The sequence below is a fragment of the Klenkia sp. PcliD-1-E genome, assembly GCF_024124375.1.
GTDB lineage: Bacteria > Actinomycetota > Actinomycetes > Mycobacteriales > Geodermatophilaceae > Klenkia.
Window position 1 is genome coordinate 1 of record NZ_JAMXRZ010000007.1, and the last position, 54,350, is coordinate 54,350.

The window sequence follows — 54,350 nt, forward strand, 5'->3', positions numbered from 1 at the left end:
TCGGTCAGCCCGCAGAACGTGTCCGACACCGGGTAGCCCAGGCCACCGGTCTCGTACCCCCGCGCACCCCACGCCGACAGCACCGTCCCCCGCACCACCGCCGCACCCGTGGCAGGCGACCAGTAGACCGAGCCGCCGCTGAACACCTGGAAGCAGCCGCCGCCGCGCAGACCGCAGTTCTCGTCACCGGTCGGGTAGCCCAGCGGCCCGTTCTCCCAACCCGAAGCACCCCACGCATCACGGATCGCCCCCCGGACCCACTGCACCGGGGTGCCGGAGCTCCCGTACAGCGAACCCCCCTGGAACCGCTGGAAGCACCCACCGTCGGTCAGCCCGCAGAACGTGTCCGACACCGGGTAGCCCAGGCCACCGGTCTCGTACCCCCGCGCACCCCACGCCGACAGCACCGTCCCCCGCACCACCGCCGCACCCGTGGCAGGCGACCAGTAGATCGAGCCGTTGGCGTACGCCCGGAAGCAACCCCCGGACCGCAGGCCGCACGACAGCACCCCCACGGGGGCACCCAGGGAGCCCCCGCTACCACCCTCCTCGGCGTACCGGATGTCGACGGGCGTGCTGGCTCCCCCGGTGGCGACCACCCGGACGGTGGCGCCCGCGGCGGTGGTCCCCTGGACCGTCACCGACCACGCCGAGCGCCCGACGGACGTGCTCGGGCCGACCGGGAGCGCCTGCTGCAGGTCCGAGGTCCAGCCCGCGGACGCCGACGGGGAACCGTCCAGCAGCAGCGAGGTGTCCGAGCCCGAGGACGCCCGGCGCACGACGACGCCGCTGTCGAGGCGGTAGGCGTTGCGCGCGTCACCGAGCCAGGCGTCCTGCCCGCTGGGCTGGCGGTACTCCAGGTAGTACACGGTGCCGTCGGTCGCGGTCAGCGTGACCGCCCGCGTCCCCGAGGTCGCGGAGACCGGGGCGAGGGTGATCGTGGTGGCCGCGCTGGAGGTGCCCAGGGCGACCTCCTCGGCGGCGGGGAGCAACCCCAGCCGATCGGCCTGCACGGCGTTCAGCGTGCCGACCTGGCCCCAGGAGATGCCCATGACGTCGTAGAAGTCGTAGTAGGCCCGGGTCTGGCAGGTGCCGGACTCCAGGGATGCGTCGCACTGCAGCTCCGAGGAGTGCCCGAGGCCGAAGTTGTGGCCGAGCTCGTGGGCCATCACCGACAGCGCGGCGGCCTGCACGTAGGAGCGGCCACCGGAGCCGATGGAGGAGCCGACCGTGCCCAGGCCGTAGGCGCAGCCCGAGGTGCCCGGGGGGACGTAGAGCATCAGGTGCTTGCCGGCACCCTGCGTCCAGCCGATCTGCGCGGCCACGTCGCTCCAGAGGTTGAACGCGGACGAGCAGGTCTGCGACGAGCGCACCCAGCCCGCGGCCCCGGCCACGGCCGCGATGCGCACGGTGCCGTTGCTCTGCTCGTCCCAGAACGAGGACACCGCCCCGTTCAGGGTGTCCACGACCGTCCCGATGCTCATGCTGTCCGCCGTGGCGCCGGCGGGGAGGACCAGGACGGCGGTGACGGTGTTCGTGGGTGCGGTGCCGGCCGACGCGGTGGTCGGGTCCGGGGCCGCGGCGTCGACGACCGTGGCGGCCTGCACCTCGACGGCGGGCTCGATGCCCTGCTGGGTGGTCGCCTCGTCGGTGACCTCGTCGCCCACGGTCACCGCGAGGGTGGACCCGACCTCGACGTCGGGCAGCGCGTCGGTCGGGACGCGGACGGCATCGCCCTCGGCCGGCTCGATCCAGCTCAGCGGCTCCTCGGGGTGGTCGTCGTACCCGGCCGCGTCCTCGTGCGCGTGCTCCGCGGCGGTGGGGTCGGGCCAGGCCTGCATGAGCTGGCCGACGACGACGTCCCCGGGGTCGGTGCCCTCGGTGGACGGCGCGACCTCGGTGGACGGCGCGACCTGGGTGGACGGCGCGACCTGGGTGGACGGCGCGGCGGCCTCCGTGGACGGCGCAGTGGTCCCCGTGGACGGCGCGGCCGGCTCGGTGGACGGCGCGGCCGGCTCGGTGGACGGCGCGGCGGTCTCCGTGGACGGCGCCGGATCCTGGGCGACGGCAGGGTCCGCCTGGGCGGCCGGGGCGACGGCGAAGGTCGCCAGCACCGCAGCGGTGGCGGTCAGCACGGCACCGCGCAGCGCGCGACGACGACGGGTGTGCAGCACGATCAGCTCCTGGGCAGGGGGGACCTGACCAGGACGTCGTCACACCGGCCGCCCTGCTGGAGCGGCGTCACCCGTCAGAGGTAGTGCGCCGCCTGGCGCTCCACCGCAGCGCCGTACCCCCCGCCGAACAGGACGGCGTGCAGCAGCAGCGGGTGCAGCTGGTGGATGCCCTGCCGCTCCCGCCACCCCTCGGCCAGCGGCGCGACCTCCGCGTAGGCCGCCTCGAGGCGGTCCAGGTGCGGCGCGCCGAAGAGGGCCAGCAGCGCCAGGTCGGTCTCCCGGTGCCCGGCGTGCGCGGCGGCGGCGTCGACCAGCCAGACCCGGCCGTCGGCGCCCCAGAGCAGGTTGCCGCTCCACAGGTCGCCGTGCAGCCGGGCCGGCGGCTCGGCCGGGACCAGCTCCCCGAGCCGGTCGCAGACCGCCTCGACCGCTGCGGCACCGGCAGCCGACAGCGACCCGTCGTCCCGCGCCGAGCGCACCAGGGGCAGCAGCCGGGCGCGCGCGAAGAACGTCGCCCAGTCGTCCGACGATCGCGCGTCCAGCGGGACGGTGGCGGCGAACCCCGGTCCCCCGAACCGGTCCTCCGGTGCCGCGTGGAGGTGCGCCAGCGCAGCACCGAACCGGGCGGCGGCCGCGGACCTGGGTGGCCCGGTGTCCACCCACTCGAGCGCCAGCGAACGGTCGGTCACCTCGACGACCGCGGGGACCGGCGGGCCGCCGTCCACCCGCAGCCGGTCCAGCCCGCGCGCCTCGGCGGCGAAGAACCCGGCCGGTGCCCCGTCGAGCTCCTTGACGAACACCGGTCCACCGGCCCGATCCTCCCGGTAGGAGGCGCAGATGTCCCCGCCCGCGACGGGGACCCGCCGGGTCACTCGGGCTGGGAGTTCATCAGCCGCCGACCGGCCTCGGTGATCGACCCGGACAGCGAGGGGTAGATGGAGAAGGTCTGCGCGAGGTCGTCGACGGTGAGCCCCTTGCTCACCGCGAGGGTGATCGGCAGGACCAGCTCCGAGGCCCCCGGCGCCACGACGACGCCGCCGACGACGACGCCGGTCGAGCGGCGCGCGAATATCTTCACGAACCCGTCCCGCAGGTCGCTCATCTTGGCCCGGGCGTTGGTGGCCAGCGGCAGCTGCACGCTGTCGATGTCCGACCCCTCGGGCAGCGTCTTCTCCTGCACTCCGACGGTGGCGATCTCGGGGTGGGTGAACACGTTGCCGGCGACGGTCTTGAGCCGGATCGGCGAGACGGCTTCGCCGAGGGCGTGCCACATGGCGATGCGGCCCTGCATGGCGGCGACCGAGGCGAGCTGGAAGACGCCGGTGACGTCACCGGCGGCGTAGATGCCGGGCACCGAGGTGCGGGACACCCGGTCGACCACCACGTGTCCGGACGGCGACAGCTCCACGCCGCACTTCTCCAGGTTTAGCCCGTCGGTGTTCGGCACGGTGCCCACCGTCATGAGCGCATGCGACCCCGTGACCACCCGGCCGTCGGTCAGCCGGACCTCCACCCCGGTCGCGGTCCGCGTCACCGACTCGGCGCGGCCGCGGTCGGCGATCTTGCCTCCGCGGGACTGGAAGACCTGCTCGACCACGGCGGCGGCGTCGGCGTCCTCGCCGGGGAGCACCTGGTCGCGGGAGGAGACCAGGGTGACCGGCACGCCTGCCTCCAGGTAGCCGGACGCGAACTCCGCGCCCGTCACGCCGGACCCCACGACGACGAGGTGCTCGGGCAGCTCCTCCAGGTCGTACACGTCGCGCCAGGACAGGATCCGCTCGCCGTCGGGCTCGGCGCCGGGCAGCACCCGGGGGTCGGCGCCCGTGGCGACGAGGACGACGTCGGCCTCGACCTCCTGCCGCACGCCGCCGTCGACGTCGCAGATCTCGACCCGGTGCGCGATCAGCCCCCGGATCTCGTCGGACAACCGGGCCTGGCCGCTGACGCACCGGACGCCGACGCTCTCCAGCCGGGCGTGGATGTCGGCCGACTGCGCCACCGCCAGGCCGCGGATGCGCTGGTTGACCGCCGCGATGTCCAGGGTGACGTCGGCGAGGTCGGTGCCCTGCAGGCCGAGGACGGCGGAGTCGCGCACCGCCGTCATCGCGCCCGCGGCGGCGATGAGGGTCTTGGAGGGCACGCAGTCGGTGAGCACGCTCGCCCCGCCGAGGCCGTCCCGCTCGACGACGGTGACGTCGGCGCCGAGCTGGGCGGCGACGAGCGCGGCCTCGTAGCCGGCCGGTCCGCCGCCGATGATCACGATGCGGGTCATGTCTGTACTCCCGGGCAGTGCGGCATGTGCACCACCCAGTCTCCCCGACCGCGACGGGGACGTCGGCAGGCCACCCCGGCCGGCCGGCGCCCTAGGCTCCACGGGTGCTCCCCCGTGTGCCGCACCACCCCGTCGTCGCCCGCGCGGCGGCGGCCGCCGCGACCGCGTGGCTGCTGGCCGGTTGCACGGCGGGCGCCGTCGCCCCGGGTCCGGTCGCCGATCCGCCGGTCCCGGACGACGTCCTCGACCTGCTGGTCATCGGCGACTCGTACGCGGCCGGTGACGGGGCGCAGACCGCGATGACGTCCTTCGCCTGGGAGACCGGGCGCGACCTCGGCGCCCGGACCGCGGTGGACGCGGTGGGCGGCACCGGGTTCGTCAACCCCGGGCCGTCGGGCCGCGACCAGCGCTACGCCACCCGGGTGGCGGCGCTCCCCGATGCGGTCCTCGACGTCGACGTGGTCGTGGTGGAGGGCGGGCTCAACGACCGGCAGAAGCCGCCGGACGACGTCCGGGACGCGGCCGAGGGCGTGCTGCGGTCCCTGGTGGCCCGTGCGCCGCACGCGCAGGTGGTCCTCGTGGGCGCCACCGCACCGCAACCTGCGGCGGCCCAGGACTCGGTCGCGGTCAACACCGCACTGGCGGGCGCCGCGCGGGCCGTGGGCGTGGTCTTCGTCGACCCCGTGGCCCGCGGGTGGTTCCCGGCCGACGAGGTCGCCGAGTACGTCGGGCCCGACGGCCTGCACCCCACCCAGGCGGGCCACGACCACCTCGCCCGGCTGCTCGCCGAGGTCGTCGCCGACCTGCCGCCGGGCTGAGGTCGGCCGCCTCCTCAGCCGACGGCCTCCGGGTCCCGCAGGAGCACGGTGGCGGGCGGGTCGGCGGTGGTGGGGCACCCCGGGGCGGACACCGAGAGCTCGGCGCGCCGCACCGGTCCCGGCAGGTACAGCCGGAACGGGGCGGCCTCGCTGACCCCGGCCGGGACCGTGGTGCTGGTGGTCACCTCCCCCGAGTCGGGGTCCCGCAGCGCGACGGTCACCTCCCCGGTGCAGCCCCCGGCCGCGACCTCCCCGCGGACCGTGCGGAAGGGCGCTCCCCCGTCCAGGGCGTCGACGTCGAGGAGGGCGTCCGGCGACAGCACCCAGTCCTGGTGGAAGGTGGACGTCACCGGGCCCTCCGGCGCACCGCTCACCGGCCGCAGCTGCGGCGGGGCCCAGAAGGTGCCCAGCTCGCCCGGGGCCTGCACGAGCTCGGCGGGCGGCAGGACCGTCACCCCGTCGGTCGGCAGCCGGTAGGCCGACCAGTCCCCGTCCAGGCCGGTGGCGACCGGGGCGCCCAGGAGATCGGTCAGCTGGGCGGTCACCGCGTCCGCGTCCGCGGGCGTGTACCCGCGCCGGTCGACGTGCACCGCGCAGAACCCACCCGCCGCCAACGGCTCGAGGTCCTCGGCGGTCAGCGAGTCCCCGAGCCTGGCCTGCCAGGCGCTCGCCGCGGTGTCCTTCATCGCTGCCGCGGACCACGTCTTGCCGGGGTTGGTGAGCGCCGGCCACAGCGGTTCGTAGTTCTCCAGGGCCTGCTTCGGGGGCGTCTCCGGGTAGCGCACGTAGGGGAGCTCGAGCACCGCGCACCGGCCGGGGACGGCGGCGTTCAGGGCCGCCGCGTACTGGTAGCCGGCCCCGCTCATCCGGCTCCCCGAGACCTCGGCGTCCGCGAAGTGCGCCCGCGCGGGGAGGACGGAGTCCACGACGACCACGACGAGGCCCAGCCCCACCAGCACCCGGCCCGCCCGCGGCCGCACCCGTGGCCGCCACCGCAGCCCGACGACCGCGGCGGCGACGAAGAGCAGGGTGTACATCTCCGGCAGCAGCCTGTTCCAGGCACGGATCTCGGGCATGACGAGGTAGGCGAAGAGGAGGTTCAGACCCCAGGGCACGAAGAACAGCAGGCACACCAGCGCCAGGAACCCGACGAGGGGCAGCGTCACCGCACCGGCCGCGAGCGCGTCCTCGCCGTCCTCGCGGTCCTCGCCGTCGTCGCCGTCCTCGGCGCCGCGCCCGACCCGTCCACCGTCCTCCACGGTCACGGCCCGCGCGGACCGGCGGCTGGACCGCACCACTCCCACCAGCACGACCACGCAGGCCAACACCGTGGCCACCGAGCCGAAGTTGGACAACCGCTGACCCTCGGCGAGGTCGAGGTCCCCGACGTCGGACAGCAGCCCGGCGGACAGCTCCCCCGGGTAGAAGCGGCCGAGGACCGACGGCACCGGCGCGGGGATGAGGGCGAGGACCAGGGACCCCGCGTACAGGACGCTCTCGAGCGTCTCCCGCGCAGCCAGCGGTGCCAGCGGTGGGTGCGACCGGACGTAGAGGATCGACGGTGCGAGCAGGACGACGGTGCCGACGACGACCGCGACCGCGGGGACGGCCGCGAGGGCCGCATCGCGCACCCGGGCGCCCCGGACCCACCGCCAGGCAGCAGCGGCCGCGACGAGCAGCACGGTGAAGCAGGCGTAGTAGATGCCGCTCGCCGCCACCAGCAAGCCCGCCCCGACCACCACGAGCCAGGCCCGTCGCCGGGCGGGGCCGCGCAACCGCTGCTCCAGCTGTCCGCTGCCCACCAGGAGAGCCAGGCCCACCCCCACGACCGCCGAGTAGGACGTCGCCAGGTAGACGTGGTCGGTCCGGTACCAGTGGAAGGGCACGAACGTCAGCGCCAGGGTCAGGACGACCGCCCAGGGACCGCGCAGCCCGGCGATGCCCAGGACCCAGATGCCGGCGAGCGCCGTGGCCGGGAAGGACAGCACGAACGCCAGGTTCAGACCCAGGAACGGGTTCCCGGCCACCCACGCCAGGAGCCCGGCGACCGCGTTCTGGACGACGTCGGCGGTCGGGTAGTAGCGCTGCTCGATGCCGAACGGGGCACCGAGCGAGGCATCGCCGAACGGCGCACCGGTCGACCAGAGGCGGGTCGCGGCGTAGGCCGGGAGCATGTCCCCGTCGTCCAGCGGCACCTGCAGGCGGTAGAGCCCCCCGCCGATGCCCAGCAGCGCGAGCAGGGTCGCCGACGCCGCCGCCACGACCGCGTCGAGCCGGCGGGGACGTCGCAGCACGCTCACGTGTCGGCGCCCGCCCGCAGGTCGACCTCGGCGAGGAACTGGTCGTGGTCCCGGATGTAGTCGTCGGCGTCGTAGGGGTGGGAGGCCAGCACCAGCAGGACGGCGTCGGCGGTGTAGCGGTACTGCGTGCCCCAGATCATCGGTGCCATGTGCAACCCGGTCTCGGGGCGGTCGAGCACGAACTCCTGGCGCTGCCGCCCGTCGTCGACGACCGCGTTGACGCTGCCCTGGACGCAGACCAGCAGCTGGTGGCACTCCCGGTGGGCGTGCGCACCCCGGACGTCCGTGGACGGGACGCCGAAGACGGTGAAGAACCGCTGCGGGACGAAGGGCAGGTCCGAGCCGAAGTTGGCGGCCACGAGGCTGCCCCGGAGGTCGTCGGCCCGGGTCATCCGCACGACGTCGACGCCGGGGACCCGGCTGACCGGGAGCCCGTCCACCGCAGCGGCTGCCGACCCATCCGCTCCGCCGGCGTCCACGTAGCCCACGATGCGTGCCGGGTTCCCGACGACCACCGCGTTCGGCGGTACGTCCTTGGTGACCACGGCACCGGCACCCACCATGGCTCGGCGCCCGATCGTGACGCCCGGCAGGACCACGCAGCCGGCGCCCAGGGACGCCCCCGGGCCGACGACCGTGGTGCTGAAGGTCCCCGGGTGCACCCGGCTGCGCGGGAAGGGGTCGTTGGTGAAGGTGGCGTTGGGCCCGACGAAGACGTCGTCGGCCAGCCGGACGCCGTCCCAGAGCTGGACGCCGCACTTGATGGTGACGCGGTCGCCCACCACGACGTCGTTCTCGACGAAGACGTGGTCGCAGACGTTGCAGTCGCGGCCGATGACGGCGCCGGGCAGGACGTGCGCGAAGGCCCAGATGCGAGTGCCGTCCCCCACCGCCGTGGACTCGCAGATCCCCCGGTCGTGCACGAAGTGCCCCATCACCGTTCCTCCACCGTCGCCGCGGCCTCCCCGCGGGACGCCGTCGGACGTCGCGAGCTTAGGCAGTCAGGGCCACCAGGCGGTCCCTCCGCCGCGGTCCGGGGCGTCCCGTGGGGCAGCCGGTGCCGACGGGGCCGGTGGTGGCCCTGGTGCGGCGGACCGGTCCGTCGCACCGTCCCGCGTCCCGGGGCACGAGCGGCTCGACCACTACCCTCGGGTCAGCCCCGACCACGGCGGGTGGGGCGGAGGGGGAGGTCATGGCGGCACGTCCGGGCGGAACGGTCGGCGTCGACGCCGTCGTCCCCCTCAACGACCTGCGGCGCGGCTTCGACGCGATGGCCGACGAGCTGCAGGCGGTCGTCGCGGGGGTGCTCTCCGCCGGCTGGTACGTGCTCGGGCCGCAGCACGACGCGTTCGAGACCGAGCTCGCGGCCGCCATGGGCGTGCGGCACGCCGTCGCCGTCGCCAACGGGACGGACGCCCTCGAGCTGGCGCTGCTCTCGGTCGGCTGCCGTCCCGGCGACGAGGTCGTGACGGCCGCCAACGCCGGCGCCTACACCACGACCGCGGCGATGAAGGCCGGCCTGCGGCCCCGCTTCGCCGACGTGGACCCCGACTCCCTCCTGCTCACCGCCGACACGGTCGGCCCGGTCCTGACCCCCCGGACCAGGGCGGTCGTGGTGACCCACCTCTACGGCCGCATGGCATCGACCAGGGCCCTGGTCGAGCTGTGCCGCTCGACCGGCGTCGCACTGGTCGAGGACTGCGCCCAGGCCGCGGGTGCCGTCGGTCCGGACGGACCGGCGGGCTCGCTCGGGGACGTCGCCGCGATCAGCTTCTTCCCGACCAAGAACCTCGGCGCCCTCGGCGACGCCGGTGCGGTGCTCACCGACGACCCCGAGCGCGCCGGCCTGCTGCGCCGGCTGCGGCAGTACGGGTGGTCGTCGAAGTACACGGTGGTCCAGGAGCACGGGCGCAACAGCCGCCTGGACGAGGTGCAGGCGGCGGTGCTGCGCGCCAAGCTGCCCCACCTGGCGTCGTGGAACGCCGCACGCCGTGACGTGGTCGCTCGCTACTCGGCTGCCCTCGGGGACGGTCCCCGCCGGATGGTGCACGGCTCGGCCACCGGCAGCCCGGCGTACGTGGGGCACCTGGCCGTGATGACCAGCCCGGACCGCGACCGCGACCGCGGACTGCTCGACGCCGCCGGGGTGCGCACCGACGTGCACTACCCGGTGCCCGACCACCGGCAGCCGCTGCTCGCCATCGAGCACGCCGCGACCGCGCTGCCGGTCACCGAGCGCGCTGCGGCCTCCGTGCTCACGCTGCCGTGCTTCCCGGAACTGACCGACCTCGAGATCGAGCGGGTGTGCGATGTTCTCCAGCAGCTCTGAGCTCCCGACCCTCGCCCGCCCGGCGCAGTCGGCGGAGGGGCGGTCCCCCGGGCCCGTGCTCCACTCGGTCGTCGTGCCGGTCTACGGCAACGAGGCGACGATCCCGGCCCTGCTGGACCGCCTGGCCGACCTGTCCCGGACCCTGCCCGGGGGCTTCGAGGCGGTGTTCGTGGTCGACGGGTCCCCCGACGGGTCCCTGCTGCTGCTGCGGCGCCTCCTCCCCGAGTACGACCTGCGCGCCCAGCTGGTCACACTGTCGCGGAACTACGGGTCCTTCTCGGCCATCCGGGCCGGGCTCGCGGTCGCCCGGGGCGAACGCGTCGCGGTGATGGCGGCGGACCTGCAGGAGCCGGTCTCCCTGGTCGTCGACATCTTCGCCCAGCTGGCCACCGGCCGGCACGACGTCGCGGTGGGGGTCCGGACCGGCCGCGACGACCCGGCCCTGTCCAGCATCGCCTCGCGCACCTTCTGGGGTCTGTACCGGCGGCTCGTGCAGAAGGACCTGCCCGCCGGCGGCGTGGACATGTTCGGCTGCACCCGGCAGGTCGTGACGGAGCTGCTGCGGCTGGACGAGTCGCACACCAGCCTGGTGGGCCTGGTCTACTGGCTGGGTTTCCGGCGCGCCGAGGTGCCCTACGCCCGACAGGAGCGCGAGCACGGCAGCAGCGGGTGGAGCCTGCGCAAGAAGCTCCGGTACATGAACGACAGCATCTTCTCCTTCACCGACCTGCCGATCACCGTCCTGATCACCGCCGGCTTCCTCGGCGTGGTGCTGTCGGTCGTCGCCGGCATCGCGGTGTTCGTGGCCTGGGCCACCGGCAACGTCGAGGTCGAGGGCTACACCCCGTTGATGCTCATGCTGTTCCTGCTGTGCTCCTCCATCCTGCTGGCGCTGGGCATCGTGGGTTCCTACGTGTGGCGGACCTACGAGAACAGCAAGCGGCGACCCGGCGCCGTCGCGATGAGCCACGAGACCTTCCCGGGCCGGGATGACGTCGCCCGCTGACCGTCCGGGCGGCGCCGCCGTCCCGCGCACGGTGGGGCAGCTCGTCCGCTTCGCCCTCGTCGGCGGTTCGAACACCCTGGTCACCTTCGCGCTGTTCGTGCTGCTCCAGCGGTGGCTGCCCCCGGGTGTGGCGTACACGGTGGTGTTCGCCCTCGGCCTGGCCTACACCACGGCGATGACGTCGCGGGTGGTGTTCGGGAGCCGGCCGACGTGGCGCCGGTCGGCGCTGTTCGCCGGCTGGTACCTCGCCGTCTACGGGGTGGGGCTGGCCGTGGTCGGTGCCCTCCACGCCGTCGCTCAGCCCTCCGCCGTGGTCACCGCACTGGTCACGGTGGCGGTCACCGCGCCGCTGACCTTCGTCGGTGGACGCGTGCTCTTCGGCGGACCGGTCCCGGCAGCCGCACCCCCGGTCCGCGACCGGGCCGAGCCAGGCACCGCCGTCAGGGGGTCGGGTCCGTCAGGAAGGTGGTGAGCAGCTCACGGGCGGCCAGCGCCGGGGTCAGCTCCCCGGCCAACACCTGACGCTCCAGGTCCGGCGCCGACGCCCGGACGGCGGGGTGCTCGCGCAGCCGCGCCTCCAGGCCGTCGCGGACCAGCTGCCAGGTCCAGCGCACCTGCTGCGCGTTGCGCCGGCGGTCGAACTCCCCCGACGCCCTCAGCTGCTCGGTGTGCGCGACCACCTGGGCCCACACCAGGTCCAGCCCCTCGCCGGTCAACCCCGCGCAGGTCAGCACCGGGACGTCCCACTCGGACTCCCCGCGCAGCATCCGGATCGCCCCGGCCAGCTCGCGGGCCGCCGTCCGGGCGTCGCCGGCGGCCGGGCCGTCGGCCTTGTTCACCGCGATGACGTCGGCGATCTCCAGGATCCCGCGCTTGATGCCCTGCAGGGAGTCCCCGGTGCGGGCCAGCGTGAGGAACAGGAAGGTGTCGACCATCTCCGCGACGGTGACCTCGCTCTGCCCCACCCCGACGGTCTCCACCAGCACCACGTCGTGGCCGGCGGCCTCCACGACCACCATCGACTCCCGGGTGGCCTGCGCGACCCCGCCCAGCGTGCCCGCGGTCGGCGACGGCCGGATGAAGGCCGCGGGGTCGACCGAGAGCCGGGCCATGCGGGTCTTGTCACCCAGGATCGACCCACCGGACCGCGCCGAGGACGGGTCGACCGCCAGGACGGCGACCCGGTGCCCGGCGGCGGTCAGGTCGATGCCCAGCTGGTCGATGAAGGTCGACTTGCCGACCCCGGGCACCCCGCTGATGCCCACCCGCTGCGCACCACCGGCGTGCGGCAGCAGCTCGACCAGCAGCTCCTGCGCGCGCTCCCGGTGGTCGGCCCGCCGCGACTCCACCAGCGTGATGGCCCGGGCGATGGACCGGCGGTCGCCGGCGAGGACGCCCTCCGCCAGCTCCATCAGTGGCCGAGGCGGGCCGACAGCTCCCGCAGCAGCTGCTGGGCCGCCGTCGCGATGACCGTGCCGGGCGGGAACACCGCCGCCGCACCCATGTCCTTCAGCGTCTGGACGTCGTCCGGCGGGATCACGCCCCCGACGACGATGAGCACATCGTCGGCGCCGAGCTCGGCCAGCGCGTCGCGCAGCGCCGGGACCAGCGTCAGGTGACCGGCGGCAAGCGACGAGACGCCGACGACGTGCACGTCGGCCTCCACCGCCTGCCGGGCGACCTCCTCCGGCGTCTGGAACAGCGGGCCGACGTCGACGTCGAAGCCGAGGTCGGCGAACGCGGTGGCGATGACCTTCTGCCCGCGGTCGTGGCCGTCCTGGCCCATCTTGGCGACCAGGATGCGGGGACGGCGCCCCTCGGCCTCGGCGAAGGCCTCGGTCATCCGGCGGGTCTCCTCCATCGGGCCCCCCTCCCCTGCCTCCTCGCGGTACACCCCGGAGATGGTGCGCACCTGGCCGGCGTGCCGGCCGTACACCTTCTCCAGGGCGTCGGAGATCTCCCCGACCGTGGCCTTCGCACGCGCGGCGTCGACGGCCAGGGCCAGCAGGTTGTTCTCCAGCTCCTGCCCGCGCTTGCCGTCGGCGGCGGCCTGCGCCGCCTCGGTCAGCCTGCGCAGCGCGGCCTCGCACGCGTCGGTGTCGCGCTCCTCGCGCAGCCGGCGCAGCCGCTCGACCTGCTGGGCGAGCACGTCGGCGTTGTCCACCCGCAGCACCTCGACGGCCTCGTCGGCCTCGACCGGGTACTTGTTCACCCCGATGACCGGCTGGCGGCCGGAGTCGATGCGGGCCTGGGTGCGGGCGGCGGCCTCCTCGATGCGCAGCTTGGGGATGCCGTCGCTGATCGCCTGCGCCATCCCGCCGGCTGCCTCGACCTCCTCGATGTGCGCCCACGCCTTGCGGGCCAGCTCGTAGGTCAGCCGCTCCACGTGGGCCGACCCGCCCCAGGGGTCGATGACCCGGGTCGTGCCCGACTCCTGCTGCAGCAGCAGCTGGGTGTTGCGGGCGATCCGGGCGGAGAAGTCCGTCGGCAGCGCGAGCGCCTCGTCCAGGGCGTTGGTGTGCAGCGACTGCGTGTGGCCCTGGGTGGCGGCCATGGCCTCCACGCAGGTGCGGACGACGTTGTTGTAGACGTCCTGCGCGGTCAGCGACCACCCCGAGGTCTGCGAGTGCGTGCGCAGCGACAGCGACTTGGGGTTGGTGGCGCCCTCGCGCTCGACGAGCTTGGCCCACAGCAGCCGGCCGGCGCGGAGCTTGGCGACCTCCATGAAGAAGTTCATCCCGATGCCCCAGAAGAAGCTCAGCCGGGGCGCGAAGGCGTCGACGTCCAGCCCGGCCTCGCGGCCGGCCTTGAGGTACTCCACGCCGTCGGCGAGCGTGTACGCCAGCTCCAGGTCGGCCGTCGCGCCGGCCTCCTGGATGTGGTACCCGGAGATCGAGATCGAGTTGAACCGGGGCATCCGCTGCGACGTGTAGGCGAAGATGTCGCTGATCACCTGCATCGAGGGCCCCGGGGGGTAGATGTAGGTGTTGCGGACCATGAACTCCTTGAGGATGTCGTTCTGGATGGTCCCGCTCAGCTGCTCCGGCGCCACCCCCTGCTCCTCGGCCGCCACGATGTAGAGCGCGAGCACCGGCAGCACGGCGCCGTTCATGGTCATCGACACGCTCATCCGGTCCAGCGGGATGCCGTCGAAGAGCTGCCGCATGTCGTAGATGGAGTCGATGGCCACCCCGGCCATGCCGACGTCGCCGGGCACCCGCGGGTGGTCGGAGTCGTAGCCCCGGTGGGTGGGCAGGTCGAAGGCGACCGACAGGCCCTTCTGCCCGGCGGCGAGGTTGCGCCGGTAGAAGGCGTTGGACGCCGCTGCCGTGGAGAAGCCGGCGTACTGCCGAACCGTCCAGGGCTGGGTGGTGTACATCGTCGGGTAGGGCCCGCGGCCGTAGGGCGGCAGGCCCGGGTAGCCGTCGAGGAAGTCCAGGCCCTCGAGGTCGGCGGCGGTCAGCAGCGGCGGCACCTCGATGCCCTCGGGGGTCTCCCACGCGGCCTCGCCCACCGAGCGTCCGGTGCGCTCGGCGAACTCCGCCGCCCAGTCGGCGGCCGAGGCGGCCTCGGCCGGCGTGCCCAGCTCGAGGGACCCGAAGTCGGGGATGGCGCTCATGCCCGTGCTCCCAGCAGCTCGTCGAGGGTGGTGGTCAGGACGTCGACGGCGTCGCAGCCGGCGAACACGTAGCCGTCGACGCCCTCGACGGAGAGGTCGGGCTTCCCGGCCAGCCAGATGCGCTCCGCCCCGGCCTCGCGCAGCTCACGTGCCAGGTCCGCGGCGGCGGCCGCGTAGTCCTTGTCGGACCCGCAGATGCAGGCCATCCTCGCCCCGCCCAGCTCGGACACCCCGTCCCCGGACGGGGTCGCCAGCCCGCCGGCCTGGAACAGGTTGGCCGCGAAGGTCAGCCGTGCGGTGTGCGCCGCGGGCTTCCCGAGAGTGGCCAGGTAGACCACCGGACGGTCGGCCGGTTCCTCCGCCCGGTCACGCAGGTCCTCGAAGGCCTGCGCCGCACGGACCCGGGGCAGCCCACCGCCGGAGGCGACGGGGGCCGGACGCCGGTCGGGCAGCACCTCGGCGATGTTGGGGAACTCGCTGACCCCGGTGATGGCGTCCTTCCGGGTGGCGATGCGGCGGGACCGGGCCGCCCACGCCGCGGCGCACCGCTCCGCGACCAGGCCCGAGGACAGCGCCGCGGCGTACCCGCCGGCCCGCTCCAGCTCGGTGAACAGCTCCCACGCCGCGTGCGCCAGCGCGTCGGTCAGCGACTCCACGTACCAGGACCCGCCGGCCGGGTCGAGCACCCGGCCCAGGTGGCTCTCCTCCAGCAGCAGCGCCTGCGTGTTGCGGGCGATCCGCTGGGCGAAGGGGTCGGGCAGGCCGAGCGCGGCGTCGAAGGGCACCACGGTGATCGCGTCGGCCCCGCCCACGCCGGCGGCGAAGGCGGCGACCGTGGTGCGCAGCATGTTCACCCAGGGGTCGCGCGCGGTGACCATGACCGAGGAGGTCACCGCGTGCTGCCGCATGCCGCGGTCGGCGGCCGGGATGCCGGAGGCCTCGCCGACCCGGTCCCACAGCCGCCGGGCCGCGCGCAACGTCGCGATGGTGGTGAACTGGTCGGCGGTGGCGGCGAACCGGAACTCCAGCGCCCGCGCCGCGTCGGCGACCGGCAGCCCGTCGTCGGTGAGCGCCCGCAGGTAGGCCACGCCGCTCGAGAGGGCGCAGGCCAGCTCCTCGACCGCGGTCGCCCCGGCCTCGTGCACCACGGTCGTGTCGACGACGACCGTGCGCAGGTCGTCGTGCGCCGCGACCCGGCGGGCCCACCCGCCCAGCCCGGACAGGTCGGCGGGGACCCCGGTGCGTGCCTGGTCACCCAGCGGGTCCAGACCCAGGTTGCCCCCCGGCGCCAGCGGGCGGTGACCCAGGAGGGACAGGAACGCCTCGGCCGCCGCCTCCCCGCCCTGCAGGGTCACCGGCGCCAGGTCCAGCAGCACCCCGTCGAGCACCTCGCCCAGCGCGTCCACCGGGACGCCGCCCTCGCCCAGCACCAGCCAGAGGGAGGTGACGCCGTGCTCCAGGTCGGCGCCGACCGCGTCCTTCGTCGTCCCCACGTCGGGGTCGGCGTGCCGCTGCCGGACGTCCCAGCCCGCCGGCGTGGCCGTCGCGGCCTGGCCGTCGGCGGCCGAGGGTGCCGGGCGGACCACCCGCGAGCCGCGGACGAACGGCGGCAGGCCCGGGGCACCCGGGTCGGGCAGGCCGGCGACGTCGGCGGCGGTGTAGAGCGGGCCGACCGACACCCCGGTCGCCACGGTGCGGCGCAGTGCGTCCTCGACCGGGTCCGGCAGGTCCTCGCGACCGGCCTTGCGCAGCACCCCGGCCACCAGCTCGCGCCAGCGGTCGCGGTCGACCGGGGGGAACTCCCCGGCCAGCACGAGCCTGTCGGGGGCCGGCGGGTCGTCGGGGGCGGCGACCGGCTCGGTCCCGGGGGCGGGGTGGCTCATCGTCGAATCACCGTTCTCCTGCGAGTGCGTCGCCGCTGTGTCTACCGGACGGGACCGACAGCGGCGCAGTCGAGGAGTGTCGGGACGGTCACACCTGACTGCTGGCCGTGGGGACGTCGGCGGCCAGCGCCTGCAGCGCGGTGCGGGCCAGCAGCCGGACGCCGACCCCGATGGCGCGCTCGTCGACGTCGAAGGTGCCGCGGTGCAGGTCGAGGGGGCCGCCGCCGCCGTGCGTGCCCAGCCGGGCCAGCGCGATCGGCAGCCGCTCGGCGAACCAGCCGAAGTCCTCCCCGCCCATGCTCTGCGGGGACTGCACCACCCCGTCGGCGCCGACCGTCTCGATGGCCGCGGTGCGCAGCAGCGCGACGCCGCGGGGGTCGTTGACCACCGGGGGCACACCGCGCACGTAGTCGACGTCCACGGTGGCCCCGGAGTCCTCGCCCACCCGGTGCACCAGCCGGCGGACCAGGTCCTCGGCGCCCTCCCAGACGGTGCGGTCCAGCACCCGCAGCGTGCCGCGCAGCGACCCGGTCTGCGGGATGGCGTTGGCCGCGACCCCGGCGTCCACCGCACCCCAGACCAGCGACAGCGCAGCCCGCGGGTCGACCTGCCGGGACAGCAGGCCGGGCACCTCGGTGACCACCCGGGCCAGGGCGTGCACCAGGTCGACGGTCAGCTGGGGCCGGGCGGTGTGCCCGCCGGGCCCGGTGAGGGTGACCTCGATGCGGTCGCAGGCCGCGGTGATCGAGCCGGTGCGCAGGCCGACCTTGCCGGCCGGGACGGAGGGGTCGCAGTGCAGCGCGAAGGCCCGGACGGCGCCGTCGAGGACGCCGGCCTCCAGCACCTGCAGCGCCCCGCCGGGCACCTGCTCCTCGGCCGGCTGGAACACGCAGCGCACCGTGCCGGCGAGGTCGGGCAGCGCCGCGAGCGCCCGGGCGACCCCGAGCAGCACGGTGGTGTGCACGTCGTGCCCGCAGGCGTGGCACATGCCCGGCCGCGTGGAGGCGTAGGGCACGTCCTTGAGGTCGGCCAGGGGCAGCGCGTCGATGTCGGCGCGCAGCACGGTGACCGGGCCCGACGTCCCCACGTCGCAGACCAGCCCGGTACCGCCGGGCAGCCGGCGGGTGGGCAGGCCGGCCCGGCGCAGCTGGCGCTCGAGGTAGGCGGTCGTCTCGTGCTCGGCGAAGCCGAGCTCGGGGTGGGCGTGCAGGTGCCGGCGGGTGGCCACGAGCTCGTCGTGGTGGGCCTCCACCCAGGCATCGACGTCTTCGCTCACCCGGGCAGCCCGTCCCGCAGCTCCGCCAGCAGGCTGTCGACGACGGGCTCGAGGCGTCCGTCGTGCGCGGCCGCGACGGCGCGCTGGCGCTGGTAGGACCCGCCGACCTCGAGGACGCGCAGCACGTCGCCGAGCTCGGCCGCGCAGTCCAGCCGCTTGGCCGTGGGCATGAGCTCCTCGACCAGGTCGGTGAGCGCCTCGCGCACCGGCCGCACGGTGCCGCGCTCGTCGACGATGATCTCGGCGTCCAGGCCGTAGCGGGCCGCCCGCCACTTGTTCTCCCGCAGCACCCAGCTCGGCGGCACGGGCAGGGTGTAGCCGCGGTCGATCTCCCGGTCGAAGCGCTCGACCAGGCACTGGCTCATCGCGGCCACCGCGCCGATCTCGTCGAGGGTGGGCAGGCCGTCGCAGATCCGCAGCTCGACGGTGCCGAAGTCCGGGTGCGGGCGGATGTCCCACCACACCTCCCGCACGCTCTCGATGGCGTGCGTGGAGATCAGCGTCTCCATGTACTCCTCGAACCCGTCCCAGCCCGACAGCTGGTAGGGCAGGCCCGCGGTCGGCATGCCCTCGAACACCTTCGACCGGGCGCTGGCCAGGCCGGTGTCGGCCCCCACCCAGTACGGCGAGGACGCCGACAGGGCCAGGAAGTGCGGCACGTACTGGGTCAGCGCGTTGACGATCGGGATGATCTTGTCTGGCGACCGGACGCCGACGTGCACGTGGACGCCGAAGATCTGCAGCCGGCGGGCCAGCCACTGCATCTTCTCCACCAGCTGCGCGTAGCGCTCCTTCGGCGAGATGTCCTGGGTCTGCCAGTCGGTGATCGGGTGGGTGCCAGCGCACAGCACGCCCAGGCCGCGCCGGTCGGCGGCCTCGACGACCTCGGCCAGGGTGCCGGCGAGGTCGGCCTTGGCCTCGGCGACCGTGCTGCAGACGCCGGTGATGATCTCGATGGTCGACTGCAGGAGCTCGTGCTTGGCCTTGGGGTGCTCCTCGGCACCCTCGGGCGTCAGCTCGGCGAGGATGTCGATGGCGCCGGAGGTCAGCTGGCGGGTCTCGCGGTCGACCAGCTGCAGCTCCCACTCCACCCCCAGGCTCGCGCGCTCGGAGGACGTGAACCGGATCTGCACCGGGCGAGTCTAGGAGCAGCGGCCCGTCCGGGCAGGTCGTCAGGCCACGCTGCCCCGCGGCACGACCCAGCGCGTGCGCAGCCGGGGCTCGGCCTCGGCGATGAGGTCGTAGTCGGCGTCGTAGTGCAGCACCTCGGCACCGTGCACCAGCGCCGTCGCGGCGATGACGACGTCGACCACCTTCGGGCCGCGGTGCGCGCCCCGCTCCACCAGCGTGCGCTGCAGAGCGTGGGCGGCCTCGACGACGTCGTCCGTCTGGGGCAGCACCGGCATGCCAGCCAGAACCGACATACCAGCGTCGTACTCGGTGACGTCGCGGGCGCTCACCCCGATCTCCATGCGCTGGACCAGCACGGACCGGAGCGTGTGCAGCGGTGAACCGACGTACTCCAGCACCGCGTCCCGCACCGCCGGAGTGGTTCGGATACGCGCATACGCCGAGTTGTCCAGGACCGCCTCAGGCACGGATCCTGGCCAGGAATTCGGGGGTGAAGTCCGGGAAGACCTCCCCCGCGGCGACCGCCTCGACCATCGCCCGCTGCCGGGCCTGCAGCAGCACCAGGTCCAGCGCCGCCTCGACGGTGGACCGCTTCGACGTGGTGCCCAGCACCGCCTGCGCCTCGGCCAGCTTCTCGGCCGGGATGTCGACCAGCGTCTTGGCCACCGCGACCACCTCCCTCGTCCGCAGCGACGATATACCCGGTGGATATCCCACGTCGACCGTCGGTGGCCTCGGCTAGCGTCACGACCGTGAGCGAGACCAGCAGCCCGACCTCCCCCTCCGACCCCGCCGCCCTGGCCCGGCGCGCCGCCGACGACCTCGTGGCCGCCCTCGGCGAGGGCCACGACACCGCCGTCGTCATGGGCTCCGGGTGGGCCCCGGCGGCCGACGCGTTCGGCGAGGTGCTGGCCAGCGTCGGCATCGGCGAGCTGCCCGGCTTCGCCGCGCCGACCGTGCAGGGCCACGGCGGGGAGATCCGCTCGGTCGCCGTCGGCGACCACAAGGTGCTGCTGTTCCTGGGCCGCACCCACCTCTACGAGGGCCGCGGGGTCGAGCCGGTCGTGCACGGCGTCCGGACGGCGGCCGCGGCCGGCGTGCGCACCGTGCTGCTGACCAACGCCGCCGGCGGGCTGTCCCCCCAGCACTCCGTCGGCCAGGCCGTGGTGATCAGCGACCACCTCAACCTCACCGCCCGCTCCCCGCTCGTGGGCGCCCGCTTCGTCGACCTCACCGACCTCTACTCCCCCCGGCTGCGCGAGCTGGCCCGCCAGATCGACCCCTCGCTGGTCGAGGGCGTCTACGCGGCGCTGCCCGGCCCGCACTTCGAGACCCCGGCCGAGATCCGGATGCTCGGCACGCTGGGCGCCGACCTGGTCGGCATGAGCACCGCGCTGGAGGCGATCGCGGCCCGCGCCGAGGGCCTGGAGATCTTCGGGCTGTCCATGGTCACCAACGCCGCGGCCGGGATGAGCGGCGAGCCGCTGGACCACCACGAGGTGCTGGCCGCGGGCAAGGCCGCCGCCACCCGGCTGGGCGCCTTCCTCGTCGACCTGATCGGGCGCTCCTGATGGGCCCGGTGCTGCTCACCGGCGCCGCCGGCTACATCGGCACCCTGCTGCGCGAGGGCCTGCCCGAGCGCGGGCACGCCCTGCGCTCCCTGGACGTCGTCGAGATCGCCGAGCCGCGCCCGGGCGAGGAGCACCTGGTCGCCGACGCCACCGACCTCGAGGCCGTCACCGCCGCGGCGGAGGGCGCGGGCGCGCTGGTGCACATGGCCGGCATCGCCACCGAGTCCTCGTGGGAGGCCATCAAGCACGCGAACATCGAGGGCACCTACGTCGCGCTCGAGGCCGCCCGTCGGGCCGGGGTGCGCCGGGTCGTCTTGGCCAGCAGCAACCACGCGACCGGGATGTCGCCTCGGGTGGAGAACGCGCAGACCGACGCGCAGCCGCGCCCGGACACCTACTACGGCGTCTCCAAAGTGACGATGGAGGCGCTGGGGTCGCTGTACGTCGACCGCTACGGCATGGACGTCGTCTGCCTGCGCATCGGCTCGGCGCTGCCCGAGCCCCGGGCGCCCCGGCACCTGTCCACCTGGCTGTCCCCGGGCGACACCGTCGGGCTGGTGCACGCCGCGCTCACCGCCCCCTCCCCCGGGTTCGCCGTCGTGTGGGGCATCTCGGCCAACACCCGCGGCTGGTGGGACCTGACGTCGGCCCGGGCGCTGGGCTACGAGCCCGCCGACGACGCCGAGGCCTTCGCCGAGGCCATCACCGCGGCGCACGGCGAGCCCACCCCCGGCACGGTCGAGTTCGACCGCGTCGGCGGGGAGTACGCCGGCCCCGACTTCGCGGTCGACGCGGTGGCGGCCCGCGCACAGCAGCCGTGAGCCCGGCCGCCGGGTGGCTCGACCTGGGCGCCGTGCGCCAGTGGATGGCCGACGACCCGCACCCTGGTGACCGGGCGGAGCTGCAGGCGCTGCTCGACCGGGTCGACACCCGGGACACCGACGCCGTCCGGGAGCTCGCCGACCGGTTCGCCGGACCGCTGACCTTCGGCACCGCCGGGCTGCGCGGCCCGCTGCGGGCCGGGCCCGGGGGCATGAACGCCGCGGTGGTCGCCCGCGCCGCCGCCGGGCTCGGGCGGTACCTCGCCGACCACGGGCACGGCGGGGAGGGCGTGGTCGTCGGCTACGACGGCCGGCACCGCTCCGACGAGTTCGCCCGGGTCACCGCCCAGGTGCTCACCGGCGCGGGGTTCGTGGTCGAGGTGCTGCCCCGCCCGCTGCCCACACCGGTGCTGTCCTTCGCCGTCCGGCACCGGGGTGCGGTGGCCGGGGTGATGGTCACCGCCAGCCACAACCCGCCGCAGGACAACGGCTACAAGGTCTACCTCGCCGACGGCGCCCAGCTGGTCCCCCCGGCCGACCGCGAGATCGAGACCGCGATCGCCGCCTCCGGCCCGGCCGCCGCGCTGCCACTCGGCGAGGACTGGACGACCCTGGGCGACGACGTGGAGGCCGACTACGTCGCCGCCGTGGTCGCCGCCCTGGACCCCGCCCGGGTGCCCGGCCGCGAGCGGCTGGTCATCGCGACCACCGCCATGCACGGCGTGGGGACGGCGACCACCCGCGCGGTGTTCGCCGCAGCCGGCTTCGCCCCGCTGCACGCGGTGGCCGAGCAGGAGCACCCCGACCCCGACTTCCCGACCGTGGCCTTCCCCAACCCCGAGGAGCCGGGTGCGGTCGACTTGCTGCTGGCGCTGGCCGCGCGGGTCGGGGCCGACGTCGCGCTGGCCGAGGACCCCGACGCCGACCGGTGCTCGGTGGTGTGCGGCGGCCGGCAGCTCACCGGCGACGAGGTCGGCGCGCTGATCGGCGACTGGCTGCTGCGCCGTGGGGTGACCGGCACCTACGCCCGGTCGCTGGTCAGCGGGTCGCTGCTGGGCGAGCTCGCCGCCGCGGCCGGGCAGCCCACCGAGGAGACCCCGACCGGCTTCAAGTGGATCATCCGGGCCGGGTCCCCGTCGGCGCCGCTGGTGTTCGGCTACGAGGAGGCCTTGGGCTACGCGGTCACCCCCGGCGTCGCGCACGACAAGGACGGCATCTCCGCCAGCCTCGCGGTCGCGCTGCTGGCCGCCGAGCTCGCCGCCGAGGGCCGCACGCTGCTCGACCGGCTCGACGACCTGGCCCGCGAGCACGGCCTGCACGCCACCGGTCAGCTGTCGGTCCGGGTCACCGACCTGTCGCTGATCTCCGGGGCGATGGACCGGCTGCGGGCAGCCCCGCCCGAGCAGCTGCTGGGCCGGCCGGTCGGGTTCGAGGACCTGCTGCCCGAGGTCGACGGCGTCCGGCTGACCGGCGAGGGCCTGCGCGTCGTCGTCCGGCCCAGCGGCACCGAGCCGAAGCTCAAGGCCTACCTGCAGTCCGTCGTCCCGGTCGCCGGCGGCGACGTGGCCGCCGCCCGCGCACAGGGCGACGCGGACCTCGCCCGGCTGCGCAGCGAGATGTCGGCGGCCCTGGGCCTGTGATCGAGTGGCTGCACGGGCTGCCACCGCTGGTCGTCTACGGCACGGTGCTGCTGGTCGTGGGCGTGGAGAGCATCGGCGTCCCGCTGCCGGGCGAGACGGTGCTGATCGGTGCCGCGCTGCTGGCCGGCCAGGGCGTGGTCTCGCCGGTGACCGTGGCGGTGTGCGCCGCCGTCTCGGCCGCGGTCGGCGACAGCATCGGGTACCTGCTGGGCCGCCGGTACGGTGACCGGCTCTTCGCCTGGGCGGCCCGCCGCTCGCCGAGGCACCTGGGGCCCGACCGGCTCGCGTCGGCCCGGTCGCTGATGGAGCGGCACGGGGTGTGGGCCATCTTCTTCGGCCGCTTCGTCGCCCTGCTCCGCATCCTGGCCGGGCCGCTGGCCGGGTCGCTGGGCATGCCCTACCGCACCTTCGCGGTCGCGAACTGGACCGGCGCGGTGGTGTGGGCCGGGGTCACCACCGCCGTCGTCGTCGCGCTGGGTGCGGCCGCCGAGCAGCTGCTGGGCCGGGTGTCCACCGGCGGGTTGGTCGCCGTCGCCGTCCTGGCGGTGGGCGCCGTCGTGCTGGTGCGGGTGCGTTCGCGCCGCCGTCAGCGCCAGTCCGAGGGCGGGTAGTCCGGCGCCCGGTCGGCCGTCCCCGGGGCGGAGGGCAGCCCGGGTGCGGCGGGCCGGCCCTCGGGCGGGCCGTAGCGGTTCACGACCGGCTGGCCCGGGACGGCCCCGCAGATGCCCAGCAACGCCAGCTGGCCGAAGAAGGGCACCAGGTTCAGCAGCAGCCACCACGCCGAACGGCCCTGGTCGTGCAGCCGGCAGGCGTGCGCGCTCAGCGTGGGCACCAGCGTGGCGTAGCCGACGACCGTGCTCAGGGTGCCCAGCTCCAGCACCGTCGCCCGGCCGGCGAGCACGTCGGGGACGTTGGTGTCGCCGAAGGACCAGTCGGCGAAGAAGGCCAGCACGCCGAGCGCCGCCAGGGGCAGCACGTAGTGCAGCCAGAACACCCGGCGGCCGATCCGGCCCCGACGCACGTACCAGTTCACGAAGTCCACGCTGCTCCCCCCGACGTCCTCGGGTCATGACCGTACGGGTTCGGGCCGGGCGTGCCGCGCAGGAACCCGACGGTCACCACCAGCACCAGCCACCCGACCACCGGGACGAGGAACCACAGCAGCCACCACGCGGAGTGGCCGCGGTCGTGCAACCGGCACACCAGCGCTGCGACGTTCGGCACCAGGAGGAGCAGCCCGGTCACCGTGGTGACCGGCCCGCCGGCGTCCGGGAAGGGCCACAGCACGTCGAACCCGTCGGTGCCGCTGACCCGCGGGTAGGCGTCCGGGAAGAACCGGGCGTCGACCCAGGTGGTCAGCACGCCGAGCAGGACGAAGGCCACGACGTAGCCCAGCCACCACCGCTGCCGGCCGATCCGCCCCCGCGGCAGGAACCAGGACCCCGCCATCAGACGCTCTGGCGGGCACCAGCTGCCACGGCCCGCTCGGCCGCGGCCAGCACGCGCACCTGCGCGGCGCCGTAGGCGGCGTCGCAGGGGTGCGCCCCCCCGGTCAGCGCAGCCGCCTGCAGCTCGCTGACCGCGACCGCGTGCGCCTCGTGCGCCGACCGCTCGGGCGGGGGCAGCAGGACCAGCCGACCGGCGTCGCCGTGCACCCAGAACTCCTCGCCCGCCGACAGCGGCGAGGCGGTGGCCGACACGGTGACCGTGCTGGTGGCCCCGCCCTCGTGCTCGAGCACGACGTTGACCGTGCCGTCGGCCGCCCGCGCGCCCTGCGCGGCCACCACCGGCCCCAGCGCGGGCTCCAGCAGCGACAGCGCGTGCGGCCCGAGGTCCCACAGCGGCGCGCCGGGCTCGGCCCGCCACACCGACTGCCGGAAGGGGCTGTCGGCGGCGAAGGTGCTGGCCAGCCAGGTGACGTGACCGCCGACGAGGGTGGAGCGGGCGGCCTGCTCCAGCCAGGCGGCCGTGGACTCGCGGAACCGGTAGGTCAGGAACACGACCGAGGCGACACCGGCGTCGGCGGCCGCGCCGGCCACCCGGTCGGCGTCGGCGACCGACAGCGCGACGGGCTTCTCCAGCAGCAGGTGGCAGCCGGCCTGCGCCGCACGGACGGCCAGGTCGGGCTGCACCGAGGGCGGCACCGAGATGCTCACCGCGTCGACGTCGGCCAGCAGTGCGTCCAGGTCGGCCGTCCCGGGCACGCCGTACCGCTCGCCGGCGACGGAGGCCTTGGCCGCGTCGCGGCCCCAGATGCCGACCAGCTCGGCGTCGGGGTGCCCGGCCAGCGACGCGGCGTGCACCTCGGTGGCCCAGAAGCCGCTGCCGAGGACGGCGAAGCGCATCAGACCGCGCCGAACTGGCGGTCCCCGGCGTCCCCGAGGCCCGGGACGATGTAGGCGTTGTCGTCGAGCCCCTCGTCGATGCTGCCGGTGAACACCCGCAGCGGCAGCCCCGACTCCTCCAGCCGACGCAGGCCCTCGGGCGCAGCCAGCGCGCACAGCACCGTGATCGCGGTGCAGCCGCGCTCGGTGAGCAGGGTGCAGCAGTGCACCAGGGAGCCGCCGGTGGCCAGCATCGGGTCCAGCACGAAGACCTCGCGGCCCACCAGCGACTCCGGCAGCGAGGCCATGTAGGCCTCGGGCTCGAAGGTGGTCTCGTTGCGGGCCAGCCCGACGAACCCCATCTGCGACTCCGGCAGCAGCGAGTGCGCGGTGTCGGCCATGCCCAGCCCGGCGCGCAGCACCGGCACGATCAGCGGCGGCGCGGCCAGGCGGTAGCCGGTGGTGTCGGTGACCGGGGTGGTGATCGGGTACTCCTCCACCGCGAGCTCGCGGGTGGCCTCGAAGACCAGCAGCTCGGTCAGGTCGCGCAGCGCCGCCCGGAACGCGGCGTTGTCGGTGCGCTCGTCGCGCATCCGGGTCAGGCGGGCACGGGCGATCGGGTGGTCCACGACGGTGAGCTGCACGGCTGCACGGTATCGGCCCCGGGAAGCCCGCCCGGCGCCACCGGGGACGGTCCCGGTTCACCCGATGGGGTGGAGCTGCTCAGGTCGGCCGGTCGAGCACCCGTTGGTTGCGTGCAACGGGACGAAATGGTTCCGAGAAATGATCGTCCCGACTGGAGGACCCCGTGGCCACCGCACCGCAGCACCTCGATGACCCCGCACCGTGCGCCCGGCACGGCCGCCGCCGCAGGCTCGCCGGCGCCGCCGCCCTCGCCGTGGCCGGCACCGCCCTCGTCGGCACCGGCGCCTTCTCCGCGTGGGACGCCACCGACTCCGCGACGGGCGCCCTGAGCGCCGGCACCGTCGCGGTCAGCATGGTGAACGCCAACGGCGGCTCGTTCAGCACCGGGGTGTCCAACCTGGTGCCCGCCGACTACTTCTACCGCTACGTCGACGTCACCAACTCCGGCTCGGCGACCAGCACCTTCACCGGCAGCGTCTCGGCCAGCGGTGCCCTCGCCGGGTCGTTGCAGGTCGACGTCGCCACCTGCTCGGTCGCGTGGACGACGGTCGCGGGTGTCAGCACCTGCACCGGGACCCAGTCCCCCCTCGCATCCGGGACGCCGACGACGTCCACCCCGCTGACGGTGCCGCACGGCTCGATCGCGGCCGCCACCGCCCAGCACGTGCGCTACAAGGTCACGTTCTCCTCGGGTGCGTCGGCATCCCTCATGGGCGCGGCCGGCAGCATCTCCGCCTCGGTCAGCAACACGGTGGTCGGCACCGACCGCACCGGGGGCTGATCCAGGTGACCCCGCCACGGCGTCGGAGGTGGCGCCCACGCGCCGCCCCCGTCGTCGCGGCGGGGGTCCTGCTCGGTCTGCTCGCGGGGACGGTCCCCGCGCAGGCAGCACCGTGGCAGGGTTCGGCGACCAGCTCGGCGACGGTCGCGATGGCCCGGTGGAGCAGCGGCCTCGCCTTGGTCGCCGGCCCCGGGACCGTCACGGCCGACCGCACCAGCTGGTCGATGTCGACCGCCGTGACCACCCAGACCGCCTACGTCGACGTGGTGAACACGGGGACCGTGCCGGCCACCCTCTCGGCCACGGTGACCATCGGCGCGGTCGTCGGCGGCGCCCCGGTGACCGCGTGCTCCGTCGCGTGGAACACCGTCGGCGACAGCTGCGCGGGGACCACCACCACCGTCCCGCTGTCGACCCTGGTGGGCAGCTCGTCGGGCAGCTGCACCTCACCCGGGCTGCTCGCCAAGGACGACGGCATCCACCTGCGCGTGAAGGTGGGCGGAGTCGTCAGCACCGTCACCGTCACCGCCACCACCGTCGTGCCGCGCCCCGCGGCGGATCGGACCTCCGGATGAACCTGCGCCGCACGGTCGTCACCACCCTCCAGGTCGTCCTCGTCGGCGCCGTCGTGGTCGGCCACCTGATGGGCGTCCGGCTCGTGCCGGTGCTCACCGGGTCGATGACGCCCTACGCACCGGCCGGCTCGCTGGTGCTCGTCGTCGACGTGCCCGGCACCGACATCCGCAGCGGCGACGTGGTGGCCTTCCGGCCACCCGCCCCCTTCGAGGTCGTCGACGGCCGGCCGATCCTGCACCGCGCGGTGGAGGTCGCGGACGGGTCCATGACGACGAAGGGCGACGCCAACCCCGACCCCGATCCGTGGCGGGTCGCGCTGGGCCGGGGCAGCTTTGCCCGCGCCGTCCTGGTCGTCCCGCTGCTCGGCCGGGTGCTCGCCGGCGGCCCGGTCGCGGCGCTGTCGCTGGTCGCCGGCGCGGCCGCCCTGGCCATGGGCGCGGGCAGGCTGCGGCGCACCCGCCTCGACGCCGCGAGCTGCCCGGACTGCGCGGCCCGCACCGCCTGAGGACCGCCGCTCCCCCGGCGGCGTGGAGAATGCCGGGCATGACGCACGTGCTGGACCCCACCGCACCGGGCCGCCCGGTCGCCCCCGGAGCGCCGGACGCGTTCGCCGACGTCACCCGCTCCGACGCCGCGTTCCGGGCCTTCCTGCACGGCCTGCCCGGCGTGGACCAGGTCGGCGCCGAGGCCCGCGCCGCCCAGCTGGGCACCCGGTCGATCAAGACGACGGCGAAGGCGTGGGCGATCGACACCGCCATCTCGATGGTCGACCTGACCACCCTCGAGGGTGCCGACACCCCCGGCCGGGTCCGTTCGCTGGCCGCCAAGGCCCGCCGGCCCGACCCCGCCGACGACAGCTGCCCGCAGGTCGCCGCCGTCTGCGTCTACGGCGACCTCGCGGGCGTGGCCCGCGACGCGCTGGCCGGTACCGGCATCCACACCGCCGCGGTGGCCACGGCGTTCCCCTCGGGCCGGGCCAGCCGCGAGGTCAAGCTCGCCGACGTCCGGGACGCCGTGGCGAACGGCGCCGACGAGATCGACATGGTCATCGACCGCGGTGCGTTCCTCGCCGGCCGCTACCTCGACGTCTTCGACGAGGTCGTGGCCGTCAAGGAGGCGTGCGGCGCCGCGCACCTCAAGGTGATCCTGGAGACCGGGGAGCTGCGCACCTACGACGCCGTCCGGCGGGCCTCCTGGCTGGCCATGCTGGCCGGCGGCGACTTCATCAAGACCTCCACCGGCAAGGTCTCCCCCGCCGCGACCCTGCCGGTGTGCCTGGTCATGCTCGAGGCGGTGCGCGACTTCCGCGCCGCCACCGGCACCCAGGTCGGCGTCAAGCCCGCCGGCGGCATCCGCACCACCAAGGACGCGGTCAAGCACCTGGTGATGATCAACGAGGTGGCCGGGCCCGACTGGCTGCACCCCGTGTGGTTCCGGTTCGGCGCCTCCAGCCTCCTCGACGACCTGCTCCTGCAGCGGCAGAAGCTCCGCACCGGCCACTACTCCGGCCCCGACCACGTGAGCGTCGTGTAGATGACCCTCTTCGAGTACGCCCCCGCCCCCGAGTCCTGCTCGATCGTCACCCTGCGGTCGCACTACGGCCTGTTCGTCGACGGCGAGTTCACCGACGGCGGCGGCTCCCCGCTGAAGACGGTCAACCCGGCCACCGAGGAGGTGCTCGGCGAGGTCGCCGTCGGCACCGACGCCGACGTCGACCGCGCGGTGCGCGCCGCCCGCAAGGCCTTCACCCGGGTCTGGGGCCCGATGCGCCCGGCCGACCGCGGCAAGTACCTGTTCCGCATCGCCCGGCTGCTGCAGGAGCGGGCCCGGGAGTTCGCCGTCCTGGAGACCCTGGACAACGGCAAGCCGATCACGGAGTCCCGCGACGTCGACGTGCCCCTGGCGGCCGCGCACTTCTTCTACCACGCGGGCTGGGCCGACAAGCTCGAGCACGCAGGACTGGGCCCCGCCCCCCGTCCGCTGGGCGTGGCCGGCCAGGTCATCCCGTGGAACTTCCCGCTGCTCATGCTGGCCTGGAAGGTCGCGCCGGCGCTGGCGGCGGGCAACACCGTCGTCCTCAAGCCCGCCGAGACCACCCCGCTGACGGCGCTGCTGTTCGCCGAGGTCTGCCAGCAGGCCGACCTGCCGCCCGGTGTGGTGAACATCGTGACCGGTGCCGGCGACACCGGCCGGGCCGTGGTCGAGCACGCCGACGTGGACAAGGTGGCCTTCACCGGCTCCACCGAGGTCGGCAAGCAGATCGCCCGCTCGGTGGCCGGCACCCGCAAGTCCCTCACCCTGGAGCTGGGCGGGAAGGCGGCGAACATCGTCTTCGACGACGCGCCGATCGACCAGGCCGTCGAGGGCGTCGTGCGCGGGATCTTCTTCAACCAGGGCCACGTCTGCTGCGCCGGGTCCCGGCTGCTGGTGCAGGAGTCGATCCACGACGAGCTGGTCGCCTCCCTGCAGCGGCGCATCGGCACCCTGCGGGTCGGCGACCCGTTGGACAAGAACACCGACGTCGGCGCCATCAACTCCCCCGAGCAGCTGGCCCGCATCCGTGAGCTGGTCGGCATCGGGCAGGCCGAGGGCGCGCAGGTCTGGCAGCCCGACGGGCAGCTGCCCGAGCGCGGCAACTGGTTCAAGCCGACCGTCTTCACCGACGTCACCCCCGCCCACCGGATCGCCCGCGACGAGGTGTTCGGCCCGGTGCTGTCGGTGCTCACCTTCCGCACGCCCGACGAGGCGGTGGCCAAGGCGAACAACACCACCTACGGCCTCTCGGCCGGCATCTGGACCGAGAAGGGCTCGCGGATCCTGTCGATCGCGAACCAGCTGCGCGCCGGCGTGGTGTGGGCCAACACGTTCAACCAGTTCGACCCGACCTCGCCGTTCGGTGGCTACAAGCAGTCCGGCTACGGCCGCGAGGGTGGCCGCACCGGCCTGCGCGCGTACCTGAAGGAGTCCTGATGAGCGACCGGCTGGCCGTGCGCAAGACCTACAAGCTCTACGTGGGCGGGAAGTTCCCCCGGTCGGAGTCCGGCCGCACCTACGAGGTCGCCGACGGCCGGGGCCACTTCGTGGCCAACGCCGCGTGGGCCTCCCGCAAGGACGCCCGGGACGCCGTCGTCGCCGCCCGGGGTGCCTTCGCCGGCTGGTCGGGCGCCACCGCCTACAACCGTGGCCAGGTGCTCTACCGGGTGGCCGAAGTCATGGAGGGCCGCGCCGCCCAGTTCGCCGAGGAGGTCGCCGCCGGCGAGGGCCTGTCGGCGGCGAAGGCGCGGGCCGCGGTGGACGCCGCGGTCGACCGCTGGGTCTGGTACGCCGGCTGGACCGACAAGCTCGCCGCGGTCCTCGGCGGGACCAACCCGGTCGCCGGCCCCTACTTCGACTTCTCGATGCCCGAGCCGTCCGGCGTCGTCGCGGTGCTGGCGCCGCAGCGGTCGTCGCTGCTCGGCCTGGTCAGCGTGCTCGCCCCGGTGCTGGCCACCGGCTGCACGGCCGTCGTCGTCAGCTCCCACCAGCGGCCGCTGCCGGCGATCACGCTGTCGGAGGTGCTGGCCACCTCCGACGTCCCGGGCGGGGTGGCCAACCTGCTGACCGGTGACGCGGCCGAGATCGGCCCGTGGCTGGCCGAGCACGCCGACGTCGACGGCATCGACCTCGCCGGTGCGGGGACGGCGGCGATGGAGCTGGAGCGCTCGGCCGCCGGGACGCTCAAGCGCGTGCTGCGGGCCCCCGCCGAGGAGCCGGACTGGACCGCCGACCCCGGCCTGTCCCGGATGACCCCGTTCCTGGAGACCAAGACGGTGTGGCACCCGATCGGAGTCTGACCCCCGCCGGCTCGACCCGGTGCGGCGCCTGGTCCTCCGCGTCACGACGGGCCGGTCCGCAGCAGCCGGCCAGCGGGTCAGCGGCGGACGAGGGACTCCAGGAGCTGGACCAGGGCCCGGTCGTCGCCGGCGCCGGGCAGGCCGGTGAGGCCCTCCAGGTAGAGCCCGTCGCCGACCAGCCGCACCACCCGGGCCACCACCGGGTCGGCGATCAGCTCCTCCAGCGCGGTGGTCCACCCCCGCTCGACCTCGGCGATCACGGCGCGGGCCGCTGCCTGACCGGTGCCGGCCAGCCCCAGCAGCGCCTGGTAGGTGCGCCCGATCCCCGAGACCGCGTCGCTGTTCGCCGTCCGCACCCAGTACGCCACCGGGCCCTCGGGGGCGGCACGCAGGCCGGCGACGTCGTCCGCGGCGCGTGAGCGCAGCCGGTCGGCCAGGCCTGCGACCAGGGCCTCCTTGCTCGGGAAGTGGTAGAGCAGGCCGCCCTTGGAGACCGCGGCCGCCTCGGCCACCGCGTCGAGGGTGACGGTCGCGCCTGCGCCCTCGACCAGCAGCGTCTCGTAGGCGTCCAGCACCCGGTCCCTGTTCGACGGCCTCGCCACGGTGGGTTACTGTACCAGCTGGACGGTCCAGTAACGATGGAACGAGGAACGATGAGCACGACCACGCCGGCCCCGACGACGGCCCCGCGGGCCGGACGGCGCGAGTGGGCCGGCCTCGCGGCGTTGATGCTGCCGGTGCTCCTGGTCGCCGTGGACGGCACGGTGCTCACCTTCGCCGTCCCCTCCATCGCCGCGGCCCTGACCCCCAGCAACGCCGGGCTGCTCTGGGCGGTGGACGTCTACCCCCTGGTGCTGGCCGGCCTGCTGGTCACCGCCGGGTCGCTGGGCGACCGGTTCGGCCGCCGCCGGCTGCTGCTCGTCGGGGCGACCGGCTTCGGCGTCGCCTCGGCCCTGGCCGCCGTCGCGCCGTCCATCGGCTGGCTGGTCGCCGCCCGTGCGCTGCAGGGCGTCTTCGGAGCCGCACTGATGCCCTCGACCCTGTCGCTGCTGCGCAACCTCTTCCTGGACCGGCAGCAGCGGCGGCTGGCCGTCGCGATCTGGGCCGCCGGGTTCTCCGGGGGTGCTGCGCTCGGACCGGTCGTGGGCGGGTTCCTGCTCGAGCGGTTCTGGTGGGGCTCGGTCTTCCTGGTCAACGTCCCGGTGCTGGGGCTGCTGCTGGTCGCGGGCTCGCTGCTGCTGCCCGAGTCGCGTGCCCCGCAGCCCGGCCCGCTGGACTGGACCAGCGTCGCGCTGTCGCTGGCCACCATGCTGCCGCTGGTCTACGCCATCAAGAAGCTGGCCGCGGGCACGCTGTCGCCGCTGCCGGTGGCCGCCGCGGCGCTCGGCCTGGTCGCCGGCACCCTCTTCGTCCGGCGCCAGCTGCGCCGGCCGGTTCCGCTGCTGGACCTGACGCTGTTCCGTTCCCGGGTGGTCCGCGCCGCGATCGGTGCGAACCTGCTCAGCATCGCGGCGTTCGGCGGGCTGCTGCTCATCGGCTCGCAGTACCTGCAGCTGGTGCTGCGCCGCACCCCGATGGAGGCCGGGCTCGTGCTGGTGCCCGGCCTGGCCGCGGCCGTCGTGGCCGGTCTGCTGGCTGTGCCGCTGGCCCGCCGGGTGCCGGTGCGCCGGCTGGTCGTCGCCGGTCTGCTGCTCGGCGCGGCCGGGTTCGCCGTCCTCACCCAGCTGGGCACCGGGACGGCGGTGAGCACCGTCGTCCTCGCGTTCGTGCTCGTGGCCGCCGGCGCCGGTCTGGCCGAGACGCTGACCAACGACGCCATCCTCACCGAGGCCCCGGCCGAGCGGGCAGGGCAGGCCAGCGCGGTCAGCGAGACCGCCTACGAGCTGGGCACCGGCCTCGGCGTCGCGGTCTTCGGCAGCGTGCTGGCCGGGATCTACACCGCCCGTCTGGTGCTGCCCGGCGGGCTCGACGCGGTGCAGACCGGCGCCGCGGAGACCCTCGGGGGCGCCCTCGACGTCGCCGGCGACCTGCCCGGGGGCACCGCCGACGCCCTCGCCGCCAGCGCCCGGGCGGCGTTCGCGGCGGCCACCGACGCCAGCGCCGCACTCGGCCTGGGGGTCATGCTCGCCGCCGCGGCGCTCGTCGCCGTCGTCTGGCGGACCCCCCGCGGCTGACCCGCCCGGCCCGTCCCAGCCGGGACAGGCAGGATGGGCGCGTGGCCAGGCCGAGCATCGTCCCCATCGCCCTCACCCTCGACGACCGCACGGGCTACACCCTGTGGGCTCCCCCGTGGGAGGAGGACGGCGAGGAGTGGCAGGCCTTCCTCGGCGGCTCGGTCGACGGCACCGCGGTGGTGCACCTGTTCCCGACCCCCGCCGCGCTGGCCGCGTTCTGCCGCACCAGCACCGACCACGACCTCGCCGACCACCCGGTCTGGCCGGTCGTGGCCGGTCTCGGGCCGGCCGACGTCACCCCCGACGACGACCACCGCTACGACCTCGACGGCGTCTACGACGTGGTCGCCGAGAACCCCGACCGCTGGGCCGTCGAGGAGCTGGCCGCGACCTTCGACATCACCGGCCGGCTCGCCGAGTGCTGCGACACCGCCGACGACGAGGACGAGGACGACGACGAGGACGACGACGAGACCGCCTTCGCGTCCCTGGCCGAGCTGATGGCCAAGCCCGAGGTGGCGATGCTCGGCCTGGGCCTGGACGCCTTCACCGGACGAGCCGGCGAGGACGCGTGGATCCGGCTCGGCGGCGCGGTCGACGAGCTGTGGGAGGACGTCCTCGGCGAGCTGGAGGACCACCTGGACTGGACCGGCGCGGGCACCGCCGAGCTGTCGGCCTACCCGTCCGCCGAGGAGTCCGAGGAGGACGACGACGAGGACGACGACGAGGACGCCGACGACGAGGACGAGGGCGACGCGGAGGTCACCGAGGCACCCGTGACCGCCGCGCCGACCAGCGCGATCAGCGGCGGTGGCCGGCTGGCCGCCGACCCGGCCGCCGTCGCCGCGGCCGCCGGCTTCTGGGAAGGCGTGGGCATCCTGCCCGTCGAGGTCGTCGTGCCCGAGGGCGCTGGGGTCACCCTGCGCTGCTACGTCGAGGACGCCGCCCGGTTCCTGGGCGCCGACGGCGAGGTCTACCTGTTCGGCACGCCGGCGGAGCTGACCGCGTTCGTGCAGGGCGACGAGGAGCACGACCTGGCCGAGGTCGCGTCCTGGCCCGAGGTCGAGGAGACCACCGTCTCGCCGCTGCCGGTGGACCAGGACCGCTACGACCTGGTCGAGGTGGCCGAGGTGCTGGCCGAGGTCGCCGACGGCGCCGCCGGGTTGGTCGACCACGCGGTGCTGGTGCAGGCCGTCGAGGGCGTCCGCGACCTGGCCGAGTACGCCGGGCTGAGCCGGGTGGAGGAGCTGCTCGGGGCGAGCACCCCGCTGGGCCAGGCCGTCGCCCGGGCCGAGCGCGACCCCCGCGCCGCGCTGCGCGCCGAGGACGCCGCCCGGCTGACCGGCCCGTGGGACGAGGTCGTCCGCGAGGTCAGCACCGCCCTGGTCTTCCGCACCTGACCGACCCCCCACCCCTCACGCCTGCTGGTTGATCATCGTTCGCTGCACGTGGGGCGCGCCGCAGGACGGCGTGTCCCAGCTGCGGATGACGATGATCAACTGCGAGTCGGGGGTACGCACGCAGAACGGCCCGGCCCCCTGGGGGGCCGGGCCGTTGTGCCGATCAGCTCAGTACGAGCGGGCGGGGCGCTGCGGGCGCCCACCGGTGCCGCCCTGCGGACGCTGGCCACCCGGGCGGCGGTCGCCGTAGGACGGGCGGTCGGGCCGCGCGCCGTGGGACGGGCGGTCCGACCGCGCCGGGCGGTCGCCGTAGGAGGGCCGGTCCGAGCGGGCGGGCCGGTCGCCGTAGGAGCGCGCGGGGCGGTCGCCGTCGCGACGCGGGGGACGGCGGTCGCCGTCCCGGCGCGGGCGACCGGAGCCGCCACGGGCCGGGCGGACGGGGCGCTCGACGGGCTCCACGTGCACGCCGGAGGCGACCAGCTCGGCGATCGGCGCGTCACCGGGACGGATGCGGGACACGTCGGTGTTCACCGCGGCCTGCCGGAAGCGGCGCTTGGCCTGGCCGACCTGGTCGGGCAGCAGCAGCGAGACCACGACACCGCCGGCGCCGGCGCGGGCGGTGCGGCCCGAGCGGTGCAGGTAGGTCTTGTGGTCGGCCGGCGGGTCGTAGTGCAGCACCAGCTGGACGTCGTCGACGTGGATGCCGCGGGCGGCGACGTCGGTGGCGACCAGCACCGGCGAGCGGGCATCGGCGAAGGCCTCGAGCGCGCGGCGGCGGGCCGACTGCGGCAGACCCCCGTGGATCGGCTCGGCCTTGATGCCGACGGCCTGCAGGTTGGTGGCCAGCCGGTCGGCGCCGTGCTGGGTGCGCACGAAGATGATCGTGCGGCCCGGGCGGGCGGCCAGCTGCTCGGTGACCTTGAGCCGGTCGGGGAAGGACACGCTGTAGGCGCGGTGCTCGGCCGGCGGCGCGCTGTCGGCGGCCTTGACCACCTCGTGGCGGGCCGGGTCCTGGAGGTACCGGCGGACCAGGGTGTCGACCTCGCCGTCCAGGGTGGCCGAGAAGAGCATCGTCTGGCCGTCGGGGCGGACCTGGTCCAGCAGCTCCTTGACCACGGGCAGGAAGCCCAGGTCGGACATGAAGTCGGCCTCGTCGATGATCGCGATCTCGACGTCGGCCAGGGTGCACTCGCCCTGGCTGATCAGGTCCTGCAGGCGGCCGGGGGTGGCGATGACGACGTCGACACCGCGGCGCAGCTGCTGGATCTGGCGGTACATGGACGCACCGCCGTAGACGGCGGCGAACTGCACGCCGTTGGCCTGGCCCAGCGGGGCGAGGTTGTCGTGCACCTGCTGGGCGAGCTCGCGGGTGGGCACGAGGACCAGCCCGCGCGGGGCGCGCCGGCCGTGCTGCACGTCCGCACCGAGGCGGTGCAGCATCGGCAGGCCGAAGGCCAGGGTCTTGCCCGAGCCGGTGGCGGCCTTGCCGAGCACGTCGCGGCCGGCCATGGCGTCGGGCAGCGCGGAGGTCTGGATGGCGAAGGGGTGACGGATCCCGCGGCGCTCCAGGGCGGTGACCAGCTGCTGCTGGAGACCGAGCTGGGCGAAGGAGGGCCCGGTGGGCGCCTCGGCGGCGGGGGTGTTCTCGGTGGTGGTGCTGGTGTCGACAGGGTCGAACGAGGTCAAGAAAGGGACTCCGATGCAGATCGGGCGCGTCCCGTGGTGTGGTGCCGGGCCCGCCGGGGGCGGGACTCACTGGGCGACCCCAGGATGCGTCTGCGGTGACGCGGAGGTCTGCACGGATGCGCTCTACCCCGGGCTGGACCGCCCGGGAGGTGTGGCCGGCGATCGCCGACCTGCCCAATCTAGCAGCGGACCGGCCGCAGATGTTCCCCGCGGCCGGTGGGGGTGATCACCCCCGCAGCGCGGCGTACCCCGCCCGGACCTCGGCCAGCAGCCCCGCACGCTCGCCCTCGTCGAGGAACGCGGCGGCCAGCGCCCGCTCGGTGACGGTCTGCACGTCGTCCCAGCCCCAGCCGTGCGCCTGCACGACGGCGACGAACTCGCTGGTCGGGGTGACCCCGCTCATCAACCGGTTGTCGGTGTTGAGGGTGACGGCGAACCCGGCCCGGTGCAGCCGGTCGACCGGGTGCGCGGCGATCGAGGGGTAGGCGCCGGTCTGCACGTTCGACGTCGGCGCCACCTCCAGGGTGATCTGCTCGTCGAGCACCCGCTGCGCGACCGGGCCCAGCGGGCCGCCGTCGGCGGGCACCTCGTCGGCGATCCGCACGCCGTGGCCCAGCCGTTCCGCGCGGGCGCCGTCCAGGGCGCCGCGGATGCTCTCGATGCCGTCGGCCTCGCCGGCGTGGATGGTGCGGTGCGCGCCGGCCCGGTCCAGCAGCGCGATCGCCGAGGGGTGCCGGTCGGCCGGGAACCCGATCTCCGGGCCCGCGAGGTCGAAGCCGACCACGCCGGCGTCGCGGTAGCGGACGACGAGCGCGGCGATCTCGTCCCAGTGGTCGTCCTGCCGCATGGCGCACAGCAGCGACCGGACGGCGATCGGGGTGCCCGCCGCGGTGGCGTCGCGGGCACCGGTGGCGAACCCGTCGAGCATGGCCTCCACGGCCGCCTCGGCGGTCATCGCAGGGGTGGACCGCTCCGGGGCGTAGCGCACCTCGGCGTAGCGCACGCCGTCGGCGGCCAGGTCCAGCGCGCACTCGCGGGCGACCCGGTGGATGCCCTCGGGGGTCTGCATGACCGCGACCGTGTGGTCGAAGGTCTCCAGGTAGCGCACCAGGGTGCCGCTGTCGGCGGACTCGGTGAACCACCGGCCCAGCTCCGCGGCGTCGGTCGAGGGCAGCGCGGTGTAGCCGGTCTGCTCGGCGATCTCGATGATCGTCTGCGGGCGCAGGCCGCCGTCCAGGTGGTCGTGCAGGAGCACCTTGGGGGCGCGGGCGAGGGTCTCCTGGGTCAGCGGTGCAGGCACCCGCCGGACGCTACCCGTCCGCCTTGTCCCGCCAGCGGAAGGTGCGCACGCACAGCAGCAGCCCGACGACGACCCACGCGGTGAGCACCAGCGCGACCCGGCCCAGCTCCCACGACCCGGCCGGCTCCTGGGCGGCGAGCACGTCGGGCAGGAACACCGACCGCAGGCCCTGCGCCATCCACTTCAGCGGGAAGAACGAGGCGATGGTCTGCATCCAGGTGGGGATCTGGTCGAACCGGAAGAAGACCCCGGAGATGAACTGCAGCACCAGCGCGACCGGGGTGACCGTGGCCGAGGCGGAACGGCCGTTCTTGGCCAGGCTGGACACCGCGATGCCCAGCAGGGTGCACGCCGCCGAACCGAGCAGCGCGACCCAGGCGAAGGTCAGCCACTGGGTACCGCTGGGCAGGTCGACGCCGTAGAGCACGACGCCGACCACCAGCAGGATCGCGATGGTCGCGACGGTGACCGCGAGGACCTGCGCGATCTTGCCGATGAAGTAGGCGCTCTTGGGCATCGGGGTGCCGGCCAGGTGCTTGAGCGTGCCGTCGCTGCGCTCGGTGGCGATGCCGATGGCCATGTTCTGCAGGCTGGCGCCGAGGATGCCCGCGGCGATGACCCCGGCCATGAAGTACTGCGTGAAGCTGACCCCGGCGCCGATCTGGTAGTCCAGCACCGCGCCGAAGACGACCAGCAGGATGACCGGGAACATCAGGGTGAAGACCACCGACTCCCGCTGCCGGAAGAACTCGCGGAGCTCGACGGCGGCGCGGACCCGGAAGACGCGGGCCAGCGGCGGCAGGGTCGGGGCGCTCACCGGGACTGACCGATCATCTGCAGGTACACGTCTTCCAGGGTCGGGCGGGCCACGGCGAGGTCGGGCACCTCGCCGGGGAAGCGGGTGGCGAGCTCGGCGACCAGCGCCGTCGGGGTGGGGGTGTCCTCGGTGCGCCGGACGCCGTCCTCGGTCCAGCTGACCACCGCGGGCGCCTGGCCGCGGCCGCCCAGCTCGGTGGGGACGGCGACCTCGACCAGCCGGCCGCCGGTGATGACGCCCACCCGGTCGGCGAGCTCCTCGGCCTCGTCCAGGTAGTGCGTGGTGAGCAGCATCGTCGTCCCCAGGTCGCGCAGCGAGCGGATCAGGGACCAGAACTGCCGGCGGGCCTCGGGGTCGAAGCCGGTGGTCGGCTCGTCGAGGAACAGCAGCGACGGCCGGCCGACGATGCCCATGGCGACGTCGAGCCGGCGGCGCTGGCCGCCGGACAGCGACCGGCCGCGGGCCCCGGCCTTCTCGGTCAGCCCGACCAGCTCGAGGACCTCGGCGGGGTCGCGCGGGTCGGGGTAGTAGGCGGCCTGCGCGGTGAGCATCTCCGCACACGTCAGCTGGCTGTCGCCGGCACCGGACTGCAGCACGATGCCGATCTGGGCCCGCCAGCGCCGCCCGCCCTCGGCCGGGTCCTCCCCCAGCACCTGCACCTGCCCGCCGTCCCGGGAGCGGTAGCCCTCGAGGACCTCGACGGTGGTGGTCTTGCCGGCACCGTTGGGGCCGAGCAGGGCGAAGATCTCGCCGCGCCGGATGTCCAGGTCGACGCCGTCGACGGCGTTGCGGTCGCCGTAGCGCTTGACCAGACCGCGGATGCTGATCGCCGCGCCGGGGTCGAGGGGGCTGCTCACGGGGGTCGAGTGTCCCTGATCGACCTGTGACCGGTTCAGGCGGTGATGCGGTCGACCACCAGCGGCAGCGCGGTGTCCTCGGTGTCGACGCCGACCGCGCCCTCCAGTGCCGCCAGCGCGCGCTCGATGCGGGTGGCGTCGTCGGTCTGCAGCTCCAGCAGCGGCTGCCCGGCGGTCACCTGCTCCCCCACCGACGCGTGCCACACGACACCGGCCGAGGCGCTCACCGGGTCCTCCTTGCGGGCCCGGCCGGCGCCCAGCCGCCAGGCCGCGACGCCGAGGGAGAAGGCGTCCAGCCGGGTCAGCGTGCCGGTGGCCGGGGCGGTGACCACGTGCCGCTCGGCCGGCTCCGGCAGCGGCGCGTCGGGGTCCCCGCCCTGCGCCCGGATCATCGACCTCCAGGTGTCCATCGCCCGCCCGTCGGCCAGCGCGGCAGCCGGGTCGACGTCCTCGCGGCCGGCGCCGGCCAGCATCTCGCGGGCCAGCGCGAGGGTCAGCTCGACCAGGTCGGCCGGTCCGCCGCCCGCCAGCACCTCGAGGGACTCGGCGACCTCGACGGCGTTGCCTGCGCTGCGGCCCAGCGGGCGGTCCATGGCGGTCACCAGCGCGACGGTGCGGACGCCGGCGGCCTCCCCCAGGCCGACCATCGTGCGGGCCAGCTCACGGGAGCTCTCGACGTCCTTCATGAACGCCCCCGACCCGGTCTTGACGTCCAGCACCAGCGCGTCGGCGCCCTCGGCGATCTTCTTGCTCATGATCGAGCTGGCGATCAGCGGGATGGACTCCACCGTCCCGGTGACGTCGCGCAGGGCGTAGAGCAGCTTGTCCGCCGGGGCCAGGTCGTTCCCGGCCGCGCAGATGACGGCGCCGACGTCGCGCAGCTGGCCGAGGTACTCGTCCTCGGTCAGCGAGGCCCGCCAGCCGGGGATGGCCTCCAGCTTGTCCAGGGTGCCGCCGGTGTGCCCGAGCCCGCGGCCGGACAGCTGCGGGACGGCGACCCCGCAGGCGGCCACCAGCGGGGCCAGCGGCAGGGTGACCTTGTCGCCCACACCGCCGGTGGAGTGCTTGTCCGCGGTCGGCCGGCCCAGCGAGGACAGGTCCTTGCGGACACCGGAGTCGATCATCGCCTGGGTCCAGGCGGCCAGCTCGGCGGGCACCATGCCGCGGAAGAACACGCTCATCAGCAGCGCGCTCATCTGCTCGTCGGGCACCTCGCCCGCGGTGTAGGCGCCGACCACCCAGCGGATCTGGTCGCCGGTCAGCTCGACGCCGTCCCGCTTGGCGCGGATGACGTCGATCGCGTCGTGGGTGCTCATCGGTTCGCCGCCTCGACTGCGTCGTCGGCAGACCGCGCGGCGGCAGCCGTGAGGTCGTCGGGGCCGAAGGCGTCGGGCAGCACCTCGCGCATCGGGACGATGCCCAGCGAGACGGTCTCGATCATCATCTCCGCGCCACCGAACTCCCAGAGCAGCTGCCGGCAGCGCCCGCAGGGCATGAGCGGCTGGCCGTCACCGCCCACGCAGGCCACCGCGACCAGCCGGCCGCCGCCGGTGCGGGCCAGCTCGCTGACCATCCCGCACTCCGCGCACAGCCCGATGCCGTAGGAGGCGTTCTCCACGTTGCAGCCGGTGACCACCCGGCCGTCGTCGACCAGGCCGGCCACGCCGACCGGGAAGTGCGAGTACGGGGCGTAGGCGTGCGTCATCGCCTCGCGGGCAGCCGCCCGCAGCGCGTCCCAGTCGATCAATGCTCGCCCCTCCGGTAGACCAGGCCGTCCGCCTTGGGCATCCGCAACCGTTGGGACGCCAGGGACAGCACCAGCAGCGTGGTGATGTGCGGGGTGAAGGAGACGATGCCCTCGGGCAGCTCCTGGATGCTGAGGTAGCCCACCAGCGAGGCGGCCGCGAAGGCCGCGGCGGTGATGGCCTGGGCGAACCGCCCGCGGGTGGCCTGCAGGACGGCGACGGCCAGCAGCAGGATCGCCACCAGCAGCAGCAGCGCGACCACGGCGGTGCGGCTGCGCAGCTGCAGGGCGTCGGCGAAGCCGAACAGGCCGGCGCCGGCCGCCAGCCCACCGGGCCGCCAGTTGCCGAAGATCAGCGCGGCCAGGCCGATGAAGCCGCGCCCGTTGGTCTGGCCCTCGCGGTAGATGTTGGCGATGAACACCAGGAACACACCGCCCAGGCCGGCCAGCGCGCCGGAGATGATCACCGCGATGTACTTCAGCCGGTAGACCGGCACACCGAGGGAGTCCGCGGCGGCCGGGTTCTCCCCGCAGGAGCGCAGCCGCAGCCCGAACGGGGTGCGCCACAGCAGCAGGTAGGCCGCCGGCACCATCAGGACGGCGACCACGGTGAGCACGCCGACGCCGCTGGTGACCCCGCGCAGCACGCCGGCCAGGTCGCTGATGAGGAACCAGTGCAGGTCCTCCACCTTGCCCAGCAGGTCCGGGCCCGAGGACAGCACCGGCAGGGAGAACGTGGGCGGGCGCGAGGACATCGCCGGGGACTGCGTGACCCCGCCGCCGGCCGGGTTGTCCACGTAGAGGGTCTCGGAGAGGAAGCGGGCGACGCCGGCAGCGAGGATGTTGATCGCCACGCCGGAGATGACGTGGTCGACGCCGAAGGTGACCGTGGCCACCGCGTGCAGCAGGCCGCCGAGCGCGCCCATGAGCAGGCCGCCGACGACCGCGCCCTGCCAGCCGTACTGGTAGCCGGCGAACCCGGCACCCCAGGTGCCCAGGATCATCATGCCGTCCAGGCCGATGTTGACCACGCCCGCGCGCTCGGCGAACAGACCGCCCAGGGCGACCAGCAGCAGCGGCACGGCCAGCAGCAGGGTCGCCGCCATCGTCGAGGACGACGTCAGCGCCTGCTCGCCGGAGATGACCCGGACCGCGGAGACCAGCACCAGCAGGCCGACCAGGATCCAGGTCAGCCTCCGGCCGCGGCCACCGCCCAGGACGAGCTCGGTGACCGGGCCGCGGGACGGCGCGGCCGGGGTCTCGGCGGTCGCGGTGCTCACTGGGCGCTCCCGGTGGGGTCGGTGCGGCCGGCGGCACCGGTCGCGTTGGTCAGGGCGGGCCCGGTGGGCGGCGCGCTGCCGGCCTCGGGGCTGCTGCCGTCCCCGGCCGGCGGGGCCGCCACCGCACCGCCGGACTCGGCCTGGCGGCGGGCCACCCGCCGGGCGACCTCGTTGGCGATGACCACGGCGAGCACGATCGTGCCCTGGATGATCGTGACCACCGAGGACGGGATGCCGGCGATCTGCAGCGGCACCGCGGCCCGGTCCAGGAAGGCGAACAGCAGCGCCGCCAGCGCGATGCCCAGGGGGTTGTTGCGGCCCAGCAGCGCCACTGCGATGCCCAGGAAGCCCAGGCCCGAGGTGAACTCGGTGCCGTAGTTGTGGTCGGAGCCCAGCAGGTCGGGCAGGCCGATCAGCCCGGCGATCGCCCCGGAGATGAGCATCGTGGTGATGACCATGCGCTTGGCGTCGACGCCGCTGGCCGAGGCGGCCGAGGCCGACATGCCCGTGGCGCGCAGGTCGAAGCCGAACCGGGTGCGCTTGACCAGCACGGCGACCACCACGCCGACGACGACGGCCACCAGCAGGAACCCGTAGAGCTGGCGCGGCGGGTTGGCCAGCCCGAGGGCGTCGAACAGGCCGTTGAGGGAGGGGAACCAGCCCGACTCCGGGATGTCCTTGGTGGTGATGATCGACGCACCCGGCTCGCTGCCCCGCAGCGGGCCGGTGAGCAGGAAGGACGCCAGGCCCAACGCGATGAAGTTCAGCATGATCGAGCTGATCACCTCGGACACGCCGCGGGTCACCTTGAGCACCGCCACGATGCCCGCCCACACCGCACCCACCAGCATCGCGACCACGATGATCGCGACCAGGTGCAGCGGCCCGGGCAGCGAGATCGCCGCGCCGGCGCCGGCGGCCAGCACCGTGGCCAGCCGGTACTGGCCCTCGACGCCGATGTTGAACAGGCCCATCCGGAAGGCGACGGCGACGGCCAGCCCGGCGAGGAACAGCGGCACCGCCCGGTTGAGGATGACCACGATCGCGGTGACCTGCTGGGTCGGGGTCTCGCCGAAGTCGACCATGACCTCCAGCGCCCGGAACGGGTCGACGCCGATGGCCACCATCACGACCGCGGAGATGACCAGCGCGATGACGACGGCCAGCACCGGGGCCAGCAGGGTCGCCCCGAGCTTGCGCACGGCGGTCACGCCGCGCCCGCCCGGGTGCTCGCGACGGCGCCGGTCATGTAGCCGCCCAGCTCCTCGGGGGTGACCGCGCGCGGGTCCAGGGTGGCCACGACCCCGCCGCGCAGCATCACCTGCAGCGAGTCGGACAGGCCGATCAGCTCGTCCAGGTCGGCCGAGATCAGCACGATCCCCATCCCCTCCGCGCGGGCGTCCTTGAGCAGCTCCCAGATCACCGACTGCGCGCCGACGTCCACCCCGCGGGTCGGGTGGGCGGCGATGAGCAGCTTGGGGCCGGCGCTCATCTCGCGGCCGACGATCAGCTTCTGCTGGTTGCCGCCGGACAGCGCCACGGCCAGGGTGTCCGGGCCGGGAGCACGGACGTCGTAGTCGCGCATGATCCGCTCGGTGTCGGCCCGGGCGGCCTTGCGGTCGATGAACAGGCCCTTGGCGTTGGGCGCCTCGGTCTGGTGGCCCAGCACCCGGTTCTCCCACAGCGGGGCGTCCAGCAGCATGCCCTGCCGGTGCCGGTCCTCGGGGATGAACCCGATGCCGTGCTCGCGGCGGGTGCGCGTGGTCCAGCCGGTGATGTCCTCGCCGGCCAGCACGATCGTGCCGGCGGCCAGCGGGCGCAGGCCCATGATCGCGTCGACCAGCTCGGCCTGGCCGTTGCCCTCGACGCCGGCGATGCCGACGACCTCGCCCTCGCGGACGGTCAGGGTGACGTCGTCCACGGCGGGCCGCGCACCCTGGCCGGCCACCGTGACGCCGGTCAGCTGCAGCACCGGGGTGTCGCGCACCGTCGACGCGCGGCCCTGCGGGGTGGGCAGCTCGGCGCCGACCATCAGCTCGGCCAGCTGCTTGGAGGTCGTCGTCCGGGGGTCGGCGGTGCCGACGGTGGTGCCGCGGCGGATGACGGTGATGGAGTCGGCGACCTTGCGCACCTCGTCCAGCTTGTGCGAGATGAAGATGACGGTCAGGCCCTCGCGCTTGAGCTCGGCGAGGTTGCCGAACAGCTCGTCGACCTCCTGCGGCACCAGCACGGCGGTCGGCTCGTCCAGGATCAGCGTGGTGGCGCCGCGGTAGAGCACCTTGGCGATCTCGACCCGCTGCCGGTCACCGACGCCGAGGTCCTCGACGAGGGTGTCGGGCTCCAGGCCGAGGGCGTAGGCGTCGGAGATCTCCACGATCCGCCGGCGGGCGGCGGCGCCGATGCCGTGCGCCTTCTCCGCGCCCAGCACGATGTTCTCCAGGACCGTCAGGTTGTCGGCCAGCATGAAGTGCTGGTGCACCATGCCCACCCCGGCGGCGATGGCGTCGGCGGGGCTCTTGAACACCACCTCGCGGCCGTCGAGGAGGATCTGGCCCTCGTCGGGGCGGTGCATGCCGTAGAGGGTCTTCATCAGCGTCGACTTGCCGGCGCCGTTCTCCCCCACGATCGCGTGCACCTCGCCGCGGGCGACCCGCAGCTCGATGTCCTTGTTCGCCACCACGCCGGGGAACCGCTTGGTGATGCCCCGCAGCTCCACCGCCAGGGGCGCTGAGTCCGTCACTGCCACTCCCGATCGACTCGCCCGCCGCAGGACCTGCGGTCGGTTGGACCGTACACAGGAAGGACGACGGGCCCGGGCGTCACCGCCCGGACCCGTCGCCCGTCCCCGCGTTGCGTACCGAGCTAGTTGCTCGGGGTCTCCGGCACCGTGATCTCGCCGTCGACGATCTGCTGGGTGTAGTCGTCGATGGTCGACTTGATGTCGTCGATGAACCCGCCGGAGTAGGACAGGCCCACGCCCTCGGTGGACAGGTCGTTGACGACGTCCTGGCCGCCCTCGACCGAGCCGTCGACGAAGGAGCCGATGTAGGCCTCCACCGCGTTGTCGACCCGCTTGAGCACCGAGGTCATGATCACGGCCTGCAGGGCCGGGTCGCCGACGGTCTCGTACTGGTCGGAGTCGACGCCGATGGCGCGCTTGCCCGAGGCGGCGGCGGCCTGGAAGACGCCGATGCCCGAACCACCCGCGGCGGCGTAGACGATGTCCGCGCCCGCGTCGTACATGCCCTGGGCCACGATCTGGCCGCGGGCCGGGTCGTTGAACCCGGAGAAGTCACCGGCCGGGGAGATGTACTGCACCTGGACGGTGATGTCGGGGTTGACCGCCTTCGCGCCGGCGACGTACCCGGCCTCGAAGCTCTCGATCAGCGGGCTCTGCACGCCGCCCACGAAGCCCACGTTGCCGGTCTCGGACTTCGTCGCGGCCGCGACGCCACCGAGGAACGAGCCCTGGTTGGCGGCGAACTGCAGACCGGTGACGTTGTCGGCGCCGACGTCGACACCGGTGCCGTCCACGATCGCGAACTGGGTGTCGGGGTACTGCGACGCGACGTCCCCGATCACGTCGGCGTAGTTGAAGCCGACGGCGATGATCGGGTTGTAGCCGTCGTCGGCCAGCTGGGTCAGCAGGTCGGCGCGGTTGGAGGCGTCGGCGTTGGGCGACAGCTCCTGCACCGAACCGCCGTTGGACTCGATGGCGGCCTCGACGCCGGCGTAGGCCGAGTCGTTGAACGACTTGTCGCCGCGGCCGCCGGTGTCGTAGGCGAGGCCGATGCGGGGGCCGTCCTCGCTGCTGCCGCTGGCGCCGCTGCCGCTGCCGCCGCTGCCGGTCTCGTCGCTGGCACAGGCGGCCAGGGCCAGGCTGCCCGCGATGGCCAGGGCGGCCAGCTTCATCCCACGCGCTCGGCGCAAGACGGTCTCCTCTCGTACGGGGGCCGCCGGCCCGTGGGCCGGGGCACCCCTGGGTGTGCACTCCGTGGTCCGCCGCCCGGGCCCGACGGGTCCGGCGGCGATCCCGGCACGCTAACCGCGTCCGGTGCCCGCCCGGCAGGACGGCGGTGACACCGAGACCCGATCGTTAGGACCCGGCAACGCCCGGGCCACACGGCGACCCACCCGTCGCACCCGTCACGTGACGGCACCCGACACGCTCCGGACGCACCGGCCGGGTCGCCGCCCCGGTTAGCGTCCACCCCCATGCGATCCCTGCTGCCCGCCTCCCGTGCGGCCGCGGTGGCGCTGGTCGCCGGGCTCGTGGTGCTGGCCGCCGCGCCGGCCGCGCTCGCCGACCCGGGTGCCCGGCCGACGGTCGACCCGGCGGCGCCCACCCCCACCGCTCCCCCGGACGGCGGCCCCGCGCAGGGCTCCGCCCCCGACGGCAGCACCGTCGGCGGCGAGGGCCTGGACACCCGCGGCCTGGTGCTCGCCGCCGGGGCGCCCGCGCTGCCGGAGGGCATCGACGCGCACGGCTGGGTGGTCGCCGACCTCGACAGCGGGGAGGTCCTCGGCGCGCAGGACCCGCACGGCCGCTACTACCCGGCCAGCACGCTGAAGACGCTGACGCTGCTCACCCTGGCCCCGGTGCTGGACCCCGCACTGGTCGTGGAGGGCACCACCGACGACGAGCAGGTCGAGGGCAGCCGGGTCGGGCTGGTCGCCGGCGGGCAGTACCCGGTGTCGCTGCTCTACGACGCGCTGGTCATGCAGTCGGGCAACGACGCGGCCAACGCACTGGCCCGCGCCGCGGGCGGGGTCGACGCCACGCTGGCCGCGATGAACGCCACCGCCCAGCGGATCGGCGCCTACGACACCGTCGCCGGCACGCCGTCGGGCCTGGACGTCGCCGGGCAGAGCTCCTCGGCCTACGACCTGGCGCTGATCATGCGCCAGCTGGTCGACACCCCGGCCACCGCGGCGATCCTGCAGCAGACCACCGCGCAGATGCCCGCCGTCCCCGGCAAGAGCGACGGCTACCAGATCCAGACGCAGAACACCCTGCTCACCGACTACCCGGGCACCCTCGGCGGCAAGACGGGGTTCACCGACGCCGCCCGGCACACCTTCGTGGCCGCCGCGGCGCGCGACGGCCGCCGCCTGGTGGTGGCGCTGATGCAGACCGAGCGCTACCCGGTGTCGACCACCGAGCAGGCGCAGCGGCTGCTGGACTGGGGCTTCGCGACGCCGGCCGGCGGCGGCGTGGGCACCCTGGTCCGCCCGGAGGACGTCGCGACCTCGGCCGCGGCGGTCACCCTGCCCGCACCCTCCCCCGCCGACGGCACGCTCAGCTCGGCCGACGCCGCAGCGGCCGCGGCATCCCCCGCGGTCGACCCGGCGGCGAGCACCGCGCCGCAGGAGTCGGTGCTGTGGCCGGTGGCGCTGGCCACCGGCGCGGTGGCGATCGTGGTTTCCACCGCTGCGGGTCGCCGCCGGGCGGTGAAGCTGGTGCCCGCCGGTGGCTGGTCCGACGACCGCGCGGTCAGGCGTCCGCCGCCCCGCCGTCCCGAGGTCGGCGCCGAGGTCCGAGCCGGTGCGAGCGCCGCAGCGCGGCCGGGACCAGACCTGCGGCCGCCGCACCCATCAGCGCCCCTGCCCCCACCAACCCCGCCGCGAGCCGCGCCGGACCGGGACGTGGCCCCCGTTCGTCGACCAGCACCACGTCGGGCAGCCGGGTCGGCGCCGCGGGACCGAGGGGTTCCTGCGCGTCCAGGTGCTCGACCGCCGGGAGGGTCGCGGTCCAGCAGGCCGTGAAGAAGGCGAACCGGGCCACCACGTTGATCCAGATGATGACCCCGACGAAACCGCCGAAGGTGGACACGGTGACGTTGCCGCTGAGCAGGTTCAGGTAGTACCCGCCCAGCACCTTGAGCAGCTCGAACCCGACCGCCCCGAACACGGCGCCGGGCAGCAGCACCCGGGCGCGGTGCGGGGTGTTGGGCACACCCTTGAGCACCCACAGGAAGACCAGGGTGTCCCCGACCAGGGCCAGCCCGATGCCCAGGGCCGCGGTGAGCAGGAAGAACCCGGGGACCTCGTCGATGCCGAGCGCGTCGAACAGGAACGACGACGCCGCCGTGGTCCCGGTGGTCAGGGCGATCGAGAGGGCACCGGCCCCGGCCAGACCGAGCAGCACCAGCAGGTCCTTGAGGCGGTCCTGCAGGAAGTCCGGCTGGTCGGGCTCGCCCCGCCAGACGATGTCCATGCCCACGCGCAGCTTGTCCACCGCCCCCAGCCCCACGAGCAGGAAGCCGACCAGACCGACCAGGCCGGTGGCGCTGCGCGCGTCGATCGCACCGAGGACCGAGTTCGCCAGGTCCGCCCCGGTCTGCCCGGGGACCGCCTCCCTGATGGCGTCCACCAGCTCCAGCTGCAACCGGGCGTCGCCGGCCAGGACGAACCCGACCACCGAGGCCAGCAGCAGCACGACGGGGAACAGCGCCAGGAAGATGTAGTACGTGACCCCGGAGGCGAGCAGGTCGCCCTGGGCCCGGTTGTAGTGCCCCCCGGCGTGCACGAGGTGGTCCAGCCAGGGTCGGCGGGCGCGCTGGCGGTGCAGCAGGTCGGTGGCCCGCTGCACCGTCCGGGTGATGACGTTGCCCTCGGGTGCGGGCGCCGGGGGGGTCGTCACGGCGGCGAGTCTGCCGGGCCGGCCCGGCGCACGCCGCCCGCGGTCACCCGATCGTGACCTCGCTCAGCCCTGGACGGGGCCGGTGAGGGGGTAGCGGCGGGCCACCGACCACGCGCCGCCGGGCTGCTGCTCGAACTCGGTGAAGTGCTCGACCGGGAAGGTCGCGGCCAGGTCGGCGAGCTCGGCGGCGGCCATGTCCAGGGCGTCGGTGGGGACGTCGTGGGCGACGGTCACGTGCGGGTGGTACGGGAAGGACAGCGGGCGGGCCAGCGGGCCGGTGCGCACGTCGGTGGCGATCCGCTCGCAGTCCAGGATGCCGCGCGCCACGGTCACGAAGACCACCTCGGAGACCGGCCGGAAGGTGCCGGTGCCGCGCAGGTGGATCTCGAAGGGTGGGTGGCTGCGGGCGACCCCGGCCAGGTGCGCGGCGATCAACGGGCGGTCGGCGACCGCGACCTCGGTCGGCGGCAGCAGCGTGACGTGCGGCGGGACGACGGCGGCCTGCGGGTCGCCGCACTTGGTGCGCCACTCCACCAGCAGCTGCGCCCACGGCTCCGGGACGTCGACGACGACCCCCAGCACCGCGGTGCCGCCCACGTCGCGGTTCGCGCTGCGGGGCACGAACGTGTCGTCGTGCCGCCGGCGGTGCGGTGGCGGGGGCGGCTGGGTCATCGGGAGGTCACCGCGCCGCCGCCGGGAGGAACCCGATCCGGTCGTAGACCGTGGCCAGGGTGGGCGCGGCCACCTCGCGGGCCTTCGCGGCACCGGCGGCGAGGACCCGCTCCAGCTCGGCGGTGTCGGCCACCAGCTCGGCGGTGCGGGCCTGCACCGGGGCGAGGGCGTCGACGACGACCTCCGCCAGCTCCTTCTTCAGGTCGCCGTACCCGCGGCCGGCGAAGCGCTCCTCGAGCTGGGCCACCGTCTCCCCGGAGAACGCGGCGTGGATGGTCAGCAGGTTGCTCACCCCCGGCTTGCCCTCGGGGTCGAACACGATCTCCCGGCCGGTGTCGGTGACCGCGCTGCGGATCCGCTTGCCGATCACCTTGGGGTCGTCGAGCAGGTTGATGCACCCGGCGTCGGGCAGGCTCTTGGACATCTTCTTGTCCGGCTGCTGCAGGTCCAGCACCTTCGCCGCACCCGGCGGTATGTAGGGCTCGGGCAGCACGAAGGTGTCCCCGTAGCGGCCGTTGAACCGGGTGGCCAGGTCGCGGGTCAGCTCCAGGTGCTGGCGCTGGTCCTCCCCCACCGGGACCCGCTGCGCCTGGTAGAGCAGGATGTCCGCGGCCTGCAGCACCGGGTAGGTGAACAGGCCCACGCTGGTGCTGGCCTGCCCGTGCCGGGCCGACTTGTCCTTGAACTGGGTCATCCGGCCGGCCTCGCCGAACCCGGTCAGGCACTGCAGCACCCACCCCAGCTGGGCGTGCTCGGGGACGTGGCTCTGCACGAACAGCGCGCTGCGGTCGGGATCCACGCCCAGTGCCAGCAGCTGCGCCGCGGACACCAGCGTGCGCCGGCGCAGCACGACCGGGTCCTGCTCGACGGTGATCGCGTGCAGGTCCACCACGCAGTAGAAGGCCTCGTGGTCGGCCTGCATGCTCACCCACTGCCGCAGCGCACCGAGGTGGTTGCCGAGGTGGAAGGAGTCCGCCGTCGGCTGGATGCCGGACAGCACGCGAGGAGCAGGCACGTCGCTCATCGAACCACGCGTCCCACCCGCCCCGGGGCGGACCCGCTCAGCGACCGGCGGGGGCAGCAGCCGCGACCTCGTCGAACGCGGCGAGGAAGACGTCGTCCTCCTCGGGCGTGCCGACGGTGACGCGCAGCCCCTCCCCGGCGAAGGGCCGGGTGATCACCGCGCGGGACTCCAGCGCGGCGGCCACCTCGGCGGTGCGCTCCCCCAACGGCAACCACACGAAGTTGGCCTGGCTGTCGGCGACCGCCTGGCCCCGCTCCCGCAGCGCCGCCGTCAGCCGCTCGCGCTCGGCGGTGACCTCCGCGACCCGGGCCCGGACCTCGTCCTCGCTGGCCAGCGCCGCGACCGCGGCGGCCTGGGCGACCATCGAGACGCTGAAGGGCACGTGGGTCTTGCGCACTGCCTCGGCGACGCCCGCGTCCTCGGCCAGCAGGTAGCCCACCCGCAGCCCCGCCAGCCCCCACGCCTTGGAGAAGGTGCGCAGCACGGCGACGTTGGGCCGCCCGCGCATGAGCTCGACGCCGTCGGGGACGTCGGGGTCGGTCACGAACTCGCGGTAGGCCTCGTCGAGCACCACCAGCACGTGGCCGGGCACCGCGTCCAGGAAGGACTCCAGCGCCGCGCGGCGGACCGCCGTCCCGGTCGGGTTGTTGGGGTTGCAGACCAGCAGCACGCGGGTGCTGTCCTCGACCGCGGCCAGCAGGCCGTCCAGGTCGTGGGTGTCCGCCGTCCCGCCCTCGCGCCCGGGCACCAGGGGCACCTGCTGCGAGCCCGCGCCGGCGACCTGGGCCAGCAGCGGGTACATCTCGAAGGACCGCCAGGCGTAGGCCAGGCTCGTGCCGGGCTCCACGTACGCCTGCGCCACCTGCTGCAGCAGCGTCACCGCGCCGCAGCCGGTGGCCACCTGGGCGGCGTCCACGCCGTAGCGCTCCGCCAGCGCCCCGGTGAGGACACCGGCGGCGTTGTCGGGGTAGCGGTTGGTCTCCCCGACGACCTGGCTGATCGCGGCCACCACGGCCGGCAGCGGCGGGAACGCGACCTCGTTGCTGGCCAGCTTCACCGCCCTCGGGACGCCGATCTCGCGGGCCAGGTCGGCGGGGTTGCGGCCGGGCCGGTAGGCCGGCAGCGCCGACACGGCCGTTCGCGGGCTGACCATGGTGGAGCCTTTCGTAGGGTGCACGCATGCGAGTCCTCGTCGCCGGTGGTGCCGGCTACATCGGCAGCGTAGTCACCGCCGCCCTCCTCGCCGGGGGCCACGAGGTGACGGTGCTCGACGACCTGTCCACCGGCCACGCCGACGCCGTCCCCGAGGGCGCGGCGTTCGTGCATGCCTCGCTGCACGACTCGGCACCCGTGCTGGCCGACGTCCGGCCCGAGGCGGTGCTGCACTTCGCGGCCAAGAGCCTGGTCGGGGTCTCCCAGACCCAGCCCGAGGACTACTGGCACACCAACGTCGGCGGCTCGCTGGCGCTGCTGGAGGCCATGCGGGCGGTCGACTGCCGGCGCATCGTGTTCTCCTCCACCGCGGCCACCTACGGCGAACCCGAGAGCGTGCCGATCACCGAGGACGCCCCCACCCGCCCGACCAACACCTACGGCGCCTCCAAGCTGGCCGTGGACCACATGCTGACCTCCTACGCGGTGGCGCACCGGTTCGCCGCGGTCAGCCTCCGCTACTTCAACGTGGCCGGCGCCGGGTTCGGCCGCGGCGAACGGCACGCCACCGAGACCCACCTCGTCCCGATCGCGCTGCAGGTCGCCGCCGGCACCCGCGAGGCGATCACCGTCTTCGGCGAGGACTACCCCACCCCCGACGGCACCTGCATCCGTGACTACGTGCACGTGCTGGACCTGGCCGATGCGCACCTGCTCGCCCTGCCCGCGCCCGCCCCCGGCGAGCACCGGGTCTACAACCTGGGCAACGGCACCGGGTTCAGCGTGCAGCAGGTCGTCGACGCCGTCCGCGAGGTCACCGGGCACCCCGTGCCGGTCGTCGTCGGGGCCCGCCGGGCCGGCGACCCCGCCCAGCTGGTGGCCTCCTCCGACCGCATCCGCGCCGACCTCGGCTGGGCTCCCCAGCACGCCGAGCTCACCACGATGGTGCGCGACGCGTGGGAGCTCAGCCGGCCGGCTCCGCGCTGACCTCGGCCGGCGGCGCCGGGGACACCGCGATGCGGGCGATCCGGCGACCGTCGAGCTCGGTCACGGTCAGCTGCCGGCCCTCGTGGACGGCGCCGTCGCCCACGGCCGGGATGCGGCCGAGCTCGGCCAGCATCCAGCCGGCCACCGTCTCGTAGGGGCCCTGCGGCAGCTCGAGCCCGGTGGCCTCGGCGAAGTCGTCCAGGTTGAGCAGCCCGTCGACGTCGTGCGGCCCCTCCGCCGGCTCGTCGGTCTCGGGGACGGCGTCCTCGTCGTACTCGTCGTAGATCTCCCCGATGACCTCCTCGATGAGGTCCTCCAGGGTCACGATGCCGTCGGTGCCGCCGTACTCGTCGACGACGATCGCCAGGTGCTGGCTCTCCCGGCGCATCTCCGACAACGCGGTGAGCACCCCCGCCGTCCCGGGCAGCTGCTTGACCTCCCGGGCCAGGTCGCCCACGGTCGCCGCGCGCCCGGCCGGGTGGCCGGGCAGCAGCAGGTCGCGCACGTGCACGAAGCCGACCACGTCGTCCTGGGTGCGCCCGATGACCGGCCAGCGGGAGCGGCCGGAGTCGGCGATCAGCTTGGCCGCGCGGCTGGCGGTCAGCGAGGCCTCCAGGAAGTCGACCTCCGTGCGGGGGGTCATCACCTCGCGCACCTCGCGGCCGCCGGCGCGGAAGACCTCGTCGATGAGCCGGCGCTCGTCGCTGGACAACGACTCGTGGGCGGCCACCAGGTCCCGCAGCTCCTCCTGGCTGATCGACTCCCCGCTCTGCTTGGGGTCCCCGCCCAGCAGCCGCACCAGCAGGTCGGTGGAGCGCGACAGCAGCCAGATGACCGGCCGGAACACCGCGGCGATCCGGTTCAGCGGCCCGGCGACGACCAGCGAGAAGCCCTCGGCCCGCTGCAGCGCCAGCCGCTTGGGGGTCAGCTCGCCGACCACCAGCGACAGGTAGCTGATGGCGATCGTGACCAGCACGAAGCTGACCGGGTCGGCGACCCCCTGGGCCAGCCCGAGCCCGGCCAGCCAGTCGCTCAGCGGCGCCGACAGGGTGCTGGCACCGAACGCGGCGGAGAAGAAGCCGGCCAGCGTGACCCCGACCTGCACCGCGGCGAGGAACCGGTTGGGGTCCTGCAGGAGCTTGGTGAGGGCCCGCCCCCGGCTGCCCCGCTCGGCCAGCGCCCGCACCTGCGACTCCCGCAGCGACACCAGGGCGATCTCGGCGCCGGCGAACGCACCGCCGATCAGCACGAAGACGACGACCATGACGATGTTGAGCCAGACGTCGCTCACCGGCGGCGTGCTCCTTCTGCGGTTGTGTGCGGGGGTGTCCCAGGATCCCGGCTGCCGGGTGGGGACGTCCACCCGGCAACGCCGACCGGCCGCCGGACGTTCCGTGGCAGGTCACCCGGCGACTACGGTGGTCGGCCATGACCGGAGCGCGACGGCACCGTCACCGCCCGCGGGCCCCGCGCTGGTGGCCCGCGGCCGTCGTGGTCGCCGTGCTCGCCGTCGTCGCCGGCGGCTGGTGGCTGCTGCCCGGCTCCGGGGACCCGGTGCCCGCCGCCGCGACGACCTCCGCGCCGCGCCCGACCACCTCGGCGGTCCCGACGTCGG

Annotated in this window: 50 protein-coding genes and 1 pseudogene; 19 read left to right on the plus strand and 32 right to left on the minus strand. The window is 74.7% G+C overall.

From position 1 onward, the window contains the following. The 3 genes from NH342_RS02905 to NH342_RS02915 form a co-directional block, all read right to left on the minus strand. Window positions 1-2,174, minus strand: a 2,174-nt coding sequence (locus tag NH342_RS02905; RefSeq protein WP_253011068.1) for a M12 family metallo-peptidase, incomplete at its 3' end; no start/stop codon positions are given. A gap of 74 nt (window positions 2,175-2,248) precedes the next feature. Further along, entirely contained in the window at window positions 2,249-3,046 is a 798-nt protein-coding gene (locus NH342_RS02910; RefSeq protein WP_253011069.1) for a fructosamine kinase family protein, read from the minus strand. Next, a complete protein-coding gene (locus NH342_RS02915; protein WP_374209411.1) occupies window positions 3,043-4,548 on the minus strand; it encodes an NAD(P)H-quinone dehydrogenase in 1,506 nt (501 codons plus the stop codon). Before NH342_RS02915 ends, NH342_RS02910 begins: the two co-directional genes overlap by 4 nt. A gap of 2 nt (window positions 4,549-4,550) precedes the next feature. On the opposite strand from NH342_RS02915, the gene NH342_RS02920 reads away from it, so the two are divergent. Further along, complete coding sequence (locus NH342_RS02920; protein ID WP_253011073.1) at window positions 4,551-5,264, plus strand: SGNH/GDSL hydrolase family protein; 714 nt, start codon at window positions 4,551-4,553, stop codon at window positions 5,262-5,264. Window positions 5,265-5,278: 14 nt separating this feature from the next. Here NH342_RS02920 and NH342_RS02925 read toward each other — a convergent pair whose 3' ends face one another. Together NH342_RS02925 and NH342_RS23845 are read right to left on the minus strand one after the other, a co-directional pair. Beyond that, window positions 5,279-7,564: a hypothetical protein gene (locus NH342_RS02925; protein ID WP_253011075.1), complete on the minus strand. Its 2,286-nt coding sequence runs from the start codon at window positions 7,562-7,564 to the stop codon at window positions 5,279-5,281. Beyond that, window positions 7,561-8,499 carry a WxcM-like domain-containing protein gene (locus NH342_RS23845; protein WP_305884827.1) on the minus strand — a complete coding sequence of 313 codons (939 nt, stop codon included), beginning with the start codon at window positions 8,497-8,499 and terminating at the stop codon, window positions 7,561-7,563. The genes NH342_RS02925 and NH342_RS23845 overlap by 4 nt, the downstream gene beginning before the upstream one ends. Before the next feature lie 257 nt (window positions 8,500-8,756). Here NH342_RS23845 and NH342_RS02940 point away from each other — a divergent pair, with 257 nt between their 5' ends. From NH342_RS02940 to NH342_RS02950, 3 genes are read left to right on the plus strand one after another with little or no spacing between them, the layout of a single operon-like run. Beyond that, window positions 8,757-9,893 carry a DegT/DnrJ/EryC1/StrS aminotransferase family protein gene (locus tag NH342_RS02940; protein WP_253011077.1) on the plus strand — a complete coding sequence of 379 codons (1,137 nt, stop codon included), beginning with the start codon at window positions 8,757-8,759 and terminating at the stop codon, window positions 9,891-9,893. A gap of 55 nt (window positions 9,894-9,948) precedes the next feature. Continuing rightward, window positions 9,949-10,899 carry a glycosyltransferase family 2 protein gene (locus tag NH342_RS02945; protein ID WP_253011079.1) on the plus strand — a complete coding sequence of 317 codons (951 nt, stop codon included), beginning with the start codon at window positions 9,949-9,951 and terminating at the stop codon, window positions 10,897-10,899. Continuing rightward, entirely contained in the window at window positions 10,883-11,371 is a 489-nt protein-coding gene (locus NH342_RS02950; protein ID WP_253011081.1) for a GtrA family protein, read from the plus strand. The genes NH342_RS02945 and NH342_RS02950 overlap by 17 nt, the downstream gene beginning before the upstream one ends. Here the strand turns inward: NH342_RS02950 and meaB are convergent. From meaB to NH342_RS02985, 7 genes are all read right to left on the minus strand, one after another. Further along, on the minus strand, window positions 11,340-12,311 hold the full coding sequence (meaB, locus tag NH342_RS02955) for a methylmalonyl Co-A mutase-associated GTPase MeaB (protein WP_253011083.1): 972 nt from the start codon (window positions 12,309-12,311) through the stop codon (window positions 11,340-11,342). The two genes, NH342_RS02950 and meaB, sit on opposite strands and share 32 nt — an antisense overlap. After that, window positions 12,311-14,518, minus strand: coding sequence for a methylmalonyl-CoA mutase (gene scpA / locus NH342_RS02960; protein WP_253011085.1), 2,208 nt, complete (start codon window positions 14,516-14,518; stop codon window positions 12,311-12,313). Before scpA ends, meaB begins: the two co-directional genes overlap by 1 nt. After that, a complete protein-coding gene (locus NH342_RS02965; RefSeq protein ID WP_253011087.1) occupies window positions 14,515-16,401 on the minus strand; it encodes a methylmalonyl-CoA mutase family protein in 1,887 nt (628 codons plus the stop codon). The genes scpA and NH342_RS02965 overlap by 4 nt, the downstream gene beginning before the upstream one ends. A gap of 88 nt (window positions 16,402-16,489) precedes the next feature. Continuing rightward, window positions 16,490-17,677: an amidohydrolase gene (locus NH342_RS02970; protein ID WP_253011089.1), complete on the minus strand. Its 1,188-nt coding sequence runs from the start codon at window positions 17,675-17,677 to the stop codon at window positions 16,490-16,492. Next, window positions 17,674-18,810: a glutamate--cysteine ligase gene (locus NH342_RS02975; protein ID WP_253011091.1), complete on the minus strand. Its 1,137-nt coding sequence runs from the start codon at window positions 18,808-18,810 to the stop codon at window positions 17,674-17,676. Before NH342_RS02975 ends, NH342_RS02970 begins: the two co-directional genes overlap by 4 nt. Before the next feature lie 39 nt (window positions 18,811-18,849). Beyond that, window positions 18,850-19,164, minus strand: a complete 315-nt coding sequence (locus NH342_RS02980) for a PIN domain-containing protein (protein ID WP_253011093.1) — start codon at window positions 19,162-19,164, stop codon at window positions 18,850-18,852. Between the two features lie 103 nt (window positions 19,165-19,267). Beyond that, window positions 19,268-19,474, minus strand: coding sequence for a DUF2191 domain-containing protein (locus tag NH342_RS02985; RefSeq protein ID WP_253011095.1), 207 nt, complete (start codon window positions 19,472-19,474; stop codon window positions 19,268-19,270). Between the two features lie 86 nt (window positions 19,475-19,560). On the opposite strand from NH342_RS02985, the gene NH342_RS02990 reads away from it, so the two are divergent. From NH342_RS02990 to NH342_RS03005, 4 genes are read left to right on the plus strand one after another with little or no spacing between them, the layout of a single operon-like run. Beyond that, window positions 19,561-20,379 (plus strand): purine-nucleoside phosphorylase, encoded by an 819-nt coding sequence (locus NH342_RS02990; protein ID WP_253011097.1) that lies wholly within the window; start codon window positions 19,561-19,563, stop codon window positions 20,377-20,379. Then, window positions 20,379-21,200, plus strand: a complete 822-nt coding sequence (locus NH342_RS02995; RefSeq protein WP_253011099.1) for an NAD(P)-dependent oxidoreductase — start codon at window positions 20,379-20,381, stop codon at window positions 21,198-21,200. Before NH342_RS02990 ends, NH342_RS02995 begins: the two co-directional genes overlap by 1 nt. After that, window positions 21,197-22,840 carry a phospho-sugar mutase gene (locus NH342_RS03000; RefSeq protein ID WP_253011101.1) on the plus strand — a complete coding sequence of 548 codons (1,644 nt, stop codon included), beginning with the start codon at window positions 21,197-21,199 and terminating at the stop codon, window positions 22,838-22,840. The genes NH342_RS02995 and NH342_RS03000 overlap by 4 nt, the downstream gene beginning before the upstream one ends. Continuing rightward, window positions 22,837-23,451, plus strand: a complete 615-nt coding sequence (locus NH342_RS03005) for a DedA family protein (RefSeq protein WP_253011103.1) — start codon at window positions 22,837-22,839, stop codon at window positions 23,449-23,451. The genes NH342_RS03000 and NH342_RS03005 overlap by 4 nt, the downstream gene beginning before the upstream one ends. On the opposite strand, the gene NH342_RS03010 is transcribed toward NH342_RS03005, so the two are convergent. The 4 genes from NH342_RS03010 to upp are packed head-to-tail and all read right to left on the minus strand — an operon-like array spanning window position 23,427 to window position 25,808. After that, window positions 23,427-23,873 (minus strand): DUF805 domain-containing protein, encoded by a 447-nt coding sequence (locus tag NH342_RS03010; protein WP_253011105.1) that lies wholly within the window; start codon window positions 23,871-23,873, stop codon window positions 23,427-23,429. The two genes, NH342_RS03005 and NH342_RS03010, sit on opposite strands and share 25 nt — an antisense overlap. Then, the gene (locus tag NH342_RS03015; protein WP_253011107.1) at window positions 23,870-24,289 is read right to left on the minus strand and encodes a DUF805 domain-containing protein; all 420 of its coding nucleotides are present in this window, start codon (window positions 24,287-24,289) and stop codon (window positions 23,870-23,872) included. Before NH342_RS03015 ends, NH342_RS03010 begins: the two co-directional genes overlap by 4 nt. Beyond that, entirely contained in the window at window positions 24,289-25,185 is an 897-nt protein-coding gene (locus NH342_RS03020) for a Gfo/Idh/MocA family protein (protein WP_253011109.1), read from the minus strand. Before NH342_RS03020 ends, NH342_RS03015 begins: the two co-directional genes overlap by 1 nt. After that, window positions 25,185-25,808 (minus strand): uracil phosphoribosyltransferase, encoded by a 624-nt coding sequence (gene upp, locus NH342_RS03025; protein WP_253011111.1) that lies wholly within the window; start codon window positions 25,806-25,808, stop codon window positions 25,185-25,187. The genes NH342_RS03020 and upp overlap by 1 nt, the downstream gene beginning before the upstream one ends. Before the next feature lie 164 nt (window positions 25,809-25,972). Between upp and NH342_RS03030 the strand changes: the two genes are divergently transcribed. From NH342_RS03030 to NH342_RS03055, 6 genes are all read left to right on the plus strand, one after another. After that, window positions 25,973-26,590, plus strand: coding sequence for a hypothetical protein (locus tag NH342_RS03030; protein WP_253011113.1), 618 nt, complete (start codon window positions 25,973-25,975; stop codon window positions 26,588-26,590). 224 nt (window positions 26,591-26,814) lie between these two features. Further along, complete coding sequence (locus NH342_RS03035) at window positions 26,815-27,165, plus strand: hypothetical protein (protein ID WP_253011115.1); 351 nt, start codon at window positions 26,815-26,817, stop codon at window positions 27,163-27,165. After that, window positions 27,162-27,671, plus strand: coding sequence for a signal peptidase I (locus tag NH342_RS03040; protein ID WP_253011117.1), 510 nt, complete (start codon window positions 27,162-27,164; stop codon window positions 27,669-27,671). The genes NH342_RS03035 and NH342_RS03040 overlap by 4 nt, the downstream gene beginning before the upstream one ends. Before the next feature lie 38 nt (window positions 27,672-27,709). After that, window positions 27,710-28,699 (plus strand): deoxyribose-phosphate aldolase, encoded by a 990-nt coding sequence (gene deoC, locus NH342_RS03045; protein ID WP_253011119.1) that lies wholly within the window; start codon window positions 27,710-27,712, stop codon window positions 28,697-28,699. Further along, on the plus strand, window positions 28,700-30,136 hold the full coding sequence (locus NH342_RS03050; protein WP_253011121.1) for an aldehyde dehydrogenase family protein: 1,437 nt from the start codon (window positions 28,700-28,702) through the stop codon (window positions 30,134-30,136). Then, window positions 30,136-30,999, plus strand: coding sequence for an aldehyde dehydrogenase family protein (locus tag NH342_RS03055; protein WP_253011123.1), 864 nt, complete (start codon window positions 30,136-30,138; stop codon window positions 30,997-30,999). Before NH342_RS03050 ends, NH342_RS03055 begins: the two co-directional genes overlap by 1 nt. Before the next feature lie 77 nt (window positions 31,000-31,076). Here the strand turns inward: NH342_RS03055 and NH342_RS23155 are convergent, their stop codons facing one another. Next, window positions 31,077-31,601 (minus strand): TetR/AcrR family transcriptional regulator, encoded by a 525-nt coding sequence (locus tag NH342_RS23155; protein ID WP_308200605.1) that lies wholly within the window; start codon window positions 31,599-31,601, stop codon window positions 31,077-31,079. A 51-nt stretch (window positions 31,602-31,652) separates the two neighbouring features. Between NH342_RS23155 and NH342_RS03070 the strand changes: the two genes are divergently transcribed. Next, window positions 31,653-33,173, plus strand: a complete 1,521-nt coding sequence (locus tag NH342_RS03070) for an MFS transporter (RefSeq protein WP_253011125.1) — start codon at window positions 31,653-31,655, stop codon at window positions 33,171-33,173. Between the two features lie 41 nt (window positions 33,174-33,214). Further along, window positions 33,215-34,573: a hypothetical protein gene (locus tag NH342_RS03075; RefSeq protein WP_253011127.1), complete on the plus strand. Its 1,359-nt coding sequence runs from the start codon at window positions 33,215-33,217 to the stop codon at window positions 34,571-34,573. A gap of 168 nt (window positions 34,574-34,741) precedes the next feature. On the opposite strand, the gene NH342_RS03080 is transcribed toward NH342_RS03075, so the two are convergent. The 10 genes from NH342_RS03080 to NH342_RS03125 all read right to left on the minus strand — a co-directional run bounded on the left by NH342_RS03080 (window position 34,742) and on the right by NH342_RS03125 (window position 46,187). Then, complete coding sequence (locus NH342_RS03080; RefSeq protein ID WP_253011129.1) at window positions 34,742-36,259, minus strand: DEAD/DEAH box helicase; 1,518 nt, start codon at window positions 36,257-36,259, stop codon at window positions 34,742-34,744. Between the two features lie 226 nt (window positions 36,260-36,485). Beyond that, window positions 36,486-37,559, minus strand: coding sequence for an adenosine deaminase (locus tag NH342_RS03085; RefSeq protein ID WP_253011132.1), 1,074 nt, complete (start codon window positions 37,557-37,559; stop codon window positions 36,486-36,488). 10 nt (window positions 37,560-37,569) lie between these two features. Then, window positions 37,570-38,376 carry an ABC transporter permease gene (locus tag NH342_RS03090; protein WP_253011134.1) on the minus strand — a complete coding sequence of 269 codons (807 nt, stop codon included), beginning with the start codon at window positions 38,374-38,376 and terminating at the stop codon, window positions 37,570-37,572. Continuing rightward, entirely contained in the window at window positions 38,373-39,233 is an 861-nt protein-coding gene (locus NH342_RS03095; RefSeq protein WP_253011136.1) for an ABC transporter ATP-binding protein, read from the minus strand. The genes NH342_RS03090 and NH342_RS03095 overlap by 4 nt, the downstream gene beginning before the upstream one ends. A 35-nt stretch (window positions 39,234-39,268) precedes the next feature. Next, window positions 39,269-40,549, minus strand: a complete 1,281-nt coding sequence (locus tag NH342_RS03100; protein ID WP_253011138.1) for a thymidine phosphorylase — start codon at window positions 40,547-40,549, stop codon at window positions 39,269-39,271. Beyond that, window positions 40,546-40,980, minus strand: a complete 435-nt coding sequence (locus NH342_RS03105) for a cytidine deaminase (RefSeq protein ID WP_253011140.1) — start codon at window positions 40,978-40,980, stop codon at window positions 40,546-40,548. Before NH342_RS03105 ends, NH342_RS03100 begins: the two co-directional genes overlap by 4 nt. Then, window positions 40,977-42,257 (minus strand): ABC transporter permease, encoded by a 1,281-nt coding sequence (locus tag NH342_RS03110; protein ID WP_253011142.1) that lies wholly within the window; start codon window positions 42,255-42,257, stop codon window positions 40,977-40,979. The genes NH342_RS03105 and NH342_RS03110 overlap by 4 nt, the downstream gene beginning before the upstream one ends. Further along, on the minus strand, window positions 42,254-43,468 hold the full coding sequence (locus tag NH342_RS03115; RefSeq protein WP_253011144.1) for an ABC transporter permease: 1,215 nt from the start codon (window positions 43,466-43,468) through the stop codon (window positions 42,254-42,256). Before NH342_RS03115 ends, NH342_RS03110 begins: the two co-directional genes overlap by 4 nt. After that, on the minus strand, window positions 43,465-44,997 hold the full coding sequence (locus tag NH342_RS03120; RefSeq protein WP_253011146.1) for an ABC transporter ATP-binding protein: 1,533 nt from the start codon (window positions 44,995-44,997) through the stop codon (window positions 43,465-43,467). The genes NH342_RS03115 and NH342_RS03120 overlap by 4 nt, the downstream gene beginning before the upstream one ends. A gap of 122 nt (window positions 44,998-45,119) precedes the next feature. Further along, window positions 45,120-46,187 carry a BMP family protein gene (locus NH342_RS03125; protein WP_253011148.1) on the minus strand — a complete coding sequence of 356 codons (1,068 nt, stop codon included), beginning with the start codon at window positions 46,185-46,187 and terminating at the stop codon, window positions 45,120-45,122. Window positions 46,188-46,472: 285 nt separating this feature from the next. Between NH342_RS03125 and NH342_RS03130 the strand changes: the two genes are divergently transcribed. Then, window positions 46,473-48,023, plus strand: a complete 1,551-nt coding sequence (locus NH342_RS03130; protein ID WP_253011150.1) for a D-alanyl-D-alanine carboxypeptidase family protein — start codon at window positions 46,473-46,475, stop codon at window positions 48,021-48,023. Window positions 48,024-48,054: 31 nt separating this feature from the next. On the opposite strand, the pseudogene NH342_RS03135 reads toward NH342_RS03130, so the two are convergent. The 4 genes and pseudogenes from NH342_RS03135 to hisC form a co-directional block, all read right to left on the minus strand. Next, a pseudogene (locus tag NH342_RS03135) lies at window positions 48,055-48,900 on the minus strand (YihY/virulence factor BrkB family protein); the annotation flags it as partial. A gap of 63 nt (window positions 48,901-48,963) precedes the next feature. Next, a complete protein-coding gene (locus NH342_RS03140; protein WP_253011152.1) occupies window positions 48,964-49,572 on the minus strand; it encodes a 2'-5' RNA ligase family protein in 609 nt (202 codons plus the stop codon). 7 nt (window positions 49,573-49,579) lie between these two features. Beyond that, complete coding sequence (gene trpS, locus NH342_RS03145) at window positions 49,580-50,596, minus strand: tryptophan--tRNA ligase (RefSeq protein WP_253011154.1); 1,017 nt, start codon at window positions 50,594-50,596, stop codon at window positions 49,580-49,582. A gap of 37 nt (window positions 50,597-50,633) precedes the next feature. Then, a complete protein-coding gene (hisC, locus tag NH342_RS03150; protein WP_253011156.1) occupies window positions 50,634-51,749 on the minus strand; it encodes a histidinol-phosphate transaminase in 1,116 nt (371 codons plus the stop codon). 26 nt (window positions 51,750-51,775) lie between these two features. Here hisC and galE point away from each other — a divergent pair, with 26 nt between their 5' ends. Beyond that, on the plus strand, window positions 51,776-52,735 hold the full coding sequence (galE, locus tag NH342_RS03155; RefSeq protein ID WP_253011158.1) for a UDP-glucose 4-epimerase GalE: 960 nt from the start codon (window positions 51,776-51,778) through the stop codon (window positions 52,733-52,735). Here the strand turns inward: galE and NH342_RS03160 are convergent. Further along, complete coding sequence (locus NH342_RS03160; RefSeq protein ID WP_253011160.1) at window positions 52,713-54,026, minus strand: hemolysin family protein; 1,314 nt, start codon at window positions 54,024-54,026, stop codon at window positions 52,713-52,715. The two genes, galE and NH342_RS03160, sit on opposite strands and share 23 nt — an antisense overlap. Window positions 54,027-54,163: 137 nt before the next feature. On the opposite strand from NH342_RS03160, the gene NH342_RS03165 reads away from it, so the two are divergent. Continuing rightward, window positions 54,164-54,350, plus strand: a 187-nt coding sequence (locus NH342_RS03165; protein WP_253011162.1) for a hypothetical protein, incomplete at its 3' end; no start/stop codon positions are given.

Bases quoted from the DNA above. Each gene is read 5' to 3' on its own strand.
- NH342_RS23845 (WP_305884827.1), bottom strand. From the start codon at position 8,499: ATGGGGCACTTCGTGCACGACCGGGGGATCTGCGAGTCCACGGCGGTG.
- NH342_RS02940 (WP_253011077.1), top strand. From the start codon at position 8,757: ATGGCGGCACGTCCGGGCGGAACGGTCGGCGTCGACGCCGTCGTCCCC.
- NH342_RS02950 (WP_253011081.1), top strand. From the start codon at position 10,883: ATGACGTCGCCCGCTGACCGTCCGGGCGGCGCCGCCGTCCCGCGCACG.
- meaB (WP_253011083.1), bottom strand. From the start codon at position 12,311: ATGGAGCTGGCGGAGGGCGTCCTCGCCGGCGACCGCCGGTCCATCGCC.
- scpA (WP_253011085.1), bottom strand. From the start codon at position 14,518: ATGAGCGCCATCCCCGACTTCGGGTCCCTCGAGCTGGGCACGCCGGCC.
- NH342_RS02965 (WP_253011087.1), bottom strand. From the start codon at position 16,401: ATGAGCCACCCCGCCCCCGGGACCGAGCCGGTCGCCGCCCCCGACGAC.
- NH342_RS02995 (WP_253011099.1), top strand. From the start codon at position 20,379: ATGGGCCCGGTGCTGCTCACCGGCGCCGCCGGCTACATCGGCACCCTG.
- NH342_RS03015 (WP_253011107.1), bottom strand. From the start codon at position 24,289: ATGGCGGGGTCCTGGTTCCTGCCGCGGGGGCGGATCGGCCGGCAGCGG.
- NH342_RS03020 (WP_253011109.1), bottom strand. From the start codon at position 25,185: ATGCGCTTCGCCGTCCTCGGCAGCGGCTTCTGGGCCACCGAGGTGCAC.
- NH342_RS03035 (WP_253011115.1), top strand. From the start codon at position 26,815: ATGTCGACCGCCGTGACCACCCAGACCGCCTACGTCGACGTGGTGAAC.
- NH342_RS03040 (WP_253011117.1), top strand. From the start codon at position 27,162: ATGAACCTGCGCCGCACGGTCGTCACCACCCTCCAGGTCGTCCTCGTC.
- deoC (WP_253011119.1), top strand. From the start codon at position 27,710: ATGACGCACGTGCTGGACCCCACCGCACCGGGCCGCCCGGTCGCCCCC.
- NH342_RS03050 (WP_253011121.1), top strand. From the start codon at position 28,700: ATGACCCTCTTCGAGTACGCCCCCGCCCCCGAGTCCTGCTCGATCGTC.
- NH342_RS03055 (WP_253011123.1), top strand. From the start codon at position 30,136: ATGAGCGACCGGCTGGCCGTGCGCAAGACCTACAAGCTCTACGTGGGC.
- NH342_RS03070 (WP_253011125.1), top strand. From the start codon at position 31,653: ATGAGCACGACCACGCCGGCCCCGACGACGGCCCCGCGGGCCGGACGG.
- NH342_RS03100 (WP_253011138.1), bottom strand. From the start codon at position 40,549: ATGAGCACCCACGACGCGATCGACGTCATCCGCGCCAAGCGGGACGGC.
- NH342_RS03130 (WP_253011150.1), top strand. From the start codon at position 46,473: ATGCGATCCCTGCTGCCCGCCTCCCGTGCGGCCGCGGTGGCGCTGGTC.
- NH342_RS03140 (WP_253011152.1), bottom strand. From the start codon at position 49,572: ATGACCCAGCCGCCCCCGCCACCGCACCGCCGGCGGCACGACGACACG.
- trpS (WP_253011154.1), bottom strand. From the start codon at position 50,596: ATGAGCGACGTGCCTGCTCCTCGCGTGCTGTCCGGCATCCAGCCGACG.
- hisC (WP_253011156.1), bottom strand. From the start codon at position 51,749: ATGGTCAGCCCGCGAACGGCCGTGTCGGCGCTGCCGGCCTACCGGCCC.
- galE (WP_253011158.1), top strand. From the start codon at position 51,776: ATGCGAGTCCTCGTCGCCGGTGGTGCCGGCTACATCGGCAGCGTAGTC.